At 51.8% G+C, this 57,671-nt stretch carries 53 protein-coding genes and 1 pseudogene (1 of these 54 running past the window's edge); 36 read left to right on the forward strand and 18 right to left on the reverse strand.

The genetic code is table 11. From position 1 onward, the window contains the following. The first annotated feature begins 544 nt into the window (after nt 1–544). The gene (locus J1778_RS06090) at nt 545–1,234 is read left to right on the forward strand and encodes a FadR/GntR family transcriptional regulator (protein WP_217172416.1); all 690 of its coding nucleotides are present in this window, start codon (nt 545–547) and stop codon (nt 1,232–1,234) included. Here J1778_RS06090 and rbsR read toward each other — a convergent pair. From rbsR to kup, 7 genes are all read right to left on the reverse strand, one after another. Further along, nucleotides 1,217–2,227: a ribose operon transcriptional repressor RbsR gene (gene rbsR / locus J1778_RS06095; RefSeq protein WP_217172417.1), complete on the reverse strand. Its 1,011-nt coding sequence runs from the start codon at nt 2,225–2,227 to the stop codon at nt 1,217–1,219. The two genes, J1778_RS06090 and rbsR, sit on opposite strands and share 18 nt — an antisense overlap. Then, nucleotides 2,228–3,157 (reverse strand): ribokinase, encoded by a 930-nt coding sequence (gene rbsK / locus J1778_RS06100; protein WP_217172418.1) that lies wholly within the window; start codon nt 3,155–3,157, stop codon nt 2,228–2,230. Nucleotides 3,158–3,224: 67 nt separating this feature from the next. Beyond that, nucleotides 3,225–4,115: a ribose ABC transporter substrate-binding protein RbsB gene (rbsB, locus tag J1778_RS06105; RefSeq protein ID WP_112290844.1), complete on the reverse strand. Its 891-nt coding sequence runs from the start codon at nt 4,113–4,115 to the stop codon at nt 3,225–3,227. Nucleotides 4,116–4,138: 23 nt separating this feature from the next. Continuing rightward, nucleotides 4,139–5,110 carry a ribose ABC transporter permease gene (rbsC, locus tag J1778_RS06110; RefSeq protein WP_217172419.1) on the reverse strand — a complete coding sequence of 324 codons (972 nt, stop codon included), beginning with the start codon at nt 5,108–5,110 and terminating at the stop codon, nt 4,139–4,141. Nucleotides 5,111–5,116: 6 nt separating this feature from the next. Continuing rightward, on the reverse strand, nt 5,117–6,622 hold the full coding sequence (gene rbsA, locus J1778_RS06115; protein WP_217172420.1) for a ribose ABC transporter ATP-binding protein RbsA: 1,506 nt from the start codon (nt 6,620–6,622) through the stop codon (nt 5,117–5,119). Nucleotides 6,623–6,629: 7 nt separating this feature from the next. Further along, nucleotides 6,630–7,049 (reverse strand): D-ribose pyranase, encoded by a 420-nt coding sequence (rbsD, locus tag J1778_RS06120; protein ID WP_217172421.1) that lies wholly within the window; start codon nt 7,047–7,049, stop codon nt 6,630–6,632. A gap of 215 nt (nt 7,050–7,264) precedes the next feature. Further along, entirely contained in the window at nt 7,265–9,133 is a 1,869-nt protein-coding gene (gene kup / locus J1778_RS06125) for a low affinity potassium transporter Kup (RefSeq protein ID WP_217172422.1), read from the reverse strand. Between the two features lie 272 nt (nt 9,134–9,405). Between kup and ravA the strand changes: the two genes are divergently transcribed. The 23 genes from ravA to phoU all read left to right on the forward strand — a co-directional run bounded on the left by ravA (nt 9,406) and on the right by phoU (nt 33,643). Then, nucleotides 9,406–10,914: an ATPase RavA gene (gene ravA, locus J1778_RS06130; protein ID WP_217172423.1), complete on the forward strand. Its 1,509-nt coding sequence runs from the start codon at nt 9,406–9,408 to the stop codon at nt 10,912–10,914. A gap of 2 nt (nt 10,915–10,916) precedes the next feature. Further along, nucleotides 10,917–12,386 carry an ATPase RavA stimulator ViaA gene (gene viaA, locus J1778_RS06135; RefSeq protein ID WP_217172424.1) on the forward strand — a complete coding sequence of 490 codons (1,470 nt, stop codon included), beginning with the start codon at nt 10,917–10,919 and terminating at the stop codon, nt 12,384–12,386. Between the two features lie 18 nt (nt 12,387–12,404). After that, nucleotides 12,405–12,866, forward strand: coding sequence for a transcriptional regulator AsnC (gene asnC / locus J1778_RS06140; protein ID WP_217172425.1), 462 nt, complete (start codon nt 12,405–12,407; stop codon nt 12,864–12,866). Between the two features lie 88 nt (nt 12,867–12,954). Next, nucleotides 12,955–13,398, forward strand: coding sequence for an FMN-binding protein MioC (mioC, locus tag J1778_RS06145; RefSeq protein WP_217172426.1), 444 nt, complete (start codon nt 12,955–12,957; stop codon nt 13,396–13,398). A 379-nt stretch (nt 13,399–13,777) separates the two neighbouring features. After that, a complete protein-coding gene (mnmG, locus tag J1778_RS06150) occupies nt 13,778–15,667 on the forward strand; it encodes a tRNA uridine-5-carboxymethylaminomethyl(34) synthesis enzyme MnmG (RefSeq protein ID WP_217172427.1) in 1,890 nt (629 codons plus the stop codon). Between the two features lie 130 nt (nt 15,668–15,797). Next, nucleotides 15,798–16,418: a 16S rRNA (guanine(527)-N(7))-methyltransferase RsmG gene (rsmG, locus tag J1778_RS06155; protein ID WP_217172428.1), complete on the forward strand. Its 621-nt coding sequence runs from the start codon at nt 15,798–15,800 to the stop codon at nt 16,416–16,418. Nucleotides 16,419–17,067: 649 nt separating this feature from the next. Next, nucleotides 17,068–17,466 (forward strand): F0F1 ATP synthase subunit I, encoded by a 399-nt coding sequence (gene atpI, locus J1778_RS06160; protein WP_013577678.1) that lies wholly within the window; start codon nt 17,068–17,070, stop codon nt 17,464–17,466. A 22-nt stretch (nt 17,467–17,488) separates the two neighbouring features. Continuing rightward, nucleotides 17,489–18,271 carry a F0F1 ATP synthase subunit A gene (atpB, locus tag J1778_RS06165; protein ID WP_217172429.1) on the forward strand — a complete coding sequence of 261 codons (783 nt, stop codon included), beginning with the start codon at nt 17,489–17,491 and terminating at the stop codon, nt 18,269–18,271. Nucleotides 18,272–18,320: 49 nt separating this feature from the next. Further along, nucleotides 18,321–18,560, forward strand: a complete 240-nt coding sequence (gene atpE, locus J1778_RS06170; protein ID WP_004093904.1) for a F0F1 ATP synthase subunit C — start codon at nt 18,321–18,323, stop codon at nt 18,558–18,560. 65 nt (nt 18,561–18,625) lie between these two features. After that, complete coding sequence (atpF, locus tag J1778_RS06175; RefSeq protein WP_095924051.1) at nt 18,626–19,096, forward strand: F0F1 ATP synthase subunit B; 471 nt, start codon at nt 18,626–18,628, stop codon at nt 19,094–19,096. Between the two features lie 14 nt (nt 19,097–19,110). Then, nucleotides 19,111–19,644: a F0F1 ATP synthase subunit delta gene (gene atpH / locus J1778_RS06180; protein WP_013577681.1), complete on the forward strand. Its 534-nt coding sequence runs from the start codon at nt 19,111–19,113 to the stop codon at nt 19,642–19,644. A 12-nt stretch (nt 19,645–19,656) separates the two neighbouring features. Then, a complete protein-coding gene (atpA, locus tag J1778_RS06185) occupies nt 19,657–21,198 on the forward strand; it encodes a F0F1 ATP synthase subunit alpha (RefSeq protein WP_013577682.1) in 1,542 nt (513 codons plus the stop codon). Nucleotides 21,199–21,260: 62 nt separating this feature from the next. Next, a complete protein-coding gene (gene atpG / locus J1778_RS06190; RefSeq protein ID WP_112290861.1) occupies nt 21,261–22,124 on the forward strand; it encodes a F0F1 ATP synthase subunit gamma in 864 nt (287 codons plus the stop codon). Between the two features lie 32 nt (nt 22,125–22,156). Further along, nucleotides 22,157–23,539: a F0F1 ATP synthase subunit beta gene (atpD, locus tag J1778_RS06195; protein ID WP_015699278.1), complete on the forward strand. Its 1,383-nt coding sequence runs from the start codon at nt 22,157–22,159 to the stop codon at nt 23,537–23,539. A 27-nt stretch (nt 23,540–23,566) separates the two neighbouring features. Further along, nucleotides 23,567–23,989, forward strand: a complete 423-nt coding sequence (locus J1778_RS06200; RefSeq protein ID WP_095924048.1) for a F0F1 ATP synthase subunit epsilon — start codon at nt 23,567–23,569, stop codon at nt 23,987–23,989. Between the two features lie 271 nt (nt 23,990–24,260). Continuing rightward, the gene (gene glmU / locus J1778_RS06205; RefSeq protein ID WP_217172430.1) at nt 24,261–25,631 is read left to right on the forward strand and encodes a bifunctional UDP-N-acetylglucosamine diphosphorylase/glucosamine-1-phosphate N-acetyltransferase GlmU; all 1,371 of its coding nucleotides are present in this window, start codon (nt 24,261–24,263) and stop codon (nt 25,629–25,631) included. A 228-nt stretch (nt 25,632–25,859) separates the two neighbouring features. Beyond that, complete coding sequence (gene glmS / locus J1778_RS06210) at nt 25,860–27,689, forward strand: glutamine--fructose-6-phosphate transaminase (isomerizing) (RefSeq protein ID WP_217172431.1); 1,830 nt, start codon at nt 25,860–25,862, stop codon at nt 27,687–27,689. 164 nt (nt 27,690–27,853) lie between these two features. After that, the gene (rluF, locus tag J1778_RS06215) at nt 27,854–28,738 is read left to right on the forward strand and encodes a 23S rRNA pseudouridine(2604) synthase RluF (RefSeq protein ID WP_217172432.1); all 885 of its coding nucleotides are present in this window, start codon (nt 27,854–27,856) and stop codon (nt 28,736–28,738) included. A gap of 216 nt (nt 28,739–28,954) precedes the next feature. After that, nucleotides 28,955–29,995, forward strand: coding sequence for a phosphate ABC transporter substrate-binding protein PstS (pstS, locus tag J1778_RS06220; protein WP_217172433.1), 1,041 nt, complete (start codon nt 28,955–28,957; stop codon nt 29,993–29,995). A 193-nt stretch (nt 29,996–30,188) separates the two neighbouring features. Beyond that, nucleotides 30,189–31,145, forward strand: a complete 957-nt coding sequence (pstC, locus tag J1778_RS06225; protein WP_217172434.1) for a phosphate ABC transporter permease PstC — start codon at nt 30,189–30,191, stop codon at nt 31,143–31,145. 1 nt (nt 31,146) lies between these two features. Continuing rightward, on the forward strand, nt 31,147–32,034 hold the full coding sequence (gene pstA / locus J1778_RS06230) for a phosphate ABC transporter permease PstA (protein ID WP_217172435.1): 888 nt from the start codon (nt 31,147–31,149) through the stop codon (nt 32,032–32,034). A 99-nt stretch (nt 32,035–32,133) separates the two neighbouring features. After that, nucleotides 32,134–32,901 carry a phosphate ABC transporter ATP-binding protein PstB gene (gene pstB / locus J1778_RS06235; protein ID WP_013577692.1) on the forward strand — a complete coding sequence of 256 codons (768 nt, stop codon included), beginning with the start codon at nt 32,134–32,136 and terminating at the stop codon, nt 32,899–32,901. Nucleotides 32,902–32,911: 10 nt separating this feature from the next. Continuing rightward, on the forward strand, nt 32,912–33,643 hold the full coding sequence (gene phoU, locus J1778_RS06240; protein ID WP_217172436.1) for a phosphate signaling complex protein PhoU: 732 nt from the start codon (nt 32,912–32,914) through the stop codon (nt 33,641–33,643). A gap of 84 nt (nt 33,644–33,727) precedes the next feature. On the opposite strand, the gene J1778_RS06245 is transcribed toward phoU, so the two are convergent. Then, nucleotides 33,728–34,420, reverse strand: coding sequence for a TetR/AcrR family transcriptional regulator (locus J1778_RS06245; protein ID WP_120507910.1), 693 nt, complete (start codon nt 34,418–34,420; stop codon nt 33,728–33,730). A 110-nt stretch (nt 34,421–34,530) separates the two neighbouring features. On the opposite strand from J1778_RS06245, the pseudogene J1778_RS06250 reads away from it, so the two are divergent. Continuing rightward, a pseudogene (locus tag J1778_RS06250) lies at nt 34,531–35,328 on the forward strand (sugar phosphate isomerase/epimerase family protein); the annotation flags it as partial. A 22-nt stretch (nt 35,329–35,350) separates the two neighbouring features. Here J1778_RS06250 and yieH read toward each other — a convergent pair. Further along, entirely contained in the window at nt 35,351–36,016 is a 666-nt protein-coding gene (yieH, locus tag J1778_RS06255; protein WP_217172438.1) for a 6-phosphogluconate phosphatase, read from the reverse strand. A gap of 152 nt (nt 36,017–36,168) precedes the next feature. Here yieH and J1778_RS06260 point away from each other — a divergent pair, with 152 nt between their 5' ends. Further along, complete coding sequence (locus J1778_RS06260; protein ID WP_217172439.1) at nt 36,169–37,506, forward strand: NCS2 family permease; 1,338 nt, start codon at nt 36,169–36,171, stop codon at nt 37,504–37,506. A 75-nt stretch (nt 37,507–37,581) separates the two neighbouring features. Here J1778_RS06260 and J1778_RS06265 read toward each other — a convergent pair whose 3' ends face one another. Together J1778_RS06265 and J1778_RS06270 are read right to left on the reverse strand one after the other, a co-directional pair. After that, nucleotides 37,582–38,151 carry an NADPH-dependent FMN reductase gene (locus J1778_RS06265; RefSeq protein ID WP_217172440.1) on the reverse strand — a complete coding sequence of 190 codons (570 nt, stop codon included), beginning with the start codon at nt 38,149–38,151 and terminating at the stop codon, nt 37,582–37,584. A 91-nt stretch (nt 38,152–38,242) separates the two neighbouring features. Further along, complete coding sequence (locus J1778_RS06270) at nt 38,243–38,968, reverse strand: 4'-phosphopantetheinyl transferase family protein (protein WP_217172441.1); 726 nt, start codon at nt 38,966–38,968, stop codon at nt 38,243–38,245. Between the two features lie 323 nt (nt 38,969–39,291). Between J1778_RS06270 and J1778_RS06275 the strand changes: the two genes are divergently transcribed. After that, nucleotides 39,292–41,187 (forward strand): methyl-accepting chemotaxis protein, encoded by a 1,896-nt coding sequence (locus J1778_RS06275; RefSeq protein ID WP_217172442.1) that lies wholly within the window; start codon nt 39,292–39,294, stop codon nt 41,185–41,187. Nucleotides 41,188–41,262: 75 nt separating this feature from the next. Here the strand turns inward: J1778_RS06275 and J1778_RS06280 are convergent, their stop codons facing one another. Beyond that, on the reverse strand, nt 41,263–42,150 hold the full coding sequence (locus J1778_RS06280) for a LysR family transcriptional regulator (RefSeq protein ID WP_217172443.1): 888 nt from the start codon (nt 42,148–42,150) through the stop codon (nt 41,263–41,265). Nucleotides 42,151–42,250: 100 nt separating this feature from the next. Here J1778_RS06280 and J1778_RS06285 point away from each other — a divergent pair, with 100 nt between their 5' ends. Then, complete coding sequence (locus J1778_RS06285; RefSeq protein ID WP_217172444.1) at nt 42,251–42,850, forward strand: short chain dehydrogenase; 600 nt, start codon at nt 42,251–42,253, stop codon at nt 42,848–42,850. Between the two features lie 71 nt (nt 42,851–42,921). Here J1778_RS06285 and mnmE read toward each other — a convergent pair whose 3' ends face one another. The 5 genes from mnmE to rpmH all read right to left on the reverse strand — a co-directional run bounded on the left by mnmE (nt 42,922) and on the right by rpmH (nt 46,773). Beyond that, nucleotides 42,922–44,286: a tRNA uridine-5-carboxymethylaminomethyl(34) synthesis GTPase MnmE gene (gene mnmE, locus J1778_RS06290; RefSeq protein ID WP_217172445.1), complete on the reverse strand. Its 1,365-nt coding sequence runs from the start codon at nt 44,284–44,286 to the stop codon at nt 42,922–42,924. A 110-nt stretch (nt 44,287–44,396) separates the two neighbouring features. After that, nucleotides 44,397–46,031, reverse strand: coding sequence for a membrane protein insertase YidC (yidC, locus tag J1778_RS06295; protein WP_129637777.1), 1,635 nt, complete (start codon nt 46,029–46,031; stop codon nt 44,397–44,399). Nucleotides 46,032–46,033: 2 nt separating this feature from the next. Continuing rightward, entirely contained in the window at nt 46,034–46,291 is a 258-nt protein-coding gene (gene yidD / locus J1778_RS06300; protein ID WP_217172446.1) for a membrane protein insertion efficiency factor YidD, read from the reverse strand. Further along, nucleotides 46,255–46,614, reverse strand: coding sequence for a ribonuclease P protein component (gene rnpA, locus J1778_RS06305; protein WP_071823635.1), 360 nt, complete (start codon nt 46,612–46,614; stop codon nt 46,255–46,257). Before rnpA ends, yidD begins: the two co-directional genes overlap by 37 nt. Nucleotides 46,615–46,632: 18 nt before the next feature. After that, on the reverse strand, nt 46,633–46,773 hold the full coding sequence (gene rpmH, locus J1778_RS06310; protein ID WP_009637487.1) for a 50S ribosomal protein L34: 141 nt from the start codon (nt 46,771–46,773) through the stop codon (nt 46,633–46,635). 695 nt (nt 46,774–47,468) lie between these two features. Here rpmH and dnaA point away from each other — a divergent pair. The 6 genes from dnaA (at nt 47,469) to J1778_RS06340 (ending at nt 55,880) form a co-directional block, all read left to right on the forward strand. After that, the gene (dnaA, locus tag J1778_RS06315; RefSeq protein WP_217172447.1) at nt 47,469–48,860 is read left to right on the forward strand and encodes a chromosomal replication initiator protein DnaA; all 1,392 of its coding nucleotides are present in this window, start codon (nt 47,469–47,471) and stop codon (nt 48,858–48,860) included. 4 nt (nt 48,861–48,864) lie between these two features. Next, a complete protein-coding gene (gene dnaN / locus J1778_RS06320; RefSeq protein WP_013573353.1) occupies nt 48,865–49,965 on the forward strand; it encodes a DNA polymerase III subunit beta in 1,101 nt (366 codons plus the stop codon). Nucleotides 49,966–50,096: 131 nt separating this feature from the next. Beyond that, a complete protein-coding gene (recF, locus tag J1778_RS06325) occupies nt 50,097–51,185 on the forward strand; it encodes a DNA replication/repair protein RecF (RefSeq protein ID WP_112287222.1) in 1,089 nt (362 codons plus the stop codon). A 19-nt stretch (nt 51,186–51,204) separates the two neighbouring features. Continuing rightward, the gene (gene gyrB, locus J1778_RS06330; RefSeq protein ID WP_112287223.1) at nt 51,205–53,619 is read left to right on the forward strand and encodes a DNA topoisomerase (ATP-hydrolyzing) subunit B; all 2,415 of its coding nucleotides are present in this window, start codon (nt 51,205–51,207) and stop codon (nt 53,617–53,619) included. A gap of 156 nt (nt 53,620–53,775) precedes the next feature. Continuing rightward, nucleotides 53,776–54,591 carry a sugar-phosphatase gene (gene yidA, locus J1778_RS06335; RefSeq protein WP_217172448.1) on the forward strand — a complete coding sequence of 272 codons (816 nt, stop codon included), beginning with the start codon at nt 53,776–53,778 and terminating at the stop codon, nt 54,589–54,591. Nucleotides 54,592–54,617: 26 nt separating this feature from the next. After that, nucleotides 54,618–55,880: a YidR family protein gene (locus J1778_RS06340; protein WP_217172449.1), complete on the forward strand. Its 1,263-nt coding sequence runs from the start codon at nt 54,618–54,620 to the stop codon at nt 55,878–55,880. A gap of 59 nt (nt 55,881–55,939) precedes the next feature. Here J1778_RS06340 and J1778_RS06345 read toward each other — a convergent pair whose 3' ends face one another. Then, nucleotides 55,940–56,317, reverse strand: coding sequence for a YceK/YidQ family lipoprotein (locus J1778_RS06345; protein ID WP_217172450.1), 378 nt, complete (start codon nt 56,315–56,317; stop codon nt 55,940–55,942). 398 nt (nt 56,318–56,715) lie between these two features. Between J1778_RS06345 and ibpA the strand changes: the two genes are divergently transcribed. Together ibpA and ibpB are read left to right on the forward strand one after the other, a co-directional pair. Then, complete coding sequence (gene ibpA, locus J1778_RS06350; RefSeq protein ID WP_217172451.1) at nt 56,716–57,126, forward strand: small heat shock chaperone IbpA; 411 nt, start codon at nt 56,716–56,718, stop codon at nt 57,124–57,126. Nucleotides 57,127–57,282: 156 nt separating this feature from the next. Continuing rightward, on the forward strand, nt 57,283–57,671 hold the 5' portion of the coding sequence (gene ibpB, locus J1778_RS06355; protein ID WP_217172452.1) for a small heat shock chaperone IbpB. Its footprint extends 46 nt past the window's final position; only the first 389 of its 435 coding nucleotides appear in the window; the start codon lies at nt 57,283–57,285; its stop codon lies beyond the right edge, outside the window.

Here is a 57,671-nt window from a genome sequence, read left to right on the forward strand (position 1 = left end):
AAACTCTTCAATTAAAAGTTCGATTTGCTTAAACAAGTTAAGCGGTGCTCAGAGATTACTTCGTAATAATTCAACTAAATGAATTACTGCTTGGTCACTCTAAGACTTGATATTTTTTGCCACCGAAGTGGCTGATATCGTCTTGTGAGTGCCCACACAGATTGTCTGATAAATTGTTAAAGAGCGTACGTTGCGAGACTTAACTCAGCAACGTGGGAGGCAGATAATACTCTTTCTCCCTGAAGAGTCAACCATTTTCTTTTGCAAGATGCGGTGTTTTCACCGGGTTGATTCTTCCTGACTGGGCGACTTGGTTCTCGTTAGAGGAGTCGTTGTTCCCGGTCAGTGGAGGCGCATTATAGGGAGTTCTCAGAAGGCCGCAACCCCTAATTTCACTTTTTTTATCGACCGTTCACAAAAGCAACAATTTCGCCCGAAATGGATAAACAACCACCACTTTACGCTGAAAAAGTGCCAATTTTTGGCCAAGGGCTGGAGTAAACTTTCCTTTATAATAAGAGAAAGACATTCAGGAATAGCTTACATGCTACTTAATGCGCATCAACAAGCAGCTCAACGTAACCTTTCTTATCTGCTGGCAGAGAAAATTGCACAACGCGTTTTGTCTGGCGAATATCCGGAAGGTGCAATCCTTCCTGGCGAGAATGAGTTAGGGGAGATTTTTGGCGTCAGCCGGACAGCTGTACGTGAAGCAGTAAAAACACTGACCGCAAAAGGGATGCTTTTACCCCGTCCGCGGATTGGTACCCGGGTAATGCCGCAATCGAGCTGGAACTTCCTTGATCAGGAATTACTGACCTGGTGGATGACCCGCGAAAACTTCGATCAGGTGATGGCGCATTTTATCGTTCTGCGCCGGGCACTCGAACCTCAGGCTTGTGCGTTAGCCGCACTGTCTGCAAGTGAAGAACAAAAACATCAGCTCTCTCTCTATATGTATGAAATGCGCCAACTGCATAACAGCTTTGATCGGGAACGATGGATAACGGTCGATACCCAGTTTCATCAGCTTATCTATGAAGCGGGTAAGAATCCCTTCCTGACATCTTTCTCAAATTTGTTCAGTTCGGTGTATCAGAGCTATTTTCGGGCGATTACCGGCAATGAAGTGATTAAGCTGGAACATCACCAGCGGCTGGCGAATGCCATTGTGACTGGAGACGCCAATGCCGCTCTTCTGGAATGCCAGAGGTTATTACTTGCCGATGAATGAACCAACAGACTGACGCACCACCAGTTCCGGTGTAAGAACCAAAACCTGCGGCTCTGAATCAGGGGCCTGCAACCGGTGTAATAAAGCATCGACGGCCAGTTCACCCAGTGAGTCTTTAGGCTGATGAATCGTAGTCAGTGGCGGCATCATATACTGCGCCAATTGAATATCATCGTACCCTATAACGGCGACATCATCTGGAACACGCAATCCGCGCTGATAAAGCGCCTGATATACGCCAACCGCCATTGCGTCATTGCCGGCAAAAACGGCATGCGGCGGTTCGGGCAGCGCCAGCAACCGCTCCATCGCGGCTAATCCGCCTTCAAACTCAAAATCACCACTCACTTCATAACCGGGCAAAATCTTCAGACCGGCTTTATCCATGGCCTGACGATAACCACTCAACCGTTCCTGCGCGGTGGTTTTATCTAAAGGGCCGGTAATGCAGGCGATACGCTGATATCCCTGACGGATCAAAAAATCCGTCGCCATTTCGCCGCCTAACAATGCGTTATCCTGAATAATATCGATGGCGCCATCAAAAGGTGACCAGTCCATCATCACAATCGGTAATGACGGATAACGGCTGATAGCTTCTTTAGAAGGTCGGTGGTTTTCAGTACACATGATAAGCAGCCCGTCGACTCGCTTTTGCAACAACGTTTCCAGGCTACGGTTCATGCGTTCTGCATCATTGTCGGTATTACATAAAATCAGACTGTATCCGCGTTCATAGCAACTGCGCTCGACGCCGCGCACCACTTCTGAATAGAAAGGGTTGCTGCTGGCGGTAAGCAACATGCCGAGGGTACGTGTCTGGTTCAGTTTCAGGCTGCGCGCTAACGCGGAAGGCGCGTAGTTAAGTTGTTCAACGGCGGCATTCACTTTGTCAGCGATAGATTCACTGACAAAACGATTCTTGTTAATGACATGAGAAACGGTAGAGGTTGAAACGCCCGCAAGGCGGGCGACATCTTTCATGGTGGCCAATCAGGCCTCCTGTTGTGCAAGAAAATCGTCGATTTCTTTACGCCACGGTACGGAAGGTTGCGCGCCCGGACGCGTCACGGCAATCGCCGCGGCAGCATGAGCAAAACGCACCGCGCTGTCCATCGGCTTGCCTTCCAGCAATGCCGTCACCAGCGCGCCGTTAAAGGTATCACCGGCGGCAATGGTATCGACGGCTTTTACACGGAATCCTGCCACTAACTTCCCTTCACCGTTCTGACTCAGCCAGACGCCTTTACTGCCTAAGGTAATGATGACGGTAGCAATGCCTTTATCATGCAACGCTTTTGCAGCGCGGGCAGCATCTTCATTACTGTCGACTTTAATCCCCGTCAGCTTTTCAGCTTCGGTTTCGTTCGGGGTAATCATATCCACCCGCGCCAGCAACTCATCTGGCAATTCACAGGCCGGAGCCGGGTTGAGGATCACCTGCGTGTCGTTGTCTTTGGCAATCTTCGCTGCGGCAATCACTGTCTCAAGCGGCGATTCCAGCTGCATTAATAAAGCAGAAGCACCGATGACCTGCTGTTTATAGCGATCAAGGTATTCCGGCGTCACAGCTTTATTCGCCCCCGCATCGATACCGATAACGTTCTCACCTTCCGCATTCACGAAAATCAGTGCAACGCCGGTGGTTGAGTCTTTAATGGCTTCGATGGATTGCGTATCAATATGGTCACTGGCCAGCTGTTTACGAACGCGCTCACCAATATCGTCATCTCCCACACAGGCAATAAACGAAATATCAGCACCACTGCGACCGGCTGCAACAGCCTGATTCGCCCCTTTGCCACCAAAGGCCAGGGTGTATTGCTTACCGATAACCGTTTCGCCCGGTTGCGGGAAGTGGTTGATATTCAGAATGTGGTCAGCGTTGATACTGCCGAGTACCACCAGTTTGCCGGTTTTCATGTGGAGATCCCTGAGTTAAATAGCGCCTCCACCAGGAGGCGCAGTTACCGCGTAGATAAAGAAGGTATTACGGCTGAGCAACCAGTTTCAAATCAACCGGGATAACAGCCGGCACTTTCTCGCCTTTCAGCACTTTATCTGCAGTCTGAACACCGATTACACCGATTTGCTCAGGACGCTGTGCCACAGTCGCGCCCATTTTACCGCTGTTAACCGCTTTAATACCGTCTTCGGTGCCGTCAAAACCGACGACCAGCACGTCAGTCTTACCGGCAGTCTGCAGGGCACGCAGTGCACCCAGCGCCATTTCATCGTTCTGAGCGAAAACAGCCTGCACATCCTGATGCGCGGTCAGCAGGTTCTGCATAACGTTCAGACCTTTGGTGCGGTCGAAGTCAGCAGGCTGGCTGGCGAGGATCTGGAAGTGATGTTTTTCAGCCGCCTGAGCGAAGCCTTTACCACGTTCACGGGCAACTGAAGTACCGGCGATACCTTCCAGTTCGATAACTTTGGCATTTTCGCCCAGTTTCTTGGCGATGTAATCACCGGCCATTTTACCGCCGAAGGCGTTATCAGAAGCCACGTGGCTGGCAACGACACCTTTGGTTGCCTGACGGTCAAGGGTGATCACCGGGATTTTCGCCTGGTTTGCCATCGCAACAGCGTTACCTACCGCATCAGAATCTGTCGGATTGATCAGCATCAGTTTGGTGCCGCGAACGGTCAGGTCCTGAACGTTAGCCAGTTCTTTCGCCGGGTTGTTCTGAGAATCAAGAACCACCAGGTTGTAACCCAGTTTGTCCGCTTCTTTTTGCGCGCCGTCTTTCATGGAAACAAAGAACGGGTTGTTCAGAGTTGAAACGACCAGCGCAATAGTGTCTTTCGCCAGAACGTTAGCACTGAAAGAAGCGGTGATCGCTGCGGCGGAAACCCAGACAGCCAGTTTTTTCATATTCATGGTCATAAGTCCTGTAGGAGAGGTTATTTGTTGCTTTTGTTATCCACCAGTACCGCCAGCAGGATGACAACTGCTTTTACGATCATCTGGTAGTAGGAAGAAACACCTAATAAGTTCAAACCGTTATTCAGGAAGCCAAGGATCAGCGCACCGATCAGCGTTCCAACAATGCGTCCTTTACCCCCGGACAGGCTGGTTCCCCCTAATACCACCGCGGCAATCGCATCCAGCTCGTAACCTGTACCGGCGTTAGGCTGCGCAGAAGACAGGCGCGCCACTTCGATGATACTGGCCAGAGCCGCTAACAAACCACACAGGGAGTAGACGATAATTTTGACTTTATCGACGCTGATACCTGACAGACGCGTCGCGGATTCGTTACCGCCCAGCGCGTAGATATAGCGTCCTAAGCGGGTGTGATGCAGCATGTACCAGGCCGCAATAAACACTACCGCCATCAGCCAGACCGGCGTCGGAATGCCCAGCGGGCGGCCGATACCAAACCAGCCAAAGACATCAGCGACATCATTAAAACCGGTGCTGATCGGGCTGCCGTTGGTGTACACCATGGTGATACCGCGCAGCAGCAACATCATGACCAGCGTGGCGATGAACGCCTGCACCTTACCTTTGGCGACAATCATCCCGGTCACCGCACCGACGGCGGCACCCAATGCTAATGCCCCAGCCACCGCGACTAATGCATTCACTTCCAGGCCAACAATCGAGGCCGCCACCGCCCCGGTCAGCGCCAGCAGAGAGCCGACGGATAAATCGATACCCGAGGTGAGGATCACCAGCGTCATGCCGACCGCCATAATGGCGTTAACCGACGTCTGCTGAAGAATGTTAAACAGGTTATTGAGCGTGAAGAAATTCGGGCTCATAGAAGAAACCACGGCAATCAACACCAGCAGCGCAATCAGAGACTTTTGCTCCAACAACCACTCTTTACTGATCCAGCGCTTTTTGGCTGGCAATGTCTGAGAACTCATATCTGATTACTCCTGCGTCACGCCGTATTGCTTGCCGACAGCGGCTGCCATCAACACTTCTTGCGTAGCCTGTTCTATCGGGAATTCACCGCTTAAATGACCTTCATGCATCACTAAAACCCGGTCACTCATGCCGATCACTTCCGGCATTTCAGAGGAAACCAAAATGATGCTCAGCCCTTCGCGCTTGAACTGGTTTATAAGCTGGTAAATCTCTTTTTTGGCACCGACGTCAACGCCACGCGTCGGTTCGTCGAGGATCAGGACTTTTGGCCGCGTCATTAATCCGCGGGCAATTGCCACTTTTTGCTGATTACCACCGGAAAGCAGGCCAATGGTCTGCATCATCGACGGCGTTTTAATATTGAAGAGGCGGATAAAGTCGCCGACGGCCTGCTGTTCTTCCGCATGCTTGAGACGTCCGCCACCGTGGCTGAAATAGCGCAGCGCGGTCAGTGACATGTTTTCTTTCACGGACATGCCGAGCACCAGGCCATCGCGCTTACGATCTTCAGAGATATAAACGATGCCGTTCGCCAGCCCGTCCTGGGGTGAATGCGTGACCACTTCGCGGCCATCGAGTGCCACATAACCACTTTTACGCGGTAATGCGCCGTAGAGGATTTTCATCAGTTCGGTACGGCCAGCGCCCATCAAACCGGAAATTCCCAGAATTTCGCCGCTGTACAAATCAAAACTGACGTTATCCACACCCGGCCCGCTGACATCACGCACCTGCAGACGCAGCGCACCACGCTGATGATTAATACGCGGATACTGTTCTTCGAGGCGACGACCGACCATCATTTCAATCAGCGAGTCTTCTTCCAGCGAACTGACTGGCCGCTCAGCGATAAACTGCCCGTCACGGAATACCGTTACGTCGTCGCAGATTTCGAAGATTTCTTTCATGCGGTGGGAGATATACACCACGCCACAGCCTGCGGCTTTCAGCTCACGGATCACGCTAAATAAAGAGGCAGTTTCAGTGTCGGTCAGGGCATCCGTCGGTTCATCCATGATGATGACTTTGGACTCAAAGCTCAGCACCTTGGCAATTTCGACCATCTGCTGGTCGCCAATTGATAATTCACCAACCAGACGATCGCTTTTGTAGCGCAGGTTCAGGCGCGCCAGCAGTTTATCGGCTTCGGCATACATCTTTTTCCAGTTGATGCGGCCAAAACCGTTCACAAACTCACGGCCCAGGAAGATGTTTTCAGCGATGGTCAGCTGGGGGATCAGGTTCAGTTCCTGATGGATGATGCCAATTCCCGCTTCCTGAGAAGCTTTCGGGCCATTGAATGCCGCTTCCTTACCAAGAAAATGAACTGAGCCGGCATCTTTCTGGTAGATGCCGGTCAGCACTTTCATCATGGTGGACTTGCCCGCGCCGTTTTCTCCCACCAGCGCCATCACACGTCCCGGATAGACGCTGAGCGCCGCGCCGGAAAGTGCTTTAACGCCGGGAAAGGCTTTATCAATGCCTGTCAGTTGCAGCAAAGGTTGCATAAAGGCCTCAGAAGGTTACGCCGGCACACAGAATAACGTTCGCGTACGGCGAACATTCCCCGCTGCGGATCACAGCCCGACTTTTTTCGCTTTGCGCTTTGAATGTCTCATGACTGACGTAATCCAAAGCAATGGTGTTTCCCTGGTGTTGTTCGAGTTGTGTCAATTGGGCGAGCAACGCTTCATGGAGTTGAGGATTTTTAGTGAGGATCTCCTCGGCGAGGATAGCCCGCTCAACCTGCATCTCATGTGTCACTACCTGTAAGACTTGTAAAAAGGTGGGGACTCCCTGGGTCAGAGCCAGATCGATGCGTTGGCAAGCTGCTGGCACCGGAAGTCCGGCATCGCCAATAACCAGCTGATCGGTGTGACCTAACCGGGCAATAACATTTGAGATTTCGGCATTTAACAGCGGTGACTTCTTCATTGTGAACTCCTACAGCGAAACGTTTCGCTCACGAATGAGTTTATAAAGTTCACCACACATGGCAACGGACAAGTGATGGAATTGTGATCAGCGTCGAAACGTTTCGCTGAATGATTCAGAAACCGCAGGGAAATTTGAGTTAGTCGTTTCAGAAAGGAGAAAGCGAAAATAAAACAGGGCACCCGAAGGTGCCCTTTGACCGGCAGAAATGAGGATCAGATTTCTACCTGCGTACCGAGTTCGATCACCCTGTTAGGCGGGATTTCAAACTGATCCGGTGCGCGTAAGGCGTTACGACTGAGCGCCATAAAGAGTTTGCCACGAAAGTAGAGATACCACGGGCGTTTTGTCAGGATCAGCGATTCATGCGACATAAAGAATGAGGTTTCCATCATCCGGCATGGCAACCCTTCAAGGCCACAGCGGTGGAAGACTTCTTCCACATTCGGCGTCTCTTTAAATCCGTAACTCGCTACCACACGCCAGAACGTCGGGGAAAGCTGTTCGATGGTGACACGCCGGACGTTATGCACATAAGGCGCATCTTCCGTACGTAACGTCAGCAGTACCACGCGCTCATGCAACACTTTGTTGTGTTTGAGATTATGCAGCAAGGCAAAAGGAATGACATTGATGGCGCGCGACATGTACACCGCCGTTCCCGGAACACGAACCGGCGGAGATTTCTCCAGCGAGGCGATCATCGCTTCCAGAGAGTTGCCGTGCTCGTTCATACGGCGCATAAGGCGGAAGCGCTCGCTTTTCCAGGTGGTCATGACGATAAACATGCACAGACCCAGCGTCAGCGGCAACCAGCCGCCGGAGAACAGTTTAGTGGCGTTCGCCGCGAACAGCGGAATATCCATAAACAGCAGACCGATCAGCAAAAGTCCAACCAGGAAAGGTTTCCAGTGCCAGTTTTTGAGCGCAACCGTACAGGAAAGAATACTGGTCAGCACCATCGTACCGGTTACGGCAATACCGTACGCAGCCGCCAGATTGCTCGAATGCTCAAAGCTGGCGATCACAATAACCACCGCAAAATACAGCAGCCAGTTAATGGCCGGGATATAAATCTGCCCCGCTTCCATTTCTGAGGTGTGGATAATGCGCATTGGCGGCAAATAGCCCAGACGCACAGCCTGACGTGTCAGGGAGAACACGCCAGAGATAACAGCCTGAGACGCGATAATAGTGGCCAGCGTCGCCAGCACCAGTAACGGGATTAAAGCCCAGTCAGGCGCCAGCAGGAAGAACGGGTTCTTAATCGACTCAGGATCTTTGAGCAGCAATGCGCCCTGACCGAAGTAATTCAGCACCAGAGAAGGCAGCACGACGGTGAACCAGGCCAGACGGATAGGGAATTTCCCGAAGTGTCCCATATCCGCATACAGCGCCTCCACGCCGGTAATAGACAGAACGACCGCACCGAGCGCCAGGAAGGAGAACGACTTATGCTCGATAAAGAAGTTAACCGCCCACATCGGGTTCATGGCGCGAAGCACTTCAGGGTTCTGCATGATGCTGTTGATGCCGAGAACGGCGAGCGTCAGGAACCACAGCAACATCACGGGTGCAAACAGTTTGCCCACGATGCCGGTACCGTGCTTCTGAATAATGAAAAGCAGCGTCAGGACAGTAATAGAAAGAGGGACAATATAGGGATCAAGTGAAGGTGCCGCGATTTCCAGACCTTCCATCGCGGAAAGAACAGAAATAGCCGGAGTGATCACCACTTCACCATAGAAGAAGCTTCCCCCGATCAGGCCGAGAATAACCAGAACGGCGGTGGTGCGCGCCGAGGTGTTTCTGCCCGCCAGAGACATCAGCGTCAGAATACCGCCCTCGCCTGCGTTGTCTGCCCGCATCACATATGTGAGGTACTTGAGCGAAACAATGAGGATTAACATCCAGAAAATCAGAGAAAGAAAACCAAAAACGACGCTGGGTTCAACGTTGAAACCATAATGACCGGAAAAACACTCTCTTAAGGTATAGAGAGGACTGGTACCAATGTCGCCATAGACCACACCAATGGCGGCCAAGGTTACTGCTGGGAGTGACCGTTTGTGTTCAGTGCTCATATTTCGTTTCTTTTCTTTTTTGCTCGAACATCTGTAAGCGATGCGTGCGCTCAGTCATATGATGCCCACTAAAAGGCGCACAGTATGCACGAATAAATCAGATTGCCTACCCTTAAATGTGCAGCTAAACCAGGGTTCAGATGAACGGGGTCACATTTTTGATAATAGAAAATTTTTAGTAATCAACAAGCTATAACGATAAAAATAATCGTGGCTTCTCTTAAGAACCCAGTACACTATTCAACATCTAAATGGAAACCGGAAGAGACAGTATGGCGCAATCTCCCCTTCTGGCAGAACGGATCGCCCGTCTTGCTAACGCACTAGAACATGGCCTGTACGAGCGGCAGGATGCCATACGACTTTGCCTGCTGGCCGCGCTATGCGGTGAAAGCGTTTTCCTGCTCGGCCCGCCGGGTATTGCAAAAAGTCTGATTGCCCGCCGTCTGAAATTTGCCTTCCGTCACGCCCGCGCGTTTGAATATCTTATGACGCGTTTTTCCACGCCGGAAGAAGTCTTTGGTCCGCTGTCGATTCAGGCCCTTAAAGATGAAGGCCGCTATCTGCGTCTGACCGAAGGTTATCTGCCGGAAGCTGAAATTGTCTTCCTTGATGAAATCTGGAAAGCAGGCCCTGCCATCCTTAATACACTCCTGACGGCCATCAACGAACGTCGTTTCCGTAATGGCGAACGCGAAGATCCTATTCCGATGCGTCTTCTGGTCAGTGCATCTAACGAATTACCCGAAGCCGATGGCGGTCTGGAAGCGCTGTATGACCGTATGCTTATCCGTCTGTGGCTGGATAAAGTGCAGGATAAGCAAAATTTCCGCTCGCTGCTCACCAGCAGTAATAATGAAACCACGAATCCGGTCGCAGAGTCTCTGAGTATCAGCGATGAAGAATATCAACAATGGCAGCCGGAAATCGACAAAGTTAATCTTTCAGACAGCTGCTTTGAACTGATTTTCCAGTTGCGCCAGCGTCTTGATGCGCTGGATACCGCGCCCTATGTCTCCGATCGTCGCTGGAAAAAGGCCCTGCGCCTGTTACAAGCCTGCGCCTTCTTCAGCGGCAGAAATGCGATCACCCCGGTTGACCTGATCCTGCTTAAAGACTGCTTATGGCATGATCTGAACACTTATAACCTGCTGCAAACGCAGATCGAGCAGTTGATCACTGAACAGGCCTATCAGCAGCAAAACTTGCTGATGAAAATCCAGCAGCTCAATCAACAATGGATGCAGCATCAGCAGCAACAGAGCTCCCGGCAGTCAGTCAAACTCGGCAAAAAAGCGGGAATATTCAGCCGTAAGCCGCAATATTCGCTGCCGGACACGATGACCACCACCAGCCTGACTTTATTACTGCAAACGCCTTTGCATCTGCATGATATTAAAGTCACACATCTGCTGTTTGAACGCGTTGTTCTGGAAGAGTGGCTTAATAAAGGCGGCGTCCTGAAAGCCAAACTGAATGGCATCGGCTTTGTACAGACCGTTGATTTGGAAATCGACGATAAACAGCAATTGCTGGTGCTGGATGTGAGTCGTCAGAGTACGCCGCTGACCTTGCCTGGGAATGAGCACATTGCCGTCCCCGATGAGATGAAAAATACGCTCAGTGATCTCACCGCAAAACTGGCACAGCAAAGGCATGAATTCGGCCAGCAGCAAAACTGCCTGTTTGTGCCGGCAGAATGGATGGCAAAAATAGAGGCCAGCCTGTTGCAGGTTTCTGAGCAGTTGCGTCATCAGCAACAGACGTTCAGCGGACACTGATTATGTTCAGCCTGGAGTCTCTGGATCTTCTGCTGGCCATCAGCGAGGCTGAACTGATTGAGGAATCGATCATCGGTCTGCTGGCGGCCCCGGCAATGGCGGTTTTCTTCGAGAAATTCCCGCGTCTCAAACGGGCTCTGACCCAAGATCTTCCCGAATGGAAGATGCGCCTTCGCCAGAGGATCCACGAAACCCCCGTTCCGGAAGATCTTGCGAAAGAATTCTATCTTTATCAGCATTGTCAGCAGACTGATGCGGTCACTTTTCAGTCGGAACTGCCTGCGCTTCTTGAGGAGCTGGTGCGACTCAGCTCCCCATTCACGACGGAAGCCCGCACGTTGCAGGAGAATCATGAAGCCTCCCGCACTGCCAAAACGGGCAACAGCTTCCAGACACTGTTCCTGCAACGCTGGCGCCTGAATCTGACCTTCCAGACGGTGAACGTTCATCAGCAATTGCTGGAGCAGGAGCAGGAACAGTTGCAGGAAGAACTGCTGCAACGCCTGGAACTCAGCAGTGAGCTCTCTCCTTTATTAGCAGAGAACGATACGGCGGCTGGGCGGCTCTGGGATATGAGTAAAGGGAAGCGTATGCGCGGCGATATTCAGTCGCTGGCACGTTTCGGGGCATTTCTGCAGCAACAACCTGAACTGATGCATCTGGCCGAACAACTGGGTCGCAGCCAGACCGTCAAAACCAGCCCGCATGAAGATGCCAAAATGGAAACGCACCGGCTGATGGTGCGTGAGCCTGCAACGGTCCCGGAAGAAGTCAACGGTATCCATCAGAGCGATGATATTTTACGGCTGATGCCGACGGAACTGGTGACGCTGGGGCTGCCTGAACTGGAATACGAATTTTATCGCCGGTTGCTGGAAAAGCGGCTGATGACCTATCGTCTGCAAGGCGATGTCTGGCGCGAGAAAATCGTCAAACGGCCGGTGGTGTATCAGCAACAGGAACCGCAACCGCGCGGGCCGTTTGTAGTCTGCGTCGATACCTCGGGTTCTATGGGCGGTTTTAACGAACAATGTGCCAAAGCATTCTGTCTGGCATTACTCAAGATTGCTCTGGCGGATAACCGTCGCTGTTACATCATGTTGTTTGCCAGTGAAGTGATCCATTATGAACTGACGTCCAACGGCGGTCTGGATCAGGCCCTGCGCTTTCTGGGACAGCATTTCCGTGGCGGTACCGATCTGGCTGCCTGTCTGAATGCCACGCTGGATAAGCTGGCTTCACCACAATGGCACGATGCCGATGCCATTGTTATCTCCGATTTTATCGCCCAGCGCCTGCCTGATGAGGTGCAAAGAAAAGTCAGGGCGCTGCAAAAAGAAAAGCAGCATCGCTTCCATGCTCTGGCGATGTCACATTATGGCAAGCCGGGTATTCTGCGGATCTTCGATCACATCTGGCGCTTTGATACCGGGGTTAAAAGCCGTGTACAACGTCGCTGGCAGCGAAATTAAGCCTACAGAGAAAGAACCATGACTGAAATTTATCAGCTCGATGAGCTGGATCGCGGCATCCTGAATGCATTGATGGAAAACGCCCGCACACCCTATGCAGAACTGGCAAAAGTGTTTACGGTCAGTCCGGGAACCATCCATGTCCGCGTAGAGAAAATGAAGCAGGCGGGCATCATTACCGGCGCACATATCACCGTCAATCCCAAACAACTGGGTTATGACGTCTGTTGTTTTATCGGCATTATTTTAAAAAGCGCCAAAGATTATCCGTCAGCTCTGAAAAAGCTCGAAAGTATCGAAGAAGTGGTCGAAGCCTATTACACCACCGGGCATTACAGCATTTTTATTAAGATCATGTGCCGCTCGATTGATTCCCTTCAGCAGGTACTTATCAACAAGATCCAGACGATTGACGAGATCCAGTCGACCGAGACGCTGATCTCCCTGCAGAACCCCATCACACGTACCATCCAGCCCTGAGCACTGATTTCTATACCCCTATTATCCACAGGTAGATCCCAGCTCATTCACAGCGTACAATAGCCTCCTTTTCCCGGGTGAGAGCATCATGTCTGACATTACCCTGATCAGTGGCAGTACGCTTGGCAGTGCCGAATATGTAGCAGAACACGTGGCTGAGAAACTGGAAGAAGCCGGTTTTTCCACTCAGATGTTCCATGGACCTGAGCTGTATGAAGTTCCGCAGGAAGGCATCTGGCTGATTGTGTGCTCGACACACGGTGCTGGTGAGTTGCCTGATAACCTGCAACCTTTTATGGAGCAGCTGGAAAATCAGCAACCTGATCTGTCAAAAGTACGCTTTGGCGCATTAGGTTTAGGCAGCAGTGAATATGACACCTTCTGTGGCGCGATCAGTTCTTTGGATCAAAAACTGACGTCATTAGGAGCAAAACGGATCGGTGATCGTCTTGAGATCGACGTGACTCAACACGAAATTCCTGAGGATCCGGCCGAGGTTTGGGTGATCAACTGGATTAATTTGATCAAATAAGTGTAAATTTCAGGCGATCAGATGTGGATAACTATGCTTAAAAGCAGGGTAAAACCCGTAGTTATCCCTCTAACAACTCCTGTACGCTTTTCATGCTGTGCATAACTCTCACTTCTGATCCCAGCTTATACTGTCCAGGATCACCGATCATTCACAGCATTCGATCCTTCTTAGCATACTGATCTTCATGAACAAAAAAGACTTATGCACAGAGGATCGCGATCCTAATAGAAGTATTAATAAGAGATCTTTAAATAAAAAAGATCTTCTTTTAATTAGTGAAGATCCCCGGGGACTTGTGGAAGCTCAAAACTTGAGTAGAATCCCTCCTCCCAACGCCATACAAAGAAAGTTCGCTTGAACGCCGAGGTGCAGTCGCATGTTTTATCCGGATCAATTTGACGTCATCATCATAGGTGGTGGTCATGCAGGTACTGAAGCCGCCATGGCTTCTGCCCGTATGGGACGTCAGACCTTATTATTAACCCACAATATCGACACGCTGGGACAGATGTCGTGTAACCCGGCAATTGGCGGGATCGGGAAAGGACATCTGGTAAAAGAAGTGGACGCACTGGGCGGACTGATGGCTACGGCTATCGATCATGCGGGCATTCAGTTTAGGATACTAAACGCGAGCAAAGGCCCGGCCGTCAGAGCAACCCGTGCTCAGGCTGACCGCGTTTTGTATCGCCAGGCAGTACGCACTGCACTGGAAAACCAGCCAAACCTGATGATCTTCCAGCAACCTGTTGAAGACCTGATCGTCGAAAACGATCGTGTAGTGGGTGCTGTGACTAAAATGGGGCTGAAATTCCGCGCCAAATCGGTGGTGCTGACTGTCGGTACCTTCCTGGATGGGAAGATCCACATCGGTCTGGAGAACTACAGTGGCGGTCGTGCAGGGGATCCTCCTGCGATCTCCTTGTCCCAGCGCCTGCGTGAATTACCTTTACGCGTTAACCGTCTTAAAACCGGTACACCTCCGCGTATCGATGCCCGCTCCATTGATTTCAGCGTGCTGGCACAACAACACGGTGATACTCCCGCGCCGGTATTCTCATTCATGGGCAACGTGTCGCAACATCCGCGCCAGATCCCGTGTTACATGACCTATACCAACGAAAAAACCCATGACGTGATCCGTAATAACCTGGATCGCAGCCCGATGTATGCCGGGATCATCGAAGGGATCGGCCCGCGTTACTGCCCGTCGATCGAAGATAAAGTCATGCGTTTTGCTGATCGCAATTCTCATCAGATCTTCCTTGAACCGGAAGGCCTGACCAGCAATGAAGTTTATCCGAACGGAATTTCCACCAGCCTGCCATTCGATGTGCAGATGCAAATCGTCCGGTCTATGCAGGGGATGGAAAATGCCGTCATCGTTCGTCCGGGTTACGCGATCGAATACGATTTCTTCGATCCGCGTGATTTGAAACCGACGCTGGAAAGCAAATTTATCGCCGGTCTGTTCTTTGCCGGGCAAATCAACGGCACCACCGGTTACGAAGAAGCCGCTGCACAGGGCCTGCTGGCGGGCATGAACGCTGCCCGTTTTGCTACTGAGCAGGAAGGCTGGGCACCGCGTCGCGATCAGGCTTATCTTGGTGTGTTGGTTGATGACTTGTGTACGCTGGGCACCAAAGAACCGTACCGCATGTTTACATCACGTGCTGAGTACCGCCTGATGCTCCGTGAAGATAATGCCGATTTACGTCTGACTGAAAAAGGCCGTGAATTAGGTCTGGTTGATGATGCACGCTGGGCACGCTTCAACGAAAAACTGGAAATGATCGAACAGGAACGTCAGCGCCTGCGTGGTATCTGGGTGAACCCGCACCATGCACAGGTTGAAGAAATTAACGCGCATCTTTCTGCTCCGCTTTCTAAAGAAGCCAGTGCGGAAGAGTTACTGCGTCGTCCTGAAATGACCTATGAGCTGATCACCCGTCTTTCCCCGTTCGCGCCTTCAGTTCCTGATGTACAGGCGGCGGAACAGGTTGAAATTCAGATCAAATATGAAGGCTATATTGCCCGTCAGCAGGAAGAGATAGAAAAACAGCAGCGTAACGAAAACACCGTGCTGCCGGTTGATCTTGATTACCGCCAGGTGAATGGTCTTTCAAATGAAGTGATCGCCAAGCTTAACGATCACAAGCCGACTTCCATTGGTCAGGCATCGCGGATCTCTGGAATTACGCCGGCGGCCATCTCGATTTTGCTGATCTGGCTTAAAAAACAAGGCTTACTGCGCCGAAGCGCATAAATCACATCTCTTATGACCGCCCTTTGTCGCCAAAGCGGCGGTCAGTTCTTACTTTTCCCATCTTTCTGAGTGTTTTATCATTTCTCTACCGGGCTGTTCCCGGAATATCGACTCTGTCTGAGGATTCACTGTGCAAAAGAAACTGGACTCGCTGCTTGCTGCGGCAGGAATAGCGTTACCCGATCAGCAAAAACAGCAACTGATTGGCTATGTTGAACTGCTGCATAAGTGGAACAAGGCCTACAACCTGACATCAGTTCGTGACCCGATGCAGATGCTGGTGCGTCACATCATGGACAGCATCGTTGTGAATGAACACCTGCAAGGCAGTCGTTTCATTGATGTCGGGACCGGCCCAGGTCTGCCAGGCGTTCCTCTCGCCATTGTGCGGCCTGATTCACATTTCACGCTGCTGGACAGCCTGGGTAAGCGCGTACGCTTCCTGCGTCAGGTTCAGCATGAACTGGGGCTGAAAAATATCGAACCGGTACAAAGCCGGGTGGAAGAGTTTGAGCCAGAGCCGCCGTTTGATGGGGTGATCAGCCGTGCTTTTGCTTCTTTGCAGGATATGCTCTCCTGGTGTCATCACCTGCCGCAGAAAGGGCAGGGGCGTTTTTACGCCTTAAAAGGAGTCAGTCCTGATGATGAGCTGGCTGCATTGCCGGAAGGTATCACTCTGGAATCTGTCATAAAATTGCAGGTACCAGAACTTGACGGAGAACGTCATCTCGTCATTCTTCGCTCTAACTAAAGTTGCGTTTTATCAAATAATATTTAAAAAATGCCTGTGTTAACACAGTTAAAATGAGCAGGCTAATTATATAGCGGTGGCAATCCCACTATCACCGCTTTTTTACAGACTGATAGCATTTCAGAGATGTTTTTATTTTAATCCGGACTGTAATAGTCACTTTTGAAATTGAACGTTCATCAACCGGTGGATATTCAAGTTGTAATGAAAATGTTGTTATTTGTTGGGTTGTTGTGTCAATAAGTCGTGGTTATTTTTAAATAAGTTTGTTTAACGAACAGTGTTTTATTAACAAATTGATTTATAAAGGTTTTAAAAGGCCTGATTAGCTAAAGACATTCAAACTATGCAGGGTATATAAAGTGTCCTGAGTTAATTATGTGATCCAGTGCACGCTTCTTTGTCGGGTGATGAAATAACCGTATCAAACCAAAAAGGGCAAATTCAGCTATAGTTTGGTTGTCAAAATAGTCGTGAAGGGGAAAATTTAAATAATTGTTCACCTTTTCGCTACTTATCCATTGAATTCGTCCCTGTGCCCCGTATAATTTGCTCGGTTTTTGCTGCTTGACTCAAAACAGTAAAGGCAGTGATATACGGCATTCAGTCTACCTCCAGCTAGGTACTTGATACGGAGAGAACAAACGTCATGTCTGTATCCGGTATTTTACACAGTACAAATAGTGTGAAGGTTGCCAGAAAGCTGTTGATACTGCAGTTATTGACCTTTGTTCTGCTCAGTGCAGTATTTGGTTTTAAAAGCCTGGAATGGACCACATCGGCTCTTATGGGTGGGTTGGCCGCCTGGGTGCCAAATGTACTGTTCATGCTGTTTGCATGGCGCCATCAGGCGCAAACAACGGTCTCTGGACGGGTTGCCTGGTCCTTTGCTATCGGAGAAGCGCTGAAGGTGCTGGTTACGGTGATCTTAATGGTTATCGCACTTGGCCTGTTTAAGGCGGCATTTGCTCCGTTGGGGTTGGCCTATTTATCGGTGTTGATGACTCAGATTTTGGCACCGGCCGTCATTAACAGTTACCGTACTTAACTACTAAAGGGTAAGAGGCATCATGTCTGCATCAGGAGAAATCTCTACTCCACAAGAGTATATCGGTCACCATCTGACTCAGCTTCAGATCGGGACGGGATTCTGGTCGATTAACATCGATTCGATGTTTTTCTCCGTGTTCCTCGGAGTACTCTTTCTGGTTATTTTCCATCGCGTAGCCAAAAACGCCACCAGCGGTGTCCCGGGTAAACTGCAAACCGCAGTTGAACTGGTCGTTGGTTTCGTCGACAGCAGCGTGCGTGACATGTATCACGGTAAGAGCAAAGTGATTGCACCTCTCGCGCTGACCGTCTTCGTCTGGGTGTTTATGATGAACCTGATGGATTTGCTGCCAATCGATTTGCTGCCATTTATCGGTGAGCATCTCCTTGGTCTGCCAGCGTTGCGTGTGGTTCCTACGGCTGACGTGAACATCACGTTGTCCATGGCACTTGGCGTATTCATTCTGATTCTTTTCTATAGCATTAAGATGAAAGGCTTTGGCGGTTTCATTAAAGAACTGACAATGCAGCCATTCAATCATCCGGTTTTCATTCCGATTAACCTGATTCTTGAAGGTGTCAGCCTGCTGTCTAAACCAGTTTCACTGGGTCTGCGACTGTTTGGCAATATGTATGCGGGTGAGTTGATCTTCATCCTTATTGCTGGCCTGTTACCGTGGTGGTCACAGTGGGTTCTGAATGTGCCTTGGGCCATTTTCCACATCCTGATCATTACGCTACAAGCCTTTATTTTCATGGTTCTGACGATTGTCTATCTCTCGATGGCATCTGAAAAACACTGATTTTCTTTCAACACTACTGCGTTTTAACTGAAACAAACTGGAGACTGTCATGGAAAACCTGAGTATGGATCTGCTGTACATGGCTGCCGCTGTGATGATGGGCCTGGCGGCAATCGGTGCTGCAATCGGTATCGGCATCTTGGGTGGTAAATTCTTGGAAGGTGCTGCACGTCAGCCTGACCTGATCCCTCTGTTGCGTACACAGTTCTTTATCGTTATGGGTCTGGTCGATGCAATCCCAATGATTGCGGTTGGTCTGGGTCTGTACGTGATGTTTGCTGTCGCCTAACACTGAGTTCGCTCAGCGTTAATCGAACTACATCAAATAATTCACTTTGAAAGAGGCATTGTGCTGTGAATCTTAACGCAACAATCCTCGGCCAGGCTATCGCGTTCGTCCTGTTTGTCTGGTTCTGCATGAAGTACGTATGGCCGCCAATTATGGCTGCCATCGAAAAACGTCAGAAAGAGATTTCTGAAGGTTTATCTTCCGCAGAACGTGCAAAAAAAGAGCTGGACTTAGCGCAAGCCGATGCGACCGACCAACTGAAGAAAGCCAAAGCTGAAGCTCAGGTAATCATCGATCAGGCGAACAAGCGTAAAGCTCAAATCGTCGACGAAGCAAAAGCTGAAGCCGAGCAGGAACGTAACAAGATCGTGACGCAAGCCAAGGCAGAGATCGACGCCGAACGCCAACGCGCCCGTGAAGAGTTGCGTAAGCAAGTCGGAATTTTGGCCATTGCTGGCGCCGAGAAGATCATCGAACGTTCCGTGGATGAAGCTGCTAACAGCGACATCGTTGATAAACTGGTCGCTGAACTGTAAGGAGGGAGGGGCTGATGTCTGAATTTGTAACTGTAGCTCGCCCCTACGCCAAAGCAGCTTTTGACTTTGCCGTTGAGCACCAAAGCTTAGACCGCTGGCAGTCCATGCTAGCGTTCACGGCTGAAGTCACGCGCAATGAACAAATTGAAGAACTGCTTTCCGGTGCTAGCGCGCCTGAAACTTTGTCTAAAACGTTTATTGCCGTATGTGGTGACGAACTCGACGACGCAGGCCAAAACCTGATTAAGGTAATGGCTGAAAATGGACGTTTACGCGTTCTTCCGCAAGTGCTGGAGCAGTTCATCGAACTGCGCGCCTCTCTTGAGGCTGTTGCTGAAGTTGAAGTGACTTCAGCAAATCCGCTTTCGGAAGAACAGCAGGCAAAAATTGCTGCTGCGATGGAAAAACGTCTGTCTCGCAAAGTTAAGCTGAATTGCAAAATTGACAAGTCTGTTCTTGCCGGTGTCGTAATCCGTGCAGGTGATATGGTGATTGATGGCAGCGTTCGCAGTCGTCTGGAACGCCTGGCAGACGTCTTGCAGTCTTAAGGGGACTGGAGCATGCAACTGAATTCCACCGAAATCAGCGAACTGATCAAGCAGCGCATTGCTCAGTTCAATGTGGTGAGCGAAGCTCACAATGAAGGTACTATCGTTTCCGTCAGTGACGGGATCATCCGCGTGCACGGCTTAGCCGATGTCATGCAAGGCGAAATGATTGCGCTGCCGGGTAACCGCTACGCTATCGCCCTGAACCTGGAGCGCGACTCTGTAGGTGCCGTTGTAATGGGCCCTTACGCTGACCTCGCCGAAGGTATGAAAGTAAAATGTACTGGTCGTATCCTGGAAGTTCCTGTTGGCCGTGGCCTGTTAGGTCGCGTTGTTAACACCCTGGGTGCACCAATTGACGGTAAAGGTCCGGTAGAGCATGACGGCTTCTCAGCTGTTGAAGCGATCGCACCTGGCGTTATCGAACGTCAGTCCGTAGATGAACCTGTGCAGACAGGTTATAAGTCCGTTGATGCCATGATCCCAATCGGTCGTGGTCAGCGTGAACTGGTCATCGGCGACCGTCAAACCGGTAAAACAGCTCTGGCGATCGATGCGATCATCAACCAGCGCGATTCCGGCATCAAATGTATCTATGTGGCTATCGGCCAGAAAGCGTCCACCATTTCTAACGTGGTTCGTAAACTGGAAGAACACGGCGCACTGGCAAACACCATCGTTGTTGTTGCAACTGCATCAGAATCTGCTGCACTGCAATACCTGGCGCCGTACTCCGGTTGCGCAATGGGTGAATACTTCCGTGACCGCGGTGAAGACGCACTGATCGTTTATGATGACCTGTCTAAACAGGCTGTTGCTTACCGTCAGATTTCCCTGCTGCTTCGTCGTCCACCAGGTCGTGAAGCTTACCCAGGCGACGTTTTCTATCTCCACTCCCGTCTGCTGGAACGTGCTGCGCGTGTTAACGCCGAGTATGTTGAAGCATTCACCAAGGGTGAAGTGAAAGGCAAAACCGGTTCCCTGACTGCGCTTCCAATTATCGAAACGCAAGCGGGTGACGTTTCCGCGTTCGTTCCGACCAACGTAATCTCGATTACCGATGGTCAGATCTTCCTGGAATCAAACCTGTTCAACGCCGGTATTCGTCCTGCGGTTAACCCGGGTATTTCGGTATCCCGTGTTGGTGGTGCTGCTCAGACTAAGATCATGAAGAAACTGTCCGGTGGTATTCGTACCGCTCTGGCACAGTATCGTGAGCTGGCTGCGTTCTCGCAGTTCGCCTCAGATCTGGACGAAGCAACGCGTAAACAGCTGAACCATGGTCAGAAAGTGACCGAGCTGCTGAAACAGAAACAATACGCTCCGATGTCAATCGTTGCGCAGTCTCTGATCATCTTCGCAGCAGAACGTGGTTATCTGGAAGACGTTGAATTGTCTAAAGTCGGTAGCTTCGAAGCGGCACTGTTGGCTTACGCCGACCGTGAGCACGGCGAGCTTCTGCAGCAAATCAACCAAACTGGTGCGTATAACGATGAGATCGAGGGTAAATTCAAAAATATCCTCGATACCTTCAAAGCAACCCAGTCCTGGTAACACTAAACGGTCCTGCTGGTATTAAAACCCGGCAGGCCGTTTGGTCTTGAGGAGAAGCAGAGATGGCCGGCGGAAAAGAGATACGTAGTAAGATCAGCAGCGTGCAAAACACGCAAAAGATCACTAAAGCGATGGAAATGGTCGCCGCCTCCAAAATGCGTAAAACGCAGGATCGCATGGCGGCCAGCCGTCCTTATGCAGAAACCATTCGTGAAGTGATTGGTCACCTCGCGCTTGGTAATCTGGAATACAAGCACCCGTACCTGGATGAGCGTGAAATTAAGCGCGTCGGGTATCTGGTGGTGTCTACCGACCGTGGTCTTTGTGGTGGTCTGAACATTAACCTGTTCAAAAAGCTGCTGTCAGAGATGAAAGGCTGGTCCGAAAAAGGTGTTGAAGTTGATCTCGCACTGATCGGTTCCAAAGCAGCCTCTTTCTTCGGCTCCGTGGGGGGCAACGTTGTTGCTCAGGTGACTGGCATGGGGGATAACCCTTCTCTGTCAGAACTGATCGGACCCGTGAAAGTGATGTTGCAGGCTTTCGACGAAGGTCGCTTAGACAAGTTATGCGTTGTCAGCAATAAATTTATCAATACCATGTCTCAGGAACCCCGCATCGTTCAGCTGTTACCACTGCCACCGGCAGAAGACGGCGAACTGGCGAAGAAGTCCTGGGATTACCTGTATGAGCCTGACCCTAAAGCCTTGCTGGACACCCTCCTGCGTCGCTACGTGGAATCCCAGGTTTATCAGGGCGTCGTAGAAAACCTGGCCAGCGAACAGGCCGCGCGAATGGTAGCGATGAAAGCCGCAACCGATAACGGCGGCAGCCTGATCAAAGAGCTGCAGTTGGTATACAACAAAGCTCGTCAGGCCAGCATCACTCAGGAACTCACCGAGATCGTCGGGGGAGCCTCCGCGGTTTAAGCTAGGTTTACGAATTACGTAGAGGATTCAAGATGGCTACTGGAAAGATTATCCAGGTAATCGGCGCCGTGGTGGACGTCGAGTTCCCTCAGGATGCAGTACCGAACGTGTACAATGCTCTTGAGGTAGAAAACGGTACCTCCAAACTGGTGCTGGAAGTACAGCAACAGTTAGGCGGCGGCGTTGTTCGTTGTATCGCAATGGGTACCTCAGACGGCCTGCGTCGCGGTCTGAAAGTGAACAACCTGGAACACCCAATTGAAGTTCCGGTTGGTAAAGCGACTCTGGGTCGTATCATGAACGTATTGGGTGAACCAATCGACATGAAAGGTGAAATCGGCGAAGAAGAACGCCGTGCTATTCACCGTGCTGCGCCTTCTTATGAAGAGCTGGCAAACTCCCAGGAATTGCTGGAAACCGGTATCAAAGTTATGGACCTGATGTGTCCGTTCGCTAAGGGCGGTAAAGTCGGTCTGTTCGGTGGTGCGGGTGTGGGTAAAACTGTAAACATGATGGAGCTGATCCGTAACATCGCGATCGAGCACTCCGGTTATTCTGTGTTTGCAGGCGTGGGTGAACGTACTCGTGAGGGTAACGACTTCTACCACGAAATGACCGACTCCAACGTTATCGACAAAGTTTCCCTGGTGTATGGTCAGATGAATGAGCCACCAGGTAACCGTCTGCGCGTTGCACTGACCGGCCTGACCATGGCGGAGAAATTCCGTGATGAAGGTCGTGACGTACTGCTGTTCGTTGACAACATTTACCGTTACACCCTGGCCGGTACCGAAGTGTCCGCACTTCTGGGCCGTATGCCATCAGCGGTAGGTTATCAGCCGACTCTGGCGGAAGAGATGGGCGCTCTGCAAGAACGTATCACCTCGACCAAAAGTGGTTCTATCACCTCCGTACAGGCCGTTTACGTTCCTGCGGATGACTTGACTGACCCATCTCCAGCGACCACCTTCGCTCACTTAGATGCGACCGTGGTTCTGAGCCGTCAGATCGCGTCACTGGGTATTTACCCGGCGGTCGACCCACTGGATTCCACCAGCCGTCAGCTGGATCCACTGGTTGTTGGTCAGGAACACTACGATGTGGCTCGTGGCGTGCAGTCTATTCTGCAACGTTACCAGGAACTGAAAGACATCATCGCGATCCTGGGTATGGACGAGTTGTCAGAAGATGACAAACTGGTTGTATCCCGTGCGCGTAAAATTCAGCGCTTCCTGTCCCAGCCATTCTTCGTGGCCGAAGTCTTCACCGGTTCTCCGGGCAAGTTCGTATCGCTGAAAGATACCATTCGTGGTTTCAAAGGCATTATGGACGGCGACTACGATCACCTGCCGGAACAAGCGTTCTACATGGTTGGCACCATTGATGAAGCAGTGGAAAAAGCCAAGAAACTGTAACGCTAGCTTGTTGTGAGAGAGGATGACATGGCTGAAAAAGCTTACCATCTGGATGTTGTAAGTGCTGAAAAACGTATGTTTGAAGGCATGGTACAAAAAATCCAGGTGACGGGTAGCGAAGGCGAGCTGGGGATTTTCCCCGGGCATGCTCCGCTGCTCACCGCCATCAAGCCTGGCATGGTGCGCATTGTTAAAGAACACGGTGAAGAAGAGTATATCTATCTTTCCGGTGGCATCCTTGAGGTGCAGCCGAATGCAACGACCGTGTTGGCTGATACTGCAATCCGTGGGCAAGACCTCGACGAAGCGCGCGCGCTTGAAGCTAAGCGCAAAGCGGAAGAACACATTAGTGGTTCTCACGGCGACGTTGATTACGCTCAGGCGTCAGCGGAACTGGCTAAGGCGATCGCGAAACTTCGCGTTATCGAACTGACCAGAAAAGCGATGTAACAACATCAGTTAGAAAAGCGACCTTCGGGTCGCTTTTTTTTTGCTTTTAATAAAGTGCATTTTCAGTGTTTTTCCCAACGCAAAATTTCGCTTTTAATGGAATGCTTGCGTGATTAATCGACACTTTACCCTCAGTTTTTTTGGTGTAGTCTATACAGCATACAACCCTTGCAGGCTGCGGCCTGAGGGCGGTTTTTGAAGCGAAATATGTAGTAATCCGCTCACTGAACGGGTTACTTTTGTCACTCAAATTGGATTTGTCAGGTTACCTATGTCGAACAGCGCACTGAGTGTGGTGATCCTTGCCGCGGGCAAGGGGACACGCATGTACTCCAACCTTCCGAAAGTTCTTCACCCGCTGGCCGGCAAGCCAATGGTTCAGCACGTCATTGATGCGGCCACGCAAGTGGGTGCCCGTAACGTGCATCTGGTCTATGGCCACGGTGGCGATTTACTGAAGAAAAATCTGGCAGGAAGTGATCTGAACTGGGTATTACAGGCAGAGCAACTGGGCACCGGTCATGCAATGCAGCAGGCGGCGCCGTTCTTTGCCGATGATGAAGATGTGCTGATGCTGTACGGCGATGTTCCGCTGATTTCCGTCGACACCCTGAACAAATTACTTAAAGCCAAGCCCGATGGCGGCATTGGATTACTGACCGTGGTGCTGGATGATCCGACCGGTTATGGCCGTATTGTTCGTGAGAATGGCGTTGTTACCGGCATCATCGAGCAGAAAGATGCCAGCGAAGAACAGCTGAAAATTCAGGAAATTAACACCGGTATTCTGGTCGCTAATGGCGCGTCATTTAAACGCTGGCTCGGTCAGCTGAACAACAATAATGCCCAGGGCGAATACTACATCACCGATATTATTGCGATGGCACATGCGGAAGGACACCTGATTGCCACCGTTCACCCTGCACGAAACAGCGAAGTGGATGGTGTGAATAACCGCCTGCAACTTTCCCGTCTCGAGCGTGTATACCAGAGCGAACAGGCTGAGCGTCTGTTGCTGGAAGGCGTGATGTTGATGGATCCGGCGCGATTTGACCTGCGCGGTGAGCTGGCGCACGGCATTGATGTGGTGATCGACACTAACGTGATTATTGAAGGTCACGTAAAACTGGGCGATCGCGTCAAAATTGGTGCGGGTTGCGTGCTGAAGAACTGCGTGATTGGCGATGACTGTGAAGTCAGCCCGTACAGTGTGTTCGAAGATGCGGTACTGGAAAACGGTTGCACTGTCGGACCGTTTGCCCGTCTGCGCCCTGGCGCTGAACTGGCTGAAGGCGCTCATGTGGGTAATTTCGTCGAAATTAAAAAGGCGCGCCTGGGTAAAGGTTCGAAAGCCGGTCATCTGTCTTATCTTGGCGATGCTGAGATTGGTGATAACGTGAATATCGGCGCAGGCACCATTACCTGTAACTACGACGGCGTGAACAAGCATAAAACTGTCATTGGTAATGATGTCTTTGTCGGGTCTGACACACAACTGGTCGCGCCCGTCACGGTCGGTAATAACGTGACTATTGCTGCGGGTACGACGGTGACGCGCGATGTGCCGGATAACGGTCTGCTGCTCAGCCGCGTACCGCAGGTACACAAGCCTGACTGGCAGAAATCGGTGAAGAAAAAATAAGCTATTCTGAGGCTTAAGCATTCAGGCGCAGTTTTCTGCGCCTGATGTTTGTTTATCACGTTGTGTTTTGGTCTGCATTTTTTCGTCGAAATTCAGTCCAAAACATAATAATCCCCAACTCTCTACAAGGCTCGGGGAACCGCAAGTACACCGGAAAACGGGGCTTGTGGATAAATCAGGTCAGGCATCAAAAAAGGTCCCGAAAGACCTTCTATAGGAATAAAACTGATGTGTGGAATTGTAGGCGCTGTGGCGCAACGCGATATTGCTGAAATTTTGTTGGAAGGTTTACGCCGTCTGGAATACCGCGGTTATGACTCAGCCGGTCTGGCTGTGATCGATGCCGACGGGAAAATGGGACGTCTGCGTCGTCTGGGCAAAGTCCAGATGCTGGCTGATGCGCTGGATGAACATCCGTTGCACGGTGGCACCGGTATTGCTCACACCCGCTGGGCAACACACGGCGAGCCTTCTGAAGCCAATGCTCATCCGCATGTGTCTGATTACATTGCGGTGGTGCATAACGGTATTATCGAGAACCACGAACCTCTGCGTGAATTACTGATTGAGCGCGGCTACCGTTTTGATTCTGAAACGGATACCGAAGTGATCGCGCATCTGGTGCATTGGGAACAACTTCAGGGCGGCACGCTGCTGGAAGTCGTTCAGCGTGTTATCCCGCAATTGCGTGGTGCCTACGGTACGGTAGTCATGGATCGCCGTGACCCGTCTGTTCTGGTCGCTGCCCGTTCCGGCAGCCCGCTGGTGATTGGCCGTGGCGTGGGTGAAAACTTCATCGCTTCCGACCAGCTGGCGCTGTTACCTGTTACCCGCCGTTTCCTGTTTCTGGAAGAAGGTGATGTTGCGGAGGTTAAGCGCCGTTCTGTCAGCGTTTATGACAAAAATGGTCATGCCGTTGAACGTGAAGAAATCGAATCTAAAGTACAGTACGACGCCGGTGACAAAGGCGTTTACCGTCACTACATGCAAAAAGAGATTTACGAACAGCCGCTGGCCATTAAAAACACCCTGGAAGGGCGTTTCAGTCATGGCGAAGTGAATCTGAGTGAGCTGGGCGAAAAAGCTGACGAGATCTTATCGCGTGTTCAGCACGTGCAGATCATTGCCTGCGGGACTTCTTACAACTCTGGCATGGTGGCGCGTTACTGGTTTGAATCACTGGCAGGTATGCCTTGTGATGTCGAAATCGCATCAGAATTCCGCTATCGCAAATCCGCTGTTCGTCCGGGAAGTCTTATCATCACGCTTTCTCAGTCTGGTGAAACGGCTGATACGCTGGCAGCGCTGCGTCTGTCCAAAGAACTGGGTTATCTTGGTTCTCTGGCGGTCTGTAACGTGGCCGGTTCTTCTCTGGTACGTGAGTCCGATCTGGCGCTGATGACCAAAGCCGGCACCGAAATTGGCGTGGCTTCTACTAAAGCGTTCACCACGCAGCTGACCGTTCTGCTGATGCTGGTGGCACGTATGGGTCGTCTGAAAGGGATGAGCTCGCAAGTTGAGCACGATATTGTTCACGCGCTTCAGGCGTTGCCTGCGCGTATCGAACAAATGCTGTCGCTGGATAAAACCATCGAAACGCTGGCTGAAGGTTTCTCTGACAAGCATCACGCTCTGTTCCTCGGTCGCGGCGATCAGTATCCGATCGCGATGGAAGGAGCGCTGAAGCTGAAAGAGATTTCGTATATTCACGCTGAAGCTTATGCGGCGGGCGAACTGAAACATGGCCCGCTGGCGCTGATTGATGCGGATATGCCAGTGATTGTCGTGGCACCAAATAACGAACTGCTGGAAAAACTGAAATCGAATATCGAAGAAGTGCGCGCCCGTGGCGGGCTGCTGTATGTCTTCGCCGATCAGGATGCCGGTTTCACCGACAGCGAAGGCATGAAGATTATCCAATTGCCACACGTTGAAGAAATCGTCGCCCCGATTTTCTACACCGTGCCGTTACAGTTGCTGTCCTACTATGTTGCGCTGATCAAAGGCACTGACGTTGACCAGCCACGTAACCTGGCGAAGTCTGTGACCGTGGAATAAAACCCTCCGGTCGGCTATTGATTGACTAAGCGCCTTTCGGGGCGCTTTTTTATTGTTTTCGGTTTTTCTCTTTCCCGGCAACCGGTCACGATTTTCTTCTCTCAGACTTCGTAACCCGCGCCGGATAAGGTATAGTTCGCGTTTTTCTGAAGGTGCTTTGCTCAATGCTGACCGACTCCTCCATTCGTCTTAACAAATACATTAGCGAGAGCGGTATCTGCTCGCGCCGCGATGCCGATCGTTACATCGAACAGGGAAATGTTTTTATTAACGGCAGGCGTGCCGCGGTAGGCGCTCAGGTATTTGCCGGCGATGTGGTGAAAGTGAATGGTCAGGTTATCGAACCGCGAGATGAAGAAGATCTGGTGCTGATCGCGCTGAACAAGCCTGTTGGCATTATCACCACGATGGAAGAAGGTGAGCGGGACAACATCCGCGATTTCGTTAACCACAGCAAACGCGTCTTCCCGATTGGCCGTCTGGATAAAGATTCACAGGGCCTGATTTTACTGACCAACCACGGTGATCTGGTCAATAAAATCCTGCGCGCTGGTAACGACCACGAAAAAGAATACATCGTCACCGTCAACAAGCCGATCACTGACGAATTTATTGCCGGTATGGGCGCGGGCGTGCCGATGCTCGGTACCGTGACCAAAAAATGCAAAGTGAAGAAAGAAGCACCGATGGTGTTCCGAATTACGCTGGTGCAGGGGCTTAACCGTCAGATCCGCCGCATGACCAAGCATTTTGGTTTTGAGGTCACTAAGCTCGAACGCGTGCGCATCATGAACATCAATCTGAAAGGATTGCCGCTGGGCGAATGGCGCGATCTGACCGATGATGAACTGATTGAGTTGTTTAAGCTGATTGAAAACTCGTCGTCGGAAGATAAACCGTCGAAAAAATCCCAATCCAAACCTGCCCAGGCTAAAAAAACGGCGGCTAAACCGGCTGTCACAAAAGCGAAAAATAACGAAAAACCTGAAGGTAATTCAGGCTCCCGCAAGCGTTTTGCACAACCAGGACGTAAGAAGAAAGGGCGATAATTTGCCCGCTTTTTGTCATCTGCCGGTGTCAGAACCGGCATTTCCCGCTCAAAACCCCCGCATTTTGCCCGTATGGTTTGAATTGTGACCAGTGTCATAAAACTGTCATATAACGTACATTTTACTGTCACTAAACTGTCCTATTTTCCTCCTGTGCCAAACACTTTAATTAACGTCGACATCAGTCGGGAAGTTTAAAACCACCAGGAGTGGAACATGAAATTGATGCGTAACACCGTCGCCGGTCTTGTAGCAGCGACTTTCTCCCTCACAGCAATGTCTGCTTTCGCTGCCACTAACCTGACTGGCGCTGGCGGTACCTTCCCAGCTCCTGTTTACGCTAAGTGGGCAGACGCATACCAAAAAGCAACCGGTACTCAGGTTAACTATCAGGGCATCGGTTCTTCCGGCGGCGTGAAACAAATCATCGCCAAGACCGTAGACTTCGGCGCATCTGATGCCCCGATGAAAGACGAAGATCTGGCTAAAAACGGCCTGTTCCAGTTCCCTACCGTGATCGGTGGCGTGGTACTGGCTGTTAACATCCCGGGTATCAAATCCGGTCAGCTGACGCTGGATGGCGCAACGCTGGGTGATATTTACCTCGGTAAAATCAAAAAGTGGAACGACGCGGCGATCACTAAGCTGAACCCGGGCGTGAAACTGCCAGACACTAACATCGCGGTCGTTCGCCGTGCTGACGGTTCCGGTACCTCTTATGTCTTCACCAGCTACCTGGCGAAAGTAAACAGCGAGTGGAAAGACAAAATCGGTTCTGGTTCTACTGTGAACTGGCCAACGGGTCTGGGCGGTAAAGGGAACGACGGCGTTGCAGCCTTCGTACAGCGTCTGCCTGGTTCAATCGGTTACGTAGAATATGCTTACGCCAAGCAAAACAATCTGGCTTACACCAAGCTGGTTGATGCTGATGGTAAAGCGATCAGCCCGACTGAAGAATCCTTCAGCGCAGCGGCTAAAGGTGCTGACTGGAGCAAAACCTTCGCTCAGGACCTGACCAATCAGAAAGGTGACAACGCGTGGCCAATCAGCTCCACCACCTTCATTCTGATTTACAAAGATCAGCAGGACGCAGCGAAAGGCACTGAAGTGCTGAAATTCTTCGACTGGGCTTACAAAAACGGCAACAAGCTGACGACCGATCTGGATTACGCAGCCCTGCCTGAATCAGTGGTTGAGCAGATCCGCGCAGCCTGGAAAACCAACGTTAAAGATTCCAGCGGCAAAGCACTGTACTAGGAATACCCGTCATACTTGAAGCTGCACCGGCGTTAGCTGTGCTCGTTCACCCGAATCACTTACTTGTTTAAGTGATTCGGGGGCTCACCTGCTCGCTGCCTTGGTGCAACGCCAATTATTTTGGGTATAGTAACTCTGCTTCATTCCCTCTCCGGCCGGGGAGGGAATTAAATCTGAATTAAAAGAGAGTGGTATGGCTGAATACAAGCCGGCTATCAAGGCACCCAGCAAAAACGGTGACATCATCTTCGGCGCTCTGGTTAAACTGGCTGCGCTGATTGTGCTATTCATGCTGGGCGGCATTATCGTCTCGCTGTTTATTGCTTCCCTGCCGAGCATTGAAAAGTTTGGTTTATCTTTCCTGTGGACTAAAACCTGGGATGCCCCGAACGAACAATTCGGCGCACTGGTGCCGATTTACGGCACGGTCGTGACCTCCATTATTGCCTTGCTGATTGCTGTTCCTGTCAGCTTTGGTATCGCATTATTCCTCACCGAGCTGGCGCCGAACTGGATGAAACGCCCGCTGGGTATTGCTATAGAACTGCTGGCGGCGATCCCCAGTATTGTTTATGGCATGTGGGGTCTGTTTGTCTTTGCACCGCTGTTTGCCACCTATTTCCAGACGCCGGTCGGCGACGTACTTTCCGGTATCCCGATTGTTGGCGCACTGTTCGCTGGCCCGGGTTTTGGTATCGGCATTCTGGCGGCGGGCGTCATTCTCGCCATTATGATCATCCCGTACATTGCCTCCGTCATGCGTGACGTTTTTGAGCAAACGCCGGTGATGATGAAAGAATCCGCTTACGGTATCGGCTGCACCACGTGGGAAGTGATCTGGCGCATCGTGCTGCCGTTCACCAAAAACGGGGTTATCGGCGGCGTAATGTTAGGTCTGGGCCGCGCACTGGGTGAAACCATGGCAGTGACCTTTATTATCGGTAACACCTACCAGCTCGACAGCGCATCACTTTATGCGCCGGGCAACAGTATTACCTCCGCACTGGCAAACGAATTTGCCGAAGCGGAAGCCGGTCTGCACACTGCCGCGCTGATGGAACTGGGGCTGATTTTGTTTGTTATCACCTTTATTGTCCTGGCGCTGTCGAAAGTGATGATTTTGCGTCTGGCTAAGAAAGAGGGCCGTTAAGATGACGACACTCGACATGCAAAGTAACGCAGCGCTGCTGGAATCACGCCGTAAACGTCAGGCGTGGCGCCGTCAGAAAAACCGTCTGGCGCTGATGGTCTCGATGATGACCATGGCGTTTGGCCTGTTCTGGCTGGTGTGGATCCTGTTTACCACCATCGTTAAAGGTGTGGATGGGATGTCGCTGGCGCTGTTCACGCAAAACACGCCGCCACCGAACACGGCGGGTGGTGGTCTGGCGAACGCCATGGCGGGCAGCGGATTACTGATTTTATGGGCAACGGTCATCGGTACGCCGCTGGGCGTGATGGCGGGGATTTATCTGGCCGAATATGGCCGCAAATCCTGGCTCGCGGAATTCATTCGCTTCATCAACGACATTTTGCTTTCTGCGCCATCTATCGTTGTCGGCCTGTTTGTGTACACCATTATGGTGGCAAAAATGGGTCACTTCTCTGGCTGGGCGGGCGTTCTGGCGCTGGCGCTGTTACAAATTCCGATTGTTATCCGTACCACGGAAAACATGCTGAAACTGGTGCCTGACAGCCTGCGCGAAGCGGCTTACGCGCTGGGGACGCCGAAATGGAAAATGATTTCGGCCATTACACTGAAAGCATCTGTTTCCGGCATTATCACCGGTATTTTGCTGGCGATTGCCCGTATTGCCGGTGAAACCGCGCCGCTGCTGTTCACGTCACTCTCCAACCAGTTCTGGAGCACTGACATGATGCAGCCGATTGCCAACCTGCCGGTGACTATCTTTAAATTTGCGATGAGCCCGTTTGGCGAGTGGCAACAACTGGCCTGGGCGGGCGTGCTGCTGATAACGGTATGCGTACTGCTGCTGAACATTCTGGCGCGTGTGATTTTCGCGCCGAAAAAGCAATAAGTTCATTCATTATCGATGGCAGACGAGAACGGCTGCCGTCACTGTTTACCCGGCGTCGCCACGCGGCGCGCGAATAAGAGAGATGTCTTAATGAGTCGAATGACTGACGCATCCAACAGCAAGATTCAGGTTCGCGATCTGAACTTTTATTACGGCAAATTCCACGCGCTGAAAAATATTTCCCTGGATATCGCTAAGAACGAAGTTACGGCATTCATCGGTCCGTCAGGTTGTGGTAAATCCACGCTGCTGCGTACGTTCAACAAAATGTACCAGCTGTATCCTGAGCAGCACGCAGAAGGTGAAATCCTGCTCGATGGCGAAAACATTCTGGTGGATAAGCAGGACATCGCGTTACTGCGCGCCAAAGTCGGCATGGTCTTCCAGAAACCGACGCCATTCCCGATGTCGATTTACGACAATATCGCGTTTGGTGTGCGTCTGTTTGAAAAGCTTTCCCGTACCGATATGGACGAGCGTGTGCAATGGGCACTGACCAAGGCCGCGCTGTGGAACGAATCCAAAGACAAGCTGCACCAGAGCGGTTACAGCCTGTCCGGCGGCCAGCAACAGCGTCTGTGTATCGCGCGCGGTATTGCGATCCGCCCTGACGTGTTGCTGCTCGACGAACCTTGTTCTGCGCTGGATCCGATTTCTACCGGTCGTATCGAAGAACTGATCACCGAGCTAAAATCTGATTACACCGTGGTGATCGTGACCCACAACATGCAGCAGGCTGCGCGTTGTTCAGATCGCACTGCGTTTATGTATCTGGGCGAACTGATAGAATACAGCGATACCGACTCGCTGTTCACTTCACCAGCACGCAAACAGACTGAAGATTACATTACTGGCCGCTACGGTTGAGGTAAGAACAATGGACAACCTGAACTTAAACAAACATATTTCCGGCCAGTTTAACGCCGAGCTTGAACACATCCGCACTCAGGTTCTGGCAATGGGCGGGCTGGTAGAACAGCAACTGACTGACGCTATTACGGCAATGCACAATCAGGATGCCGACCTTGCACAGCGCGTCATCAAAGGTGATGATCAGGTTAACCTAATGGAAGTGGCGATCGACGAAGCCTGTGTGCGCATTATTGCCAAGCGCCAGCCCACCGCCAGCGATTTACGTCTGGTGATGGCGATTATCAAAACCATCTCTGAACTCGAACGTATCGGTGACGTAGCAGATAAAATTTGCCGCACGGCTCTGGAGAAGTTCTCGCATCTGCATCAGCCGCTGCTGGTCAGCCTGGAATCTCTGGGGCGCCATACCGTAGAAATGCTGCATGACGTGCTGGACGCGTTTGCGCGTATGGATCTTGACGAAGCGGTGCGTATTTACCGTGAAGACAAGAAAGTGGATCAGGAATATGAAGGCATTGTGCGCCAGCTGATGACCTACATGATGGAAGATCCGCGCACTATTCCCAGCGTGCTGACTGCGCTGTTCTGCGCCCGCTCTATCGAGCGTATCGGTGACCGTTGCCAGAACATCTGCGAATTCATTTTCTACTTCGTGAAGGGTCAGGATTTCCGTCACGTGGGCGGCGATGCGCTGGACAAACTGCTGACAGACGGCAAAGACGTGCCGAAAGAATAACGGTTCGCTGATTTTTTCCGACAAAAAAGGCCTCTTGCAAGGCCTTTTTGCTGTCCGCTCAATATCAGCGTCCGATCAGCGCAATTACTTCATCACGTAGCGCAGGGCAACCATGACGGCCAGCTGGCGGTAATGGGCGGTCTGTAAATCCACTTCATCCGGATTTTCAAACAATGCGCCGAACGTGTACTGGTTGGCGACCTGATGCACGCACAGGCTGCTGATCAGACGGTGAACGTCACGGGCCTGCGCATCTTCTTTGAACAGATGGCTTTGCTTGCCGCGCGCGAGAATATCTTCCAGCAGCGTTAATGCCGTTTTGTTGATTTCACGGATGCTGGTGGACTGACGGATAAACCGGCCGCGCAGCATGTTTTCCGTTGAAACAATACGAATGAATTCCGGATGTGAGACGTGGAAATCAAAGCTGGCTTCGACCAGTTTAACGATAGCTTCAGCGGGCGGAAATGACGAGAGGTCCAGATCCAGCTCGTGCTGACGGATACCTCGGTAAACGTGCTCCAGCACCAGCATATACAAGGCTTCTTTGGTCTTGTAGTGATAGACCACCATACGTTTCGTGGTGTTGGCGTTGGAAGCGATATTTTCCATGCGCGCGCCCATCAGACCGGATTCTGCGAATTCAGCCAGAGCGCTGTCGAAAATGCGCTGCTTCAGTCCTATCGGATCATTTTTACGTCCCGGCGCCGGGGAACTTTGGCTGCTCAGCGTCTTATCCTCATCATTAACCACATTCTCGCCACAGAGATTAACCATTGCGTCGCTCAGTTACAATCCGCGCGTTCATACAACGCCTCTGCACTTGACGAACGTGGCATGAGGGTCCACTACTGTAAGTATCGAAGCCTGACTAAAAGGACACTATTTTGCCTGCAACCACCCATTTACGTTCGATTGCGACAGTTTCAGTACCAGGAACCTTGCCTGAAAAACTCACGGCGATTGCTGCTGCGGGATTTGATGGCGTGGAAATATTCGAAGACGATCTGCTTAAAAGTCCGGTCAAGCCGGCAGCTATCCGTAATCTCGCCGATTCCCTCGGTTTGCGTATTTTCCTGCTGCAGCCTTTCCGCGATTTCGAAGGCGTTCCGGCGGAAAAACGTATCGAAAAACTTGCCAGCGCGCGCCGTCAGTTTGATCTGATGCGCGAGCTGGGCTGCGATCATTTACTGGTGTGCAGCAACACCGATCCGCAAAGCTCGCCGGAGCGGGACGTACAGATTGCGGATCTCGCTGCGCTGGCTGAAATGGCGCAGCCTTATGATATCCGTATCGGCTTTGAAGCGCTGGCGTGGGGCAAACACATCAACCGCTACCGGCAGGCGTGGGATCGCGTACGTGAGGTGAACAGTCCGGCGCTGGGCATTGTTCTCGACAGCTTCCATATTCTCGCCGTGGGTGACAATCTTGACCGGCTGGACGAAGTGCCGCTGGATAAAATCAGCTTCCTGCAACTGGCTGATGCGCCCTACAAAGACATGAACGTGCAGCAATGGAGCCGCAGTTACCGCTGTTATCCGGGACAGGGTGATTTACCCCTGGTGGATTTCGTCAGCACGCTGGACCAAAAAGGCTTCACCGGGCCGTGGTCACTGGAAATCTTCAATGATAAAACTCTGCCGCTGGCAGATGGCCTGCGATCCTTAGCGGAGCTGGAAAAGCGGATGCAGGCTTATGAAAAGTCCGTCAGCGAGTAATCTGATACCCCATTTCACGCCAGATCCCCGGCAGTTCGCGCATGTCGTGGAAAGTCGTCACCAGCGGGTGATCCAGCGGCGGGTTATGCGGATCGGCGCAGTAGTAAAACACCGGGATGCCTGCGGTGATCCCGGCCTGTGCGCCTGCCACGGAATCTTCTACCAGAATGCAGTTTTCCACCGGCACGTTCATGACCTCGGCGGCTTTGTACAATACCGCCGGATCGGGCTTCCAGCGCTGTAAATCATAGCCGCTGAAAAGTTTGTCACCCATGAAAGGCAGCAGACCGGTCAGGCCGAGCGAGTGCTGCATTTTGGTGACCGGACCGTTGGAGACGACGCACATTGGCACGGTAATTTGTTCCAGCAGTTCGCGCGCACCGTCAATCGGCTCAAGTTTGCTGTCGAAAAGCCGTGCGACGTGCTGGCGGAAGACCGCTTCCATCTCTTCTTTCGGCACGTCGATATCGTGCTCTTTATTGATGATCGCGACGATTTCGTAGAGTTTGACGCCTTTGTATTTTTTATACATTTCGTCGAAAGAAACCGTCACACCAAAATGCGCGAACATCTCGACATAGGCTTCGCAGCACAACAATTCACTGTCCACCAGCGTACCGTCGCAATCAAAAAAGACACATTTAACCTGTGACATACTTTCTCCCTGTGAGCGTTTCATCTATTGGCGTGCATCATGGCACTGTACCCGAACGATAGATTTAATCCCATACATCCAGTGCTGGCGCTTTCGGGCTAAAATCCTTAGGATACCCCCCGATTGTTTTTCCCCCATTTTGGAACTCACCAATGAGCACACCACAGAGCAATGCGACTGCGGGTAAAGGTCTGGCTGAACGTCTGTTTAAACTGACGCAGCACGGCACTACCGTACGCACCGAAACTATCGCCGGTTTAACTACCTTCCTGACCATGGTCTATATCGTTTTCGTGAACCCGCAGATTCTGGGTGTTGCGGGGATGGATAAACAGGCCGTGTTCGTGACCACCTGTCTGATTGCCGCGTTCGGCAGCATCCTGATGGGTGTGATCGCCAACCTTCCGGTCGCTCTGGCACCGGCGATGGGGCTGAATGCGTTCTTTGCTTTTGTGGTTGTGGGCGCGATGGGCGTTTCCTGGCAGGTCGGGATGGGCGCGATTTTCTGGGGCGCGGTCGGTTTGCTGCTGCTGACCATTTTCCGTATCCGTTACTGGATGATTGCCAATATTCCGGTCAGCCTGCGTGTGGGCATTACCGCCGGTATCGGGCTGTTTATCGGCATGATGGGGCTGAAAAACGCCGGCATTATTGTCCCGAACCCTGACACTATCGTGACTATTGGTAATCTGACCTCGCATAACGTGCTGCTGGGCGTACTCGGGTTCTTCATTATTGCCGTGCTGGCGTCGCGTAACTTCCACGCCTCGGTGCTGGTGTCGATTATTGTCACCACTGTGATTGGCCTGATGATTGGCGACGTGCATTACACCGGTTTCTGGTCGATGCCGCCAAGCATCACCACGGTTGTCGGTCAGGTGGATCTGAAAGGCGCGCTGAACATCGGTCTGGCGGGCGTCATCTTCTCTTTCATGCTGGTGAACCTGTTTGACTCCTCCGGTACGCTGATCGGCGTGACCGACAAAGCCGGTCTGGCGGATGAGAAAGGTAAATTCCCGCAGATGAAACAGGCGCTGTATGTAGACAGCGTATCTTCTGTTGCCGGCGCATTTATCGGCACGTCTTCTGTGGGCGCTTACATTGAAAGCACCTCCGGCGTGTCTGTTGGTGGCCGTACCGGTCTGACGGCGGTGGTTACCGGCTTGCTGTTCCTGCTGGTGATCTTTATTTCCCCGCTGGCAGGCATGGTGCCGGAATACGCGGCAGCCGGTGCGCTGATTTATGTCGGCGTACTGATGACTTCCAGCCTGGCGCGCGTTTCATGGGATGACCTGACTGAAGCCGTTCCGGCATTCGTGACCGCGGTGATGATGCCGTTCAGTTTCTCGATCACTGAAGGTATCGCTCTGGGCTTCATCTCTTACGTGGTGATGAAACTGGGTACCGGTCGCTGGAGAGAAATCAGCCCGTGCGTGGTTGTGGTCGCGCTGCTGTTCGTGCTGAAAATCGCGTTCGTAGACGGGCATTAATCCGCTGACGACTGCTTAACGCCGATAAAAAAACAGCCCGCATTTGCGGGCTGTTTGCATTTCTGATGACCGGAATTATTTGCTGACGCGGCGGGTATAGTCGGCAAACGCGGTCAGCTGGCCACGCAGGAAATCGAGCGTCCCCTGATCAACCACTTCGCCTGTCTGTTCATCCACTTTGCTCTGAATGACGCCACCCATGAATTCGGGTTTGTTCATGACCATGGCATCAAGGAACACCAGAATCTGGCGCAGGTGATACTGGCAGCGTGCGCCACCGACCGGCCCCATTGAACTGGTTTGGATCAGCACGGGCTTTCCGGCCAGCGGCTGGTTTGGCAGACGGGAAATCCAGTCGATGGCATTTTTCAGGCCACCCGGCACGGAATAGTTATATTCCGGCGTCACGATAATCACGCCATCCGCCTGACGGATTTGTTCTGCAATCGCTTCAATATCCGCCGGAAAGCCTTCTTCCTGCTGAATGTCTGCATCATAGAGTGGAAGGGTGCCGATGGAAGGTAACGCTTCAATCGTGATGCCCTCAGGGGCGACATTCGGCAATGTACGCGCCACCATGCCGTTATATGACGCTTTACGAAGACTACCTAACAGTGTGACAAACTTCAGGGGTTGAGCTGACATGGGTTACTCCTGTTATGGATGACTTTGCGAAAGGAACTGCCTGTAACCATAAACGAAAAACGCTACAACTGGCGTAAACAAACGTGAAGTTTTATTTAGCGGGTGGCAGGCTGACGAATTTCATGAAGTGCGGTGATTCGGATTGCTGGTCTGCGGAGAGTGTTTGGGTGCGTGTGAAGCCGTTTTCGGGCTCATAGCGCCAGCACTGCAACCGGATTATCGAGGGGGATTGCGCGCATGACCAGGTAATCGACCCTTCAATATCACTCATTACCTGCGCCTCCGGTGTCACGGCAGACCGCAAACGGCCCGAAGCCGGATTCAGGCTGAGCGTCAGCGGACCCTGATCGTTGAGGCCGGACATCTTCAGCATGCTCTGGCGGATACACCATAGTTGTAGCGAGGATTCCACCGGATCCGATTGCATAGCAATCCAGGTTTTCTCAACAGCAGAAAGCTGTAACTGCTGCTGCGGATTTACCAGCGCACTGCGGGCATGAATGATTTCGAGATCCAGACCGACTTTCCCTTCGCTGCTGATTAAAACACCGACAGTGCTACCGGCATACGCCAGACTAAAATCAGGGAGATCGGCGGATTCGAAACTCGGACGACCGCTGGGTAAGGTGATCACGTTGGGAAGTTCAGCAATTCCGTAAAGGTAGAAAATCATTTCTGCCAGAAGAACGCGGCCGTTTAAGAAACGCTTGCGCTGTTTTTCGGAAAGGTGTTTTGCGAATAATACGATCTCTTTGGGCAACCGGTGTGTATCCGGTTCTGCATCCGTCATTGCCCATCTTGCAAAATGGCACGCCATTGTTCACTCCATGATTAATGGTTCGACCGTATTTTCTCAATTGTTCTAAAGAATAACATTAAGAGAAATCATTAAAAACCGCTTAAAACCCGCAGTGGCGCACACTTCATTCACTTTTCAGACAGTTTTTCATCCCCATAAAGTGAAACAAATCACAGGATTAAACTCTAGTTGAGAAGAAATCTTATCGGAATGATGTTCTGGATTTTCACTCATACGATCCGGGTGCCGGATATATCTACTATAGCAACATAAAGAAACGTCAGAAAATGCCGTTATTAATTAAGCAGCGATCTCGCTGCTTTGCCGGTGAGTACCCTAAAATGTTAAAAACAACGCAATCCCGCTTTATCGCATTGATCAGCTTGTTTTTTATTGTGCTGATCATCATTACGCTTATCGTGATCCAGGTCTTTATTGCTCCTCAACTGAAACAAACGGAAAGTAATCTGGTTGCAAATCAGGTGGATGATGTAGCAGTCGCTATTAATGATCGTCTTAACAAGGTTGAGTCTCAGGTACGCACCATCACCCAGACCGTCGCACAAATGGACAGCGACAGTATCGACCGGTTGCTGCCCGCTCTGGTTGATCAGTACGGCGACGCTGCCGTGTTTGGTGGCGGTATCTGGCCGTTGCCGAACCAGCGCGACCCGGCAAAAATCAAATTTAGCACCTTCTTTGCCCGTAATAGTAATAATCAGCTGACGGTGAATACTTTCTGGAACAGCGCAGAATCGCCGAACTATTTCGATCAGTCCTGGTATCTCGCCGCATCCAAAGGTGAAAAAGGGCAGTGTGTCTGGGCTCCGGCGTATTTCGATGACGCCAGCACCCAGCCACGCACCAACTGCGCCATGCCGATTTATAAAGGCGACAAACAGTGGGGCGTTGCCACCATTGATGTGACGCTGGGTTTCTTTAACCAGCTGGTGACGGAAATGGAGAAAAAGGTTCACGCCACAATTTATATCGTGGAGAAAGACGGCACCATCGTCGGCACCAGCCATTCCACGGATGAAAAGCTACCGAAACTGGCGTCTCTGGGGGAAAACTCACCGCTGGCCATGCAAATCCGCAAAGGTCTGGATCAGATTAACGACCAGCCAGGCCTGGTGGCGGATTACGACAATGACGGCACGTCGCATACCTTGTTCATGAGTAAAATTCAGGGCCCGTGGTATATCGCGACCGATATGCCGACTACTCAGTTGCTGGCGCTTAGCCATAGCGTTCTGACGAGCCTCGGGCTGGTGCAAATCCCAATGGTCCTGTTACTGCTGATTGTGCTGATTGCGGCGATTAAAGTGTTTATGCGCCAGCTTGCAGCACTGAACAAAAATATCGATCAGCTTTCTGCGGGCGGTGCGGATTTAACCCGCCGCTTACCGGACAGCCGCAGCCCTGAGTTCAATCAGATCAACCAGAGCTTCAACAGCTTCCTGACTTTCCTGCAATCCATTCTGCGTCAGGTGGGTGACAGCAGTCTGGCGATCACTTCAGCTTCGCGCCAGATTGCCAGCGGTAACCTGGACTTGTCAGCGCGAACTGAAGAACAGGCCAGTTCTATTGTCGAAACGGCAGCCTCAATGGAACAGCTGACCAGCACCGTGAAACAGAACGCAGCCAATGCCGAAGGCGCTAACCAGCTGGCGCGTGATGCGTCGGCCGTCGCGGAAAAAGGTTCGGAAGTGGTGAAACAGGTGGTTGAGACAATGGGGTCGATCACCCGTTCCTCCCACAAAATCGTCGATATCATCAGTGTTATTGACGGCATCGCTTTCCAGACCAACATTCTGGCGCTGAATGCGGCGGTTGAAGCGGCGCGTGCCGGTGAACAGGGACGCGGTTTCGCCGTGGTGGCCTCTGAAGTGCGCAGTCTGGCGCAACGTTCGGCGACCTCTGCGCGTGAAATCAAAAAGCTGATTGAGGATTCTGTGGCCGATATTTCCACCGGCAGCCGGCTGGTGGCGACGGCGGGAACGACAATGGATGAAGTCATGGGCGGCGTGAACAACGTGGCGACGCTGATGAACGAGATCATGTCTTCCAGTCAGGAGCAAAGTCTGGGCATTGAGCAGGTTAACGTGGCTATTACGCAGCTGGATAACGCCACGCAGCAGAACGCCGCGCTGGTCGAACAGGTTTCTGCCGCTGCGCAGGCGATGCAGGATCAGACCGTTCAGCTGGAAACCGTGGTTGCGGGCTTTAAGCTTTAATTACGTCTGATGGAAAGTGTTTAGCATTGAGCGGTAAGTGAGCGATCACTTACCGCTTTTTATTTTACGCCATACTCAGTAAAAGTCGTTTTCCGTCATGAAGTTAATCAGGCTGGTCAGTTTGGCGCGTGGCCTGAAATCAGGCAGATACACCAGATGTACCGCCCGGGGTTTAGGGATAAAAGATTCCAGCACCGGGATCAGCTTGCCGCTGGCGATATCCTCGGCCAGCAATACTTTGGGCTGCAACAGCAAACCGGCACCTTCCAGCGCGGCAGCACGCAGCGCATGACCGTCATTAGAGACATAACGGCTGTTGACCGGCCACGATGACGTTGTGCGTTCTGCATTCGCCAGATGCCAGCCTTCGCTCTGATTCCAGACGGTATGCACCAGGCAGGGATGCGTTTTCAAATCTTCCGGGGTCACGGGCGTACCGAACCGCTGTAAATAGTCCGCAGAAGCGCAGATCACCATTTCATAAGGCTTCAGCGGTTTCGCGACAAGGCGGTCGTCTCCGATTTCGCCAATACGAATTGCCGCGTCAAAACCTTCGCCGATCAAATCCACCCGCGCGTTGCTCAGTATCAGTTCCACGTTCACTTTTGGGTTTTTTTGCAGGTAGCGGGCCAGCAGGGGTGCCACCACGCTGGAACCGAGGGATACCGGCGCGCTGACCCTGAGCAATCCGGTTGGTACGCTTTGCAGGCTTTCCATCGCGCTTTCCGTGAATTTCATCTGTTCCAGCACTCGTTTGCCGTTTTCATAAAACACTTCGCCGGCATCGGTCAGGCTTTGCCTGCGCGTGGTGCGTTGCAGCAGGCGGGCATTGAGATGCTTTTCCAGTTGCTGGATGTGTTTGCCGACCATCACTGCGGAGATCCCCAGCTTTTCTGCCGCAGTGCTGAAATTTCCGGTTTCTACTACGCTGACAAAAACTTCGATATTCCGCAGCTTATCCACATTGCAAACCCTGAGTTAGAACAGAACGAATAATACGAGTCTATATCTAACCCTAAGTTTGGTGAAAGATGTACCGACAAACAACATTGAGGAATCTGTGATGAAAATTTTAGTGATTGGCGGGACTGGAACATTGGGCAAAGCTGTGGCGCGTGAATTTACCGGTGAGCATGAAGTGATCACGGCAGGGAAAACGCAGGGTGATTTTCAGGTCGATATCACCGATGAAAACAGCGTAAAAGCACTTTTCAAAAGCACAGGAAAGGTCGATGCGATTATCGCCACCACCGGCAGCCTGCACTTCGGCCCGCTGACTGAAATGACCGCAGAACAATTCAATACGGGTTTACAGAACAAACTGCTCGGGCAGGTGCGTATTGCGCTGATCGGTCAGTCATTCCTCAACGATGGCGGCTCTGTCACGCTGACCAGCGGGATCATTGCCGATGAACCTATCCGTCAGGGCGCAAACGCCACCACGGTAAATGCCGCCGTTGAAGGTTTTGTCCGTGGTGCGGCAATTGAACTGCCACGAGGTATCCGCATCAACGTGGTCAGCCCGACGGTAGTGGAAGAGTCGCTGAAAGCTTACGGCCCGTTCTTCCCTGGCTTTGAAGCCGCACCGGCAGCACGTGTGGCGAAAGCGTATCGCCGCAGCGTGGAAGGCGCGCAGACCGGACGCGTTTATAAAGTCTGGTAAGGCGTAATCCTTTGAATAAAATAAAAAACCCACATTTCAGGATGTGGGTTTTCTTTGTAGCTAAGGACAGATTACTTACCGATACAGAAACTGGAGAAGATCCGCCCCAGTAAATCGTCAGACGTAAATTCGCCGGTGATTTCGCTCAGCGACTGCTGCGCCAGACGCAGTTCCTCTGCCAGTAATTCACCGGCCCAGGCGCCAAGCAGCTGGTCTTTACCCTGAACCAGATGCTGTGCGGCGTCTTCCAGTGCGTGCAGATGACGGCGACGGGCGAGGAATCCACCTTCCATATTGTGATTAAAGCCCATCACCTGTTTCAGATGGTCACGCAGCAGATCAACACCGTCACCGGTACGGGCGGAAAGGCGAATAAGTGAGTGACCATTCACTTCGGTTTGCCCCAGCGCTTCGCCGGTAATATCGGCTTTATTGCGCACAACGACAATCGGTAAAGTCGCAGGCAGACGTGCCATAAATTCTGGCCAGATTTCCGCAGGCTCGGTCGCCGCCGTGGTAGTTCCGTCGACCATAAACAGCACTAAATCAGCCTGTTCGATCTCATTCCATGCACGTTCGATACCAATGCGCTCAACTTCGTCGCTCGCTTCACGTAAACCGGCGGTATCGATAATGTGCAAAGGCATGCCGTCGAGGTGGATATGTTCGCGCAAAACGTCACGCGTGGTGCCTGCGATATCGGTAACGATCGCAGCTTCACGACCGGCCAGCGCGTTCAGCAGGCTGGATTTACCGGCGTTCGGACGCCCGGCAATCACCACTTTCATCCCTTCACGCAGCAGGCTGCCCTGACGCGCTTCAGCACGTACCGCATCCAGATCGCCCATCACTGTATTGAGTTTGGCTTCGATTTTGCCGTCAGACAGGAAGTCGATTTCTTCATCCGGGAAGTCGATAGCGGCTTCAACAAAGATCCGCAGGTGAGTGAGTGCTTCCACCAGATGATGAATACGGTGAGAGAATGCGCCCTGTAAGGAGTTAACCGCAGAACGTGCGGCCTGCTCAGAGCTGGCGTCGATAAGATCAGCAATCGCCTCTGCCTGCGCCAGATCGAGCTTATCGTTGAGGAACGCCCGTTCAGAGAATTCGCCCGGACGCGCAATACGCACGTTATCCAGCGCGATAATGCGTTTAAGCAGCAAATCCAGGATCACCGGGCCGCCGTGGCCTTGCAGTTCAAGCACGTCCTCACCGGTAAAGGAATTCGGGCCGGGGAACCACAGCGCGATACCCTGATCAAGCGTACTGCCGTCTGCATCCTGAAACGGCAGATAATCGGCATAGCGCGGCTTGGGCAGTTTACCTAAGACAGCCTGCGCCACATCACGCGCCGCTCGGCCGGAAATGCGCAAAATGCCCACACCACCGCGGCCGGGTGGGGTTGCCTGGGCAATAATGGTATCTGAGGTGCTCATAACGTTTTTCCCATCGGGTATTTACGGATATGCAAAAGGCGATCAAATGATCGCCTTTGTTTTTTATCATCAAGTTTAGCTGTCAGGACGAAATACGCCCTGACATTCACTTATGACTTTTTCTTGTCGCGGCTGTGCAGGCCACGTTTTTCCAGCCCGCGATAAATCAGCTGCTGCTGGAGAATGGTTACCAGGTTACTGACGATGTAATACACCACCAGACCGGACGGGAACCACAGGAAGAACACGGTGAAGATGACCGGCATGAAGGTCATGATCTTCTGCTGCATCGGGTCAGTGACGGTGGTCGGCGACATCTTCTGAATGAAGAACATCGTGATACCCATCAGAACCGGCAGAATGTAGTACGGGTCTTGCGCTGACAGGTCATGGATCCACAGGATGAATGGCGCGTGGCGCAATTCAATGGAACCAGACAGCATGTAATACAGTGCCAGGAAGATTGGCATCTGAATAACCAGCGGCAGACAACCACCCAGCGGGTTCACTTTCTCAGACTTGTACAGCGCCATCATTTCCTGACTCATGCGCTGTTTGTCATCACCGATACGTTCACGCATGGCGGCCAGTTTCGGCTGCAGCATACGCATTTTCGCCATCGACGTGTACTGAGCGCGGGTCAGTGGGTACATGATACCGCGGACAATAAAGGTGATTACGATGATTGAGAAGCCCCAGTTACCGACAAACCCTTGAATGAATTTCAACAGTTTGAACAGTGGCTGAGAGATGAACCATAACCAACCGTAGTCAACAGTCAGATCAAGGTGAGGCGCGATGGCTGCCATCTTGTCCTGAATTTCAGGGCCAACCCACAAAGTGGAAGCCACTTGTTGTTGTGCACCTGGTGCAACGGTAAACGGCGTGCCTTTGAAACCAATCGAAGAAATGCCGTTGTTGGTGCTGGTAAAGAAGGTGTTGGTATCTTTCGCAGACGGGATCCACGCAGTCGCAAAGTACTGCTGCAGCATCGCAACCCAACCGCCCTGAGTGGTGACATTCAGCACTTCGCTCTTATCGAACGCGTATTTCTGATATTTGTCATCACTTGACGAGTATGCCGCGCCGCGGAACGTGTGCAGAGCAAAGTTATTGCTGCCGGTGTCACGGTGCTTAGGCAATTCGGTGGTTTGTTTCAGCTGACCGAACAGGGTCAGTTCAAGCGGAGCTGCTGTGGTGTTGTTGATGTTGTATTCAACGCTCACCGCGTAAGAGCCACGTTTGATCACGAAGGTTTTGGTGTAAATCGCACCGTTTGCCGCCGTGTAAGTCATCGGAATGCGCAGTTCAGACTGGCCTTCAGACATCGTGAAGGTATCCGAGCTGGTCTGGAACAGAGGACGTTCGCCGTTAGCCGGATTATCTGGACCGTTTTTACCTGTCAGACCGCTTTGTGCCTGATAGATGAAATTAGGAGTGGTTTCCAGTAACTGGAAAGGCTGGTCAGAGCCCAAAGTTGTCGGGTAAGCCTTCAGCAGAGCCTGCTCAATGTCGCCACCACGGGTGTTGATTGTTAATGACAGCACATCACTGTTAACTGTAATTAATTTGCCCTGTCCGCTACCAGGAACAGCCTGGTTAGCAGCATCACCGTTTGCAGTGTTCGCAGTCTGTTGCGTGGTCTGGTTGGCCGGTTGCGGAGCGTGGTCCGTTTGCCATGCCTGCCAGATCATGAAAGACACGAACAGCAGAGCGATGAGGAAAAGATTGCGTTGCGAATCCATCGTTAGAGTTCTCTGTTATTGTCGGTTTTCGGCGGTACGGGGTCATCACCACCTGGGTTCAAAGGATGGCATTTTAATACGCGTTTCAAAGTCAACCAACTGCCTTTTAACACGCCAAAACGACCAATTGCTTCAATACCGTATTGAGAGCAGGTTGGTCGAAAGCGGCAATGTGGCCCGAGCAACGGACTGATGAACAACTGATAACCACGTATCAGTTTTATCAGGATGCGGGAGCCTGTCGGCAATGTCGACGCCATAATTTCTCCAACGCTTCCGTCAGCGCGCGATTATCTAAATCGGCGACACCCTTCTTGGCGACCACCACAAAATCCATCGACGGCAGCGTATGCTGATTCAACCGGAAACTTTCGCGGGTTAGGCGTTTAATCCGATTGCGTTCATGTGCGCGTTTGACGTGTTTTTTTGCGACGGTGAGACCGATGCGGGGATGCCCCAGCTCGTTCAGGCGGCCGAGTATGGTGATTTGCGGCGTGCCAGCCCGTTGTGGCTGCTGGAAGACGAAAGTGAAATGACGGGGAGTTAACAAACGTAACTCCCTGGGAAAAGCGAGCTTAACCACTAAATAGGTTAGCTTTTATTACTTAGAAGCTGACAGACGGGTACGGCCTTTCGCACGACGGCGAGCCAGAACCTGACGACCATTTTTGGTGGCCATACGAGCACGGAAGCCGTGGCTACGGTTGCGCTTCAATACGGACGGTTGGAAAGTGCGTTTCATGGCGATTTCTACCTAAACTTAAATTATTACTGATCAGTAAACGCGAAGACATTTCGGCGAAAAAACGACCGGTGCCTTTGTCGCAACATATAAAGAAGCGGGATTGTAATAACTGTACAGTCCTGAGTCAATTTACATTGCCAGAAATGGCTCAAGTGTTTACCAGAATTGCCCGTGGTCACACCGCAATATCCATCTGGTTATGACCATCAGGAACACAGGCTTCACACGTAGGGCTGAGGATTATACGGACTCTGCCGTAAATCGCAAGGATCCTCGGCTGATCCTTATCCACAGGGCTGAGATCTTTGTCTCAATGTGATGAAATTTAGCTCAGCGGACTCCTATTTTTTCACCACAGTGATGATTACATCGCCTATTTTAAAAAGGATCGGCTAAGCTTACCCACTTGCCGACTGCTGCCTGTGGATAAAAAGGATCTAAACTGTCAGGAAGGGGAGGATCTCTGTGTCGGATTGCGTTATGATCCGCCATTCCGATCGCGATCCCGGCTGGGATGCTGTCGACAAAAACCGCAAAAAGCGGTTCGCACGTGACTTTACGCCACTGACAGGGTGGTGAGAGGAATTTCCCCCTTCCCCTCATAGAGGCAGGCGGGACGTGTGCCAAAAATCATGATTTAAAAAATATCCTGATCCTTTTCTTTTTTAATACTTGTTCGAGTGGAGTCCGCCGTGTCACTTTCGCTTTGGCAGCAATGTCTTGCCCGTTTGCAGGATGAACTACCTGCCACAGAATTCAGTATGTGGATACGCCCCCTGCAGGCGGAACTCAACGACAATACGCTGGCGCTTTACGCCCCGAATCGTTTTGTTCTTGATTGGGTTCGTGACAAATACTTAAACAATATTAACGGCTTGCTCAACGATTTCTGCGGGGCGGATGCGCCGTTGCTGCGTTTTGAAGTCGGCAGCAAACCGCTGATTCAACGCGTCAGCCAGCCTGTCGCGGCCAGCGTCAGTTCTCAGGCTGCACCTGCGATCCCGCGTCTGGCGCCTTCCCGTCCAAGCTGGGACAGTTCGCCTGTTCAGCCCGAGCTTTCATATCGCTCGAACGTCAATCCGAAACACACTTTTGATAACTTCGTAGAAGGTAAGTCTAACCAGCTGGCCCGCGCGGCGGCGCGTCAGGTGGCGGACAATCCGGGCGGCGCCTATAACCCGCTCTTCCTTTATGGTGGCACCGGTCTGGGTAAAACCCACTTATTGCATGCGGTCGGCAACGGCATCATGGCGCGTAAAGCGAATGCGAAAGTGGTGTACATGCACTCAGAGCGTTTTGTGCAGGACATGGTGAAAGCCCTGCAGAACAACGCCATCGAAGAATTCAAACGTTACTACCGATCTGTCGATGCGTTGCTCATCGATGACATCCAATTCTTTGCTAATAAAGAACGTTCGCAGGAAGAGTTCTTCCACACCTTTAATGCCCTGCTGGAAGGTAATCAGCAGATCATCCTGACCTCGGATCGTTATCCAAAAGAGATCAACGGTGTTGAAGATCGTCTGAAATCGCGTTTCGGCTGGGGCCTGACGGTGGCGATCGAGCCGCCTGAATTAGAAACCCGCGTGGCGATCCTGATGAAAAAGGCCGACGAGAACGATATCCGTCTGCCGGGCGAAGTTGCCTTCTTTATTGCTAAACGTCTGCGTTCTAATGTGCGTGAGCTCGAAGGCGCACTGAACCGCGTGATCGCCAATGCCAACTTTACCGGTCGTGCGATCACCATCGACTTCGTTCGTGAAGCGCTGCGCGATTTGTTAGCGCTTCAGGAGAAGCTGGTCACTATCGATAATATTCAGAAAACAGTGGCCGAATATTATAAAATCAAGGTCGCTGACCTGCTTTCCAAACGGCGCTCCCGTTCGGTAGCCCGCCCACGCCAGATGGCGATGGCGCTGGCGAAAGAGCTGACCAACCACAGCCTGCCAGAAATCGGCGATGCGTTCGGTGGTCGGGACCATACCACGGTGTTGCACGCCTGCCGAAAAATCGAGCAGTTGCGTGAAGAAAGTCACGACATCAAAGAAGATTTCTCCAACTTAATCAGAACATTATCTTCCTAGCGCTATGAAATTTATTGTTGAACGTGAGCATTTGCTGAAACCACTGCAACAGGTCAGTAGCCCGCTGGGTGGACGACCAACGTTGCCTATTCTGGGTAACCTGTTATTACAGGTGACGGATGGCGCGCTGTCGCTGACCGGGACGGATTTGGAAATGGAGATGGTGGCGAAAGTCGCACTGTCTCAGCCACATGAAGCGGGTGCCACTACGGTGCCGGCGCGTAAATTCTTTGATATCTGTCGTGGATTGCCTGAAGGCGCGGAAATTTCCGTTGCTCTCGACGGTGACCGCATGCTGGTAAAATCAGGCCGCAGCCGTTTCTCGCTGTCGACCTTACCGGCCACAGATTTCCCTAATCTCGACGACTGGCAAAGCGAAGTAGAATTCACCCTGCCTCAGGCCACGTTGAAACGTCTGATCGAAGCCACGCAGTTTTCTATGGCGCATCAGGACGTTCGTTATTATTTAAACGGCATGCTGTTCGAAACCGAAGGTGAAGAACTGCGTACTGTGGCGACCGACGGTCACCGTCTGGCCGTCTGTTCTATGCCAATCGGCCAGTCTCTGCCTTCGCATTCGGTGATCGTGCCTCGTAAAGGCGTGATGGAACTGGTGCGTCTGCTTGATGGCGGTGACACCACATTGCAGCTGCAAATTGGCAGCAACAATATCCGTGCTCACGTCGGCGACTTCATCTTTACCTCCAAACTGGTTGACGGTCGTTTCCCTGACTATCGCCGCGTATTGCCGAAAAATCCGGACAAAACGCTGCAGGCAGGCTGCGATTTGCTGAAGCAGGCATTTGCCCGTGCAGCGATCCTGTCCAATGAAAAATTCCGCGGCGTGCGTTTGTATGTCAGCCATAACCAGCTGAAAATTACCGCGAATAACCCGGAACAGGAAGAAGCAGAAGAAATTCTGGATGTCGGCTACGAAGGCACCGAAATGGAAATCGGCTTTAACGTCAGTTACGTGCTTGATGTGCTGAATGCGCTCAAGTGCGAAGACGTTAATCTGCTGCTGACAGACTCTGTTTCCAGCGTGCAGATCGAAGACGCTGCGAGCCAGTCGGCCGCGTACGTCGTTATGCCAATGAGGCTCTGATCGGGCTATCTTACTTGTCATTTTGCGATTGGGCAGTGCTCGCAATGCTCACGTACTTGAGTACGCTCCGCTTGTTGTGCGCTGTCCGCACGCAAACTGACCGCGACGAAGACGCCCTGGAATTGGTTTAGATGGCCTTAACGCGCTTACTGATAAAAGATTTCCGCAACATCGAGGCGGCGGATTTAGATCCGTCGCCGGGTTTTAACTTCCTGGTCGGTCCCAATGGCAGCGGTAAAACCAGCGTGCTCGAAGCAGTCTATACGCTGGGGCATGGCCGCGCTTTTCGCAGTTTGCAGGCCGGACGCGTTATTCGTCACGATCAGCCGGAGTTTGTTCTTCATGCCCGTGTAGATGACGGCGGTGATCGTGAGCTGTCGATTGGCCTGAGCAAAAGCCGCCAGGGCGACAGCAAAGTGCGCATTGATGGCAGTGACGGACACAAAGTGTCTGAACTGGCACAAATGCTGCCGATGCAACTGATCACACCCGAAGGCTTCACCCTGCTCAACGGCGGGCCGAAGTACCGGCGGGCATTTATTGACTGGGGTTGTTTTCACCACGACCCCGGTTTTTTTATCGCCTGGAGCAACCTGCGACGGTTACTCAAGCAGCGCAACGCCGCGCTGCGACAGGTGAGTCGTTATGCGCAAATTCGTGCCTGGGATCAGGAATTGATCCCGTTAGCCGAGCGCATTAGCGAATGGCGGGCAGCGTACAGCGACGCGATCGCGGCTGATATCAGCGCGACCTGCGCGCAATTCCTGCCCGAATTCGCCCTCAGTTTTTCTTTCCAGCGTGGATGGGATAAGGAGACTGAGTACGGCGAGTTGCTGGAGCGTAATTTTGAGCGCGACAGAGCCTTAACCTATACCGCATCAGGCCCGCATAAAGCGGATTTCCGCATTCGTGCCGACGGCACGCCAGTGGAAGATTTACTGTCCCGGGGACAGCTGAAGCTACTGATGTGTGCGCTGAGACTGGCGCAGGGTGAGTTTCTCACCCGACAGAGCGGGCGGCGTTGCCTGTATCTTCTTGACGATTTTGCCTCTGAGCTGGACGCCGACCGACGTCGGTTGCTGGCCGATCGCCTGAAAGCCACCCAGGCACAGGTTTTTGTCAGTGCGATAAGCGCTGAGCAAGTGACCGACATGATGGGTGAAAAGGGCAAGATGTTCCGCGTGGAACAAGGTAAAATAGCCGTTCTATCACAGGACTAAAAATGAGCGAGAAACGTTGATGTCGAATTCTTATGACTCCTCAAGTATCAAGGTATTAAAAGGGCTGGACGCGGTGCGTAAGCGCCCTGGCATGTATATCGGCGATACCGATGACGGCACTGGTCTGCACCACATGGTATTCGAGGTTGTGGACAACGCTATCGACGAAGCCCTCGCGGGCCACTGTAAAGAGATTCAGGTCACGATCCATGCGGATAACTCTGTTTCCGTACAGGATGATGGTCGTGGCATTCCGACCGGTATCCATGAAGAAGAGGGCGTTTCTGCTGCTCAGGTCATCATGACCGTTCTTCATGCCGGCGGTAAATTTGACGATAACTCGTACAAAGTTTCCGGCGGTCTGCATGGCGTGGGTGTTTCCGTCGTTAACGCCCTGTCGGAAAAACTGGAACTGGTTATCCGCCGCGAAGGCAAAGTCCATACCCAGACTTACGTGCACGGTGAGCCTCAGGATCCGCTGAAAGTGATTGGCGATACTGACGTGACCGGTACTACCGTTCGTTTCTGGCCAAGCTTCAACACCTTCACCAATCACACCGAATTCGAGTATGACATTCTGGCGAAACGCCTGCGCGAACTGTCATTCCTGAACTCCGGCGTGGCTATCCGCCTGCTGGATAAACGTGATGGTAAGAACGATCACTTCCATTATGAAGGCGGTATCAAAGCCTTCGTGGAGTATCTGAACAAAAACAAAACGCCAATTCACCCGACCGTATTCTATTTCTCCACGGTAAAAGATGACATTGGCGTTGAAGTGGCGTTGCAATGGAACGATGGTTTCCAGGAAAACATTTACTGCTTCACCAACAACATTCCACAGCGCGATGGCGGGACTCACTTAGCCGGTTTCCGTTCGGCAATGACCCGTACCCTGAACGCTTACATGGATAAAGAAGGCTACAGCAAGAAATCCAAAATCAGCGCCACCGGCGACGATGCCCGTGAAGGCCTGATTGCTGTGGTGTCTGTGAAGGTTCCGGATCCTAAGTTCTCTTCACAGACCAAAGACAAACTGGTTTCTTCCGAAGTGAAAACGGCGGTTGAAACGCTGATGAACGAGAAGCTGGTGGATTACCTGATGGAAAACCCGTCAGATGCCAAAATCGTTGTCGGTAAAATCATCGACGCTGCGCGTGCCCGTGAAGCAGCGCGTAAAGCCCGTGAAATGACCCGCCGTAAAGGCGCGCTGGATCTGGCTGGCTTGCCAGGCAAACTGGCCGACTGTCAGGAACGCGACCCGGCTCATTCCGAACTGTACTTAGTGGAAGGGGACTCAGCGGGCGGCTCTGCAAAGCAAGGCCGTAACCGTAAGAACCAGGCGATTCTGCCGTTGAAAGGTAAAATCCTCAACGTTGAGAAAGCGCGCTTCGACAAAATGCTCTCTTCTCAGGAAGTGGCAACGCTGATTACCGCACTCGGTTGCGGCATTGGTCGTGACGAGTACAACCCGGACAAACTGCGCTATCACAGCATCATCATCATGACCGATGCCGACGTCGATGGTTCACACATCCGTACCCTGCTGCTGACCTTCTTCTACCGTCAGATGCCTGAAATTGTAGAACGTGGCCACGTATTCATCGCACAGCCACCGTTATACAAAGTGAAAAAAGGCAAGCAGGAACAGTACATTAAAGATGACGAAGCGATGGATCAGTATCAGATTTCCATTGCAATGGACGGGGCAACATTACACGCCAACGCCCATGCACCAGCCCTGGCGGGTGAACCGCTGGAAAAACTGGTGGCTGAACATCACAGCGTGCAGAAAATGATTGGCCGCATGGAACGTCGTTATCCGCGTGCGCTGCTGAACAACCTGATTTATCAGCCAACCCTGCCGGGTGCGGATCTGACCGATCAGGCGAAAGTTCAGGCCTGGATGGAATCGCTGGTGGCGCGTCTCAACGAGAAAGAGCAGCACGGCAGTTCTTACAGCGCGATCGTGCGTGAAAACCGCGAACATCAGCTGTTTGAACCGGTTCTGCGTATTCGTACGCACGGTGTCGATACGGATTACGATCTGGATGCAGACTTCATTCAGGGCGGCGAATACCGCAAAATCTGTGCGCTGGGCGAACAGCTGCGTGGCCTGATCGAAGAAGATGCCTACATCGAACGTGGCGAACGTCGTCAGCCAGTGACCAGCTTCGAGCAGGCGCTGGAATGGCTGGTGAAAGAGTCCCGTCGTGGTCTGTCAATTCAGCGATACAAAGGTCTGGGCGAAATGAACCCTGATCAGTTGTGGGAAACCACGATGGATCCTGAGCAACGTCGCATGTTACGTGTGACCGTGAAAGATGCCATTGCCGCTGACCAGTTGTTCACCACGCTGATGGGCGATGCGGTTGAACCGCGCCGCGCCTTCATCGAAGAGAACGCGCTGAAAGCCGCCAACATCGATATCTGATAATCGATATCTGATAAAGGTATGAGCTGATACAGAGTCCGAAGCGGGAAACCGCTTCGGGCTTTTTTTTCGTCTGTGCGAACCCGCATTCCGGCTGGCTTTACAGCGGGTAATCGCGATAGCATTGAGCAAGATTTCTTAAACTCTGAGGATGCTATGGCTATTGAATTAATTGCAATTGATATGGACGGGACGTTGCTCAATCCGCAGCATGAAGTGACACCTGCCGTTAAAAAAGCGTTGTCAGAAGCACGGGCGAAAGGTGTGCAAATCGTTCTGGCGACCGGGCGTCCGTTCGTTGGCGTACAGCGTTATCTGATGGAACTGGATTTGCAGCAGGACGGTTGTTACTGCATTACCAATAACGGTGCGCTGGTGCATAAGGCGAAAGATGGCAGCGTGATTGCCGAAGTAGCCCTCAAAATTGAAGATTATCACTACTTTGAACAACTGGCGCGCGAGCTGGGTGTACATTTCCATGCACTGACTAAGACCGACCTGTTTACCGCCAACCGCTTGATCAGCAAATACAGCGTGCATGAATCTTTCACCACCGGCATTCCGTTGCAATTCTGTCCGGCAGAAGAAATGGATCCGGCGCTGACCTTCCCTAAAGTCATGATGATTGATGATCCTGAACTGCTGGATCGCGCCATCAGTCAGCTTCCGGCAGAAGCCAAAGAGCGCTACACCATCATGAAAAGTTCGCCGTACTTCCTCGAAATACTGGATAAACGCGTCAATAAAGGCGAAGGCGTGAAAGTGCTGGCGGAAAAACTGGGCATCGCGCGCGAGAGCGTAATGACGCTGGGCGACCAGGAAAATGACATTGCCATGCTGGAATACGCCGGAATAGGTGTCGCGATGGGCAATGCTCTGGATAGCGTGAAAGCTGTCAGCCAGTTCGTCACCAAAACCAACACCGAAGATGGTGTGGCGTTTGCGGTCGAGAAGTTTGTACTGAACGACTGAGTCGGCGGAAAAGGAACCTCGCAGCCATGGAAAAACAACTCACTTCTGATGCCCGCGGGCATCAGCTGACCAACATAAATGTCTGGACGCCGGACAGCCAGTGGGTGGTGTATGACGTGCGTCCGCATGGCGGTTCTTTTACCGGCTCAACCATTGAGCGGGTGAATGTCGGGACCGGTGAGGCGGAAGTGGTTTATCTGGCGCAAGATGGCGCACACGTGGGTGTGGTGACTGTCAGCCAGGATGAACCTGCGCGTTATGCGTTTATTCATGGCCCGGAAAATCCTGATGCCAGCTGGCAGTATGATTTCCACCATCGTCGCGGTGTTATCGTGTCTGAACCCGCACGCGAAAAGGCGGTCACGCTGGATGCGATGGATATCACTGCGCCATTTACCGCCGGAGCCCTGCGCGGCGGCACGCATGTCCACGTCTTCAGCCCGGACGGCTCGCGTCTGAGTTTCACGTATAACGACCATGTTTTACATGAACTGGATCCTGCGCTCGACCTGCGCAATGTAGGCATCGCCATTTCCGGCTATCCCGTTACGCCAACAAAACATCACCCCCGTGAATACGACGGTACCCATTACAGCGTACTGGTCAGCGAAACAACGTCTGCTCCTCAGCCCGGCAGCAATGATATCAACCGTGCTTATGAAGAAGGCTGGATCGGGCGGGAAGGCTATGTGAAAGCCGACGGTTCACGGCAGCGCTGGGCGCTGGCCTTTATCGGCGATACGCTTTCGGCAGATGGTGAAAAGCATCCTGAAATCTTTGTGGTGGATTTGCCGCACAACGATGCGGATTACCGGCAGGCGGGTGATAAACCTTTACCGGGAACGCCTGACACGCTGCCTGCGCCACCGGCAGGCGTGAAGCAAAGACGGATCACTTTTACTGAAAAAGGGATCGCCCTGCAACCGCGTCACTGGCTGCGCGCGTCACCGGATGGCGCAAAGATTGCGTTTCTGATGAAGGATACAAACGATGTGGTTCAGGTCTGGACTGTGTCACCCAACGGCGGCGAACCGGTGCAGATCAGCCATTCTGACAACGGAATTCAGTCGGCATTCAGCTGGAGCCCGGACGGAAAATCGCTGGCGCTGGTCTGCGATAACAGCGTGATGCGTCTTGATATTGAAAGCGGAGAAATGCAGCGTTTAACGCAGAGAACAGAGACTGCGCCCTGTGCCGATGCGGTAGTGTATTCTCCGGATGGCAGCAAAGTGGCGTTTATGCGCCAGTGCGGGGAATTCGCTCAGATTTTCATTACCGACGCTCAGTAACGCTTTGAGTAAACCGGCCAGGGGAAGTGATCCCATAACGTTGGCCGGTTTTTTTACGCTTATTTTTTATGCGTCGAAGACTTGTGACCGCGATCGGTGGTGGTCATTGGCGGAACGTGGTCGATATCCACGCCGTTGCTCAGTGCAATATTATGTTCTTCGCTGGCTCTGACGCGATCGCGTGTCGTCACTTTTCCGCTGCGGTAATAATCATACGGCAGCAATACCGTATCCAGCAGGGCGCTGAACGGCAAATCAATGAGCAACAAAGGCGTCATCGCCCAACTGGTATCATCGCTTTTCATCATATTCACATCAGCACGTGCGCCTGAATAATATCCAGTGTCTCCCCCGGTATGGCTCATTACGCTGGAACAACCGCTCGTCGCTAAAAAAACGCATCCTGTCATCAGCGGCGTCAGTGCAAATTTCATCATGTTAGAACTCATCTTATGCTGTCTGGCTGAGCTTTTAAGTCAAAGTGACTTATACCACTCAGCACAAAAAATTAACAAAGCAAGCTGTAGCTCTGTGGCTGCGATCCCATTAAGTGTAATTACTATTTGAAATCTTGCAGGAAACTGCCTGCATTCCCTGGCTTTTCGCTTTGACCTGTCATGTATTTTGGCTGTCAGCATATAAACAAAAGCCAAATTTTTTTGTTTTTACCTGCTTGAAAAAATCCCTTTCGTCTCCATTTTTACTGTACGACGCAGGAAGAGATACGCCGCAAGGGATCTTGACTCATGATTTACGATAAAACGTTGAATGCGTCGCTGGCCTGTCCGAATGGAAGGCTTTTACAGACACTCGCTGAATATCAGGAGAAGTAGCAATGCGCAATTTTGATTTATCCCCGTTATACCGTTCTGCCATTGGCTTTGACCGCTTATTTAATCTTATCGAATCGGGTCAGAATCAGGGCGGCGGCTATCCCCCATATAATGTCGAGCTGGTTGACGAGAACCATTACCGGATTGCTATCGCGGTCGCGGGTTTTGCTGAGTCAGAGCTGGACATCACTGCGCATGACAACATGCTGCTGGTCAAAGGTGCGCATGCACCGACTGAAACCGACCGCACTTATTTATATCAGGGTATCGCGGAACGTAATTTCGAGCGCAAATTCCAGCTGGCCGAACATATCCAGATAAAAGCCGCCAATCTGTCGAACGGTTTGCTGTATATCGATCTGGAACGCATCGTTCCTGAAACGTCCAAACCGCGGCGTATCGAAATCCGCTAATTTGTCGGCAATAAGTGCCGGCAATAAGTCACCGGCGGCCATCGTTATTGACCGTCAGAAAATGAAAAAGTTTCGGCTCGCCGTCAGGGAGCTGCACCGTCACATCCCTACAGGATGACGGAATGTTAAATCTCGCTTCAAAGAAGGAGTTATACCATGCGTAATTACGATATTTCCCCATTACTGCGTCAGTGGATTGGTTTCGATAAATTAGCCAGTTCCATGCAGGGCGCTGATCAGGCTTTTCCTCCTTACAATATTGAAAAGTCTGACGACAATCATTATCGCATTTCACTGGCGCTGGCCGGTTTCCAGCAGAGTGAGCTGAATATTGAAGTGGAAGGGCCGTGTTTAACCGTCAGCGGTACGCCTGCTCAGCCTGAAAATAAAGTGGAATATCTGCATCAGGGGTTAGTGATTAAGCCTTTCACTCTGAGCTTTACTCTGGCGGAACATATGCATGTTTCGGCGGCTGAATTTACCAATGGCCTGCTGCATATCAATCTGGTGCGGGATGTTCCGGAAGCTTTGCAGCCACAGAAAAT

The sequence above is a fragment of the Rahnella bonaserana genome, assembly GCF_019049675.1.
GTDB classification, from domain to species: domain Bacteria; phylum Pseudomonadota; class Gammaproteobacteria; order Enterobacterales; family Enterobacteriaceae; genus Rahnella; species Rahnella bonaserana.

Bases quoted from the DNA above. Each gene is read 5' to 3' on its own strand.
- J1778_RS06090 (WP_217172416.1), top strand. From the start codon at position 545: ATGCTACTTAATGCGCATCAACAAGCAGCTCAACGTAACCTTTCTTAT.
- rbsK (WP_217172418.1), bottom strand. From the start codon at position 3,157: ATGAAAACCGGCAAACTGGTGGTACTCGGCAGTATCAACGCTGACCAC.
- rbsB (WP_112290844.1), bottom strand. From the start codon at position 4,115: ATGAATATGAAAAAACTGGCTGTCTGGGTTTCCGCCGCAGCGATCACC.
- rbsC (WP_217172419.1), bottom strand. From the start codon at position 5,110: ATGAGTTCTCAGACATTGCCAGCCAAAAAGCGCTGGATCAGTAAAGAG.
- rbsA (WP_217172420.1), bottom strand. From the start codon at position 6,622: ATGCAACCTTTGCTGCAACTGACAGGCATTGATAAAGCCTTTCCCGGC.
- rbsD (WP_217172421.1), bottom strand. From the start codon at position 7,049: ATGAAGAAGTCACCGCTGTTAAATGCCGAAATCTCAAATGTTATTGCC.
- kup (WP_217172422.1), bottom strand. From the start codon at position 9,133: ATGAGCACTGAACACAAACGGTCACTCCCAGCAGTAACCTTGGCCGCC.
- ravA (WP_217172423.1), top strand. From the start codon at position 9,406: ATGGCGCAATCTCCCCTTCTGGCAGAACGGATCGCCCGTCTTGCTAAC.
- viaA (WP_217172424.1), top strand. From the start codon at position 10,917: ATGTTCAGCCTGGAGTCTCTGGATCTTCTGCTGGCCATCAGCGAGGCT.
- asnC (WP_217172425.1), top strand. From the start codon at position 12,405: ATGACTGAAATTTATCAGCTCGATGAGCTGGATCGCGGCATCCTGAAT.
- mioC (WP_217172426.1), top strand. From the start codon at position 12,955: ATGTCTGACATTACCCTGATCAGTGGCAGTACGCTTGGCAGTGCCGAA.
- mnmG (WP_217172427.1), top strand. From the start codon at position 13,778: ATGTTTTATCCGGATCAATTTGACGTCATCATCATAGGTGGTGGTCAT.
- atpI (WP_013577678.1), top strand. From the start codon at position 17,068: ATGTCTGTATCCGGTATTTTACACAGTACAAATAGTGTGAAGGTTGCC.
- atpB (WP_217172429.1), top strand. From the start codon at position 17,489: ATGTCTGCATCAGGAGAAATCTCTACTCCACAAGAGTATATCGGTCAC.
- atpE (WP_004093904.1), top strand. From the start codon at position 18,321: ATGGAAAACCTGAGTATGGATCTGCTGTACATGGCTGCCGCTGTGATG.
- atpH (WP_013577681.1), top strand. From the start codon at position 19,111: ATGTCTGAATTTGTAACTGTAGCTCGCCCCTACGCCAAAGCAGCTTTT.
- atpA (WP_013577682.1), top strand. From the start codon at position 19,657: ATGCAACTGAATTCCACCGAAATCAGCGAACTGATCAAGCAGCGCATT.
- atpG (WP_112290861.1), top strand. From the start codon at position 21,261: ATGGCCGGCGGAAAAGAGATACGTAGTAAGATCAGCAGCGTGCAAAAC.
- atpD (WP_015699278.1), top strand. From the start codon at position 22,157: ATGGCTACTGGAAAGATTATCCAGGTAATCGGCGCCGTGGTGGACGTC.
- J1778_RS06200 (WP_095924048.1), top strand. From the start codon at position 23,567: ATGGCTGAAAAAGCTTACCATCTGGATGTTGTAAGTGCTGAAAAACGT.
- glmU (WP_217172430.1), top strand. From the start codon at position 24,261: ATGTCGAACAGCGCACTGAGTGTGGTGATCCTTGCCGCGGGCAAGGGG.
- glmS (WP_217172431.1), top strand. From the start codon at position 25,860: ATGTGTGGAATTGTAGGCGCTGTGGCGCAACGCGATATTGCTGAAATT.
- rluF (WP_217172432.1), top strand. From the start codon at position 27,854: ATGCTGACCGACTCCTCCATTCGTCTTAACAAATACATTAGCGAGAGC.
- pstS (WP_217172433.1), top strand. From the start codon at position 28,955: ATGAAATTGATGCGTAACACCGTCGCCGGTCTTGTAGCAGCGACTTTC.
- pstC (WP_217172434.1), top strand. From the start codon at position 30,189: ATGGCTGAATACAAGCCGGCTATCAAGGCACCCAGCAAAAACGGTGAC.
- pstA (WP_217172435.1), top strand. From the start codon at position 31,147: ATGACGACACTCGACATGCAAAGTAACGCAGCGCTGCTGGAATCACGC.
- pstB (WP_013577692.1), top strand. From the start codon at position 32,134: ATGACTGACGCATCCAACAGCAAGATTCAGGTTCGCGATCTGAACTTT.
- phoU (WP_217172436.1), top strand. From the start codon at position 32,912: ATGGACAACCTGAACTTAAACAAACATATTTCCGGCCAGTTTAACGCC.
- J1778_RS06245 (WP_120507910.1), bottom strand. From the start codon at position 34,420: ATGGTTAATCTCTGTGGCGAGAATGTGGTTAATGATGAGGATAAGACG.
- yieH (WP_217172438.1), bottom strand. From the start codon at position 36,016: ATGTCACAGGTTAAATGTGTCTTTTTTGATTGCGACGGTACGCTGGTG.
- J1778_RS06260 (WP_217172439.1), top strand. From the start codon at position 36,169: ATGAGCACACCACAGAGCAATGCGACTGCGGGTAAAGGTCTGGCTGAA.
- J1778_RS06265 (WP_217172440.1), bottom strand. From the start codon at position 38,151: ATGTCAGCTCAACCCCTGAAGTTTGTCACACTGTTAGGTAGTCTTCGT.
- J1778_RS06270 (WP_217172441.1), bottom strand. From the start codon at position 38,968: ATGGCGTGCCATTTTGCAAGATGGGCAATGACGGATGCAGAACCGGAT.
- J1778_RS06275 (WP_217172442.1), top strand. From the start codon at position 39,292: ATGTTAAAAACAACGCAATCCCGCTTTATCGCATTGATCAGCTTGTTT.
- J1778_RS06285 (WP_217172444.1), top strand. From the start codon at position 42,251: ATGAAAATTTTAGTGATTGGCGGGACTGGAACATTGGGCAAAGCTGTG.
- mnmE (WP_217172445.1), bottom strand. From the start codon at position 44,286: ATGAGCACCTCAGATACCATTATTGCCCAGGCAACCCCACCCGGCCGC.
- yidC (WP_129637777.1), bottom strand. From the start codon at position 46,031: ATGGATTCGCAACGCAATCTTTTCCTCATCGCTCTGCTGTTCGTGTCT.
- yidD (WP_217172446.1), bottom strand. From the start codon at position 46,291: ATGGCGTCGACATTGCCGACAGGCTCCCGCATCCTGATAAAACTGATA.
- rpmH (WP_009637487.1), bottom strand. From the start codon at position 46,773: ATGAAACGCACTTTCCAACCGTCCGTATTGAAGCGCAACCGTAGCCAC.
- dnaN (WP_013573353.1), top strand. From the start codon at position 48,865: ATGAAATTTATTGTTGAACGTGAGCATTTGCTGAAACCACTGCAACAG.
- recF (WP_112287222.1), top strand. From the start codon at position 50,097: ATGGCCTTAACGCGCTTACTGATAAAAGATTTCCGCAACATCGAGGCG.
- gyrB (WP_112287223.1), top strand. From the start codon at position 51,205: ATGTCGAATTCTTATGACTCCTCAAGTATCAAGGTATTAAAAGGGCTG.
- yidA (WP_217172448.1), top strand. From the start codon at position 53,776: ATGGCTATTGAATTAATTGCAATTGATATGGACGGGACGTTGCTCAAT.
- J1778_RS06340 (WP_217172449.1), top strand. From the start codon at position 54,618: ATGGAAAAACAACTCACTTCTGATGCCCGCGGGCATCAGCTGACCAAC.
- J1778_RS06345 (WP_217172450.1), bottom strand. From the start codon at position 56,317: ATGATGAAATTTGCACTGACGCCGCTGATGACAGGATGCGTTTTTTTA.
- ibpA (WP_217172451.1), top strand. From the start codon at position 56,716: ATGCGCAATTTTGATTTATCCCCGTTATACCGTTCTGCCATTGGCTTT.